The organism is Gimesia algae, assembly GCF_007746795.1.
Classification (GTDB): domain Bacteria; phylum Planctomycetota; class Planctomycetia; order Planctomycetales; family Planctomycetaceae; genus Gimesia; species Gimesia algae.
The window spans coordinates 6,090,185-6,147,855 of sequence record NZ_CP036343.1; the positions used below are offsets into that span (position 1 = coordinate 6,090,185).

The window sequence follows — 57,671 nt, forward strand, 5'->3', positions numbered from 1 at the left end:
GTTCTATCGCAAACAGTATTCCACAATCTTGCTGTGGGCTGTGATTCTGATGATCTGGGTCCGCTTTGCCGCGATCGCCACTCTTTCAAAACTCATGTCGATTTGCAGGACATTGACCTTTACCAACGAAATACCCTCGGAGCAGCCAGAACCGGCGTCTTCTACCACTGCAACGATCTCGAATTAGACCGGATAACGATGTGCGGTAAACTATAAAGATGGTTCGCGTAAGGAACTCTGCATCCAGCCGAGGCTTGATACAATGACATCCGCATGATCAATGCGCCGGTTTCTCCAACAGCTTTTCCAGATACAGGCCGTAATTTGTTTTTCCCAGCTGCGCCACATGTTCCTGCAGTTGATCCCTGTTGATCCAGTCTTTTTTGAACGCAATTTCTTCCAGACAGGCAATCTTTAATCCTTGACGCTTTTCGATGGTCTGAAAGAAATGGCTGGCTTCCTGCAGACTTTCATGAGTCCCCGTATCAAACCAGGCATGACCACGACCGAGCAGTTCGACATTCAAGCCCCCCCGCTCCAGGTAAGCGTTATTGACGGATGTAATTTCCAATTCGCCTCGCGCGGAAGGTTTGACATTTTTCGCAATCTCAATTACTTCATTATCATAGAAATAGAGACCGGTCACAGCATAGTTGGATTTAGGTTTTACCGGCTTCTCTTCAATAGAAATCGCCCGGTGCGCGCTGTCGAATTCGACAACACCAAATCGCTCCGGATCGTGTACCTGATATCCAAATACCGTTGCACCGGATTCCCTGGCAGAAGCAGATTTCAGACTTTCTGTAAAGCCATGTCCATAGAAGATATTATCGCCCAAAATCAGACAGGCATCATCCCCGCCGATGAACTCTTCACCAATCAAAAACGCCTGGGCAAGTCCATCGGGCGAAGGCTGCTCTGCATATTCAAATCGGACGCCCCACTGTTCTCCACTGCCAAGTAAATCCTGAAACATCGGTAAATCATGGGGAGTGGAAATGATCAGAATTTCTCTGATTCCCGCCAGCATCAACGATGACAGCGGGTAATAAATCATAGGTTTGTCATAGATCGGAAGCAGTTGCTTCGAAATTACTTTTGTCACAGGATGCAGCCTGGTTCCCGTTCCGCCAGCCAATACAATTCCTTTTCTCGACATATCGTGTTCCTGTGAGTTCTGATGCGATGCTGAAAATAAAGACACCACCTAGAATTGACGGTACCTGAATCATTTAGCTTGAATACAGTTTCTGACACTCATCTGCTTAAAATCTTCTCAGATGTTCGTTTGGTATTGAAAATCGAAAAATAAAGCAACCTGATTTCTGAATTCAATGCAGGCATTACAGGAACAGTGGGGGCTTTCAGTATCCAAACCAATCGCTCAGGATAGCAGCAGCAACTTCAACTACCCCTGTTTGCCAGCAATATCTTGAACACATATGGCCAATAGTACACAAGGTCGCATCACATTTAACCATAGCGTCTCTCAATATATGATACTCGCCCCAAGTCACCCTGGAGACGCTACAGTAAAATTGGACACAGTCTAGCCCTTACAGCGCAGACAGTGGACAGGAATGGGAAGAATGAAATTTCACTCTCGGAGTACAATAAAAAAGCCCAATATCGAAAATCCGATATCGAACATTAAAATAATAGTTTCTATAACTTAAAAATGAGCTCCTTGAGGCGGTCTCAAGTCAAACTCCATTTGCATCGAATTCGCGAGGACCCCAAATCCGCAAAGCCTAAGCGGAATCGTATGCGATTCGCTCTTGAGTATCAAAAGCTGCGCGATTCTGGTGAGGTCAAAACATGAGCGAAACTGGCTTGAATAAATTCCAAGGGTATAGGAGTGAGTTAAAAACTTCACGATCATTTTTGTGTCACTGTGGTGTAAACGAATCAATTTGACGCACCACCATCGGCACGAACATGTTGTCCCGTAACCCACGCCGCGTCGTCGCTGGCCAGGAACGAAACGACTGCGGCGATGTCATTGGGATGACCGAGTCGCTTGAACGGAGAAAGGTTGCGAAAAAACTCCTTCCGTTCTTCGTCACTTCCGGCAAACATGCCAGGCTCGGTGGCTCCGGGGCGGACACTGTTGACGGTGATCCCTCTCACCCCCAGTTCGTGCGACATCGAAACAAGCATCGCGTCAATTCCCGCCTTTGTCGCTGAATATGCGCCGGTTCCCGTACGAGGTCGCTCAGCCAATTGCGAAGAAACAAAAATCAGCCTTCCACCATCGCACAGTCGTCTTGCAGCTTCGCGAAGAGTCAAGAAGGCACCAACAAGATTAACGGAGACCAGTTTCTTAAAATCAACCAGCTCCACTTGCTCAATCGGGCCGCCACCGCCGATTCCCGCATTTGCCACCACGACATCCAAGCCGCCAAATTCGGCGGACGTGAATTCAAACATGTTTCTAATAGCATCTTCGTCCGTAATATCTGCCGATCGCGCAATCGCAACACCACCGGAATCAGTAATCTCCTGGACAACTTTTTCTGCGGTCTGACGGTCGTTTCCGTAGTGAACAACCACGCGATATCCGTCACGAGCCAATCGTTTACAAATCTCGCTGCCGATGCCACCAGATCCACCAGTGACAATTGCAGTTCGGTTACTGGACATGACTGGTCCCTCCAAATTCATAGTGAAGTTGCGCTCCGGAATTGTCGACCCAGCTACGCTTGAGCAACTCGCGAACCAGTGCAAAGATCGCGAGTCGCCATGCAGTGTGACTACTGTTGAGCAGCCGTTTTGACTGCTTCGATGACGTCGGCCGGAACATTTCCGGCTTGCATAATCGACGTATGAGCCGCCATACAGTAAGTGCAACCATTCAGCCGGTTATTGGTCATCGCAATAATCTGCTGCTCCGTCGTCGAGAGGCTGGTCTTGTTGTCGAAGATATCGGCGACCGTCTTGTACGCTTCCAGTAAGGCAGGCGACTCCGCCATCACCGCATGCAGGTTGGGAACAAAGCCATAAGCCTGCTTGCTGGCCTCCAGCAGAGGCTTGCTGTCATCGCTGGCGGTCTCGATCGTGTGAACACTAAAGCTGGTCATCGTTTTTCCCCTAATTCAATTTGACCGATCAATCAAAACTAATTCTAAAAAACAGGGGCCCATACCCCCTCCTGACTTACATGACGCACTCTCGATGGAACTCCTTACCGAGAATTCCACTCGCTTTGCTGATTCTCTCTTCTGCCTATGAAATCAACGCAATCGCCTGCTGAGCGACTTGTCGCAACGCCCTTTTTCCAAACGCCCCGCGACCCAGCACACGAATTCCCACGACCAAGGCAACGAGCGCCTTTGCTGTGGAGTGAGTGTCAACCGAGTCGGGAATGTCGCCAAGTTCTTTTCCGCGGTTGATTCGTCCTTCAAAAAAAGTGACGACCTCTTTAATTCCCTCTGATACGAGTTTTTTGACGTCATCGTCATGCGACGAATATTCGAGCGCGGTGTTGAACAGCAAGCACCCCTTCTTGTCGGGATCGTCCAGCGTGGCCTTTACGAGCGAATCGAAAAACATCGTGATCGCTTCACGCGGATCATCAAGCGTTTCCAGCATTCGTAATTTACTCGTCCTGCGATCCCCGCCGTACTTCAGCAGTCCACGCACGAAAAGGTCATGTTTTCCGTCAAATGCGTTGTAGAGGCTGCCTCGTTTGATTCCTGTCGCGTCCGTGATGTCAGAGATCGATGTCGCGGCGTATCCCTTCTCCCAGAAGACCTTCATCGCCTGTTCGATCACATCCGACTCTTCAAATGATTTTTCCCACGGCATTGATTTCTCTCCCGAAGTTTGTTCCTTCTTCAGCAAAGAATAGATAGTCTTGACCGATCAGTCAAGACTCGGCTAGTTATTTCTTTCGGCCATTCGCTGCTTATTCTTGAGCCGCTCCACCGGAGACGCTGCGAACCGATCAAAAAAACAATCGAAGCCAGCTGCGAAGCAATATGTAAGGTTAAAACAGCGAAGCGTTCGCGTCCCGCCATCCAATCCCCTGCCTGGCCATTTCAATATCTCGTTAACTACTCAAGCAAATCCGCTACCTGCTCGGCGGAGTACTTGAACGCTTTGAAGGTTGGAGCAGGACCTTTGTAGCGAACGACGACATCCCCATCAGGGGCAACTTCCCAGACCCTTTTACCCACCGTATCGGTCAGAAGAGTATTGCCATTGGGCAAGCGGCGAGCGCCGCCTTGAAAGGGAGCGAAGAAATCATCGTTTTTCCAGAACCAGATTTGCCTGGCTTTAAAGGTTCCAGATTTGCCTACGACGTAACGTCGATCATCATCAACAGTGGGACTAATCTCATGGACGTTGCTAATACCCTTTAACTGTTCCTGGGTAACAGCGGCGGCCGCTCCACCAGTTCCTACTCTCGCTATGCCGCCCATGCCTGTATTGTTATTGAAGACCAAGATATTACCGGCGCCAGGAAGTCCTTCGTCAATCCAGTTGGCGTCGTGTTGATTTTGGAAGAGCCGGTCTTTCTCCGTGCCCCTCGCGTAGGCAGCGGGATTGCCGTATCGGAACAGCAGCTCTCCCCCTTTGCCCCTTCGACCGCCTGCAGAGCCCGCGGCTTGTTCGATGGTTGTGCTGTGATCGATCACCCAGATTTCGTTATAGATAAAGGAGCTAATAACAATCTGATCCATGCCCGCGTGATAGTCGAGCGAATTCAAATGCTGCCGCACAGCGTTCATTGGCGCATAGCTTTCAGGGAAGTGGCCGTCGATCTTTTCCGGATGATCGGCGATGACACCGTAGTTGGCCGCTTTGGTATTTTGGTCCTGAATCATGTGGTCAATAAATCGCCAATACCAGACAATTTCATAGGAACTCTTTTTCAGGTCGGGTTTGATCTCCAGCACTCCATCTGACCAGACCGTTTTCCCTTTGCCGGCCGACCAACCAGCCGCCGCGGCTTCTTTCGAACTGATTTCTTCGTAGATTAAAATCAGGATATTGCCGTTGGACATGGGCAACATATCGTGGTGAAAGGTAATTTTGTTCCCGTTGATATCAATATTCTTGGCATTCAATTCCCAGACTGCTTGTCCAGTTGTGTCTGTGATCTGCAGCGTGTCGGTGGCGGCTACTGGCTGCCCCGCAACATATCTTCTATCCCTGATGCCCATGCGCAGCAGGCCACCGGATTTCAGCAGATACGAGGTATGCCCCCCTCCAGTTAGATCGGTATCCCAGCGATGAACGACCTTTCCCTCAGCATCGAGAAGCATTGCGTAATTAACGACATCGGTAGCGAGTTCATCTGCCTGGTGCCAAAACAGGTAACCTTGATACAGCTCGTCAGGCAAAGCCAGATCGATCTTTTTCATAACCGCATCACCGATGGACGCGATTGTTGTAGTTTTTTGTGGCTTTTGTGGCTGTCGAGGACGTGCTTCTGCGCCTGCTTCTGACACCTGTTTACGAAGTTCACGGGCGACAGTGAGGTAGTAGTTTCTTGCGGTGGCATTGACCATGTTGTGAGCCAGATTTGTCAGAGCTTCGGCTTTAATCTGCCTGGCTTCGGCATTGTTTTTGTTGATTGCCAGCAGATGGTCGGCAAGCTGTGCGGCCCATTGGCTATCATTCTCGGCGAGCGCCTCTTTGGCCGATTCTAATAGCTTGTCTTTTCCTCCGGCCAGTTTCGCAACTCGTTCGGCTTCCGCCTTGGGTGGTAAGGGGAACAAATTGGATGCATTGCCGTCGAACCAGCCAAGATAATTGCTGAAGGTCTGACGGACGCCCCAGGCGGGATGTCCGTAGAATGGCTGCAAGTATTCACTGCTTGTCAGACGTTCGGGAAGCTGAACGTACTCGACCAACTCGTCGGGTGTCAGACCTTTATTAATGCCCTCGACCGTCTTGTCGTGAATGAATTGCACGGCGTCGCGGTAATCGGTCAGAACCTGTTTGACTTCGTCTGCACCGAGAATCGGATTCGTGTGACCGCCGACCAAGGCAACCGCGTCCTTGTCGGCCATTCTGCCAAGACTTTCCGCCCACAGTCGGACGCTGCGGTTGGGAGTACCGCGAATGGCATACAGATTTGGGAACGATCGATAGAAGCTGTCGCCGGCGAACAGGACTTTACCCGCTGGATACCAGACGGAAATTCCGTCGTTGGTTTCACCGGGCGATGATGTGAGTTCGAGTTTCACGCCGGCAACTTTGATGACCTTTCGATCCCCTTCGAGGAAATGAGTCGGCGAGGTTCCTTCGTTGGAAGAGAATACTTCCCCGCCTCGTTTGGGATAGCGAACTGGCGCGACGCCGTTATTGATTCGTTCCTCCGGCGGCAACTTGAAGCCCGCCTGCCTTGCACCGCGCACATTTTGATACGTCAGTCCGCCTGCCTTCCAGGGCCGGGCTTCACTTCCGAAGTTGATGTGTGCCCAGATTTGCGGACGCTCAGAACCGAGAAATGCGGGTGCTCCGCCAGTGTGGTCCCCATGCGAGTGCGTATAGATGATCGCCTTGACCGGCTTATCGGTGATCTCGCGAAACTTCTTTGCGATCTTACTTGCCGCCTCACCCATCATCCCGGTATCAACGATGATGATGCCATCGTCGCCGACAATCATCGAAACGTTGGAAACGCTGTAGCCAACGGCAACGTAGACGTTGTCAGCCACCTGGAGTATCTGTTCCTTGAACTGCTCGCTCTGTTTCGTCAGCTTCTCCGTCGCAGAGTTCTCCTGCGCGATCGCTTGACTCGTACAGACAAGCAAAGCTGTCAAAAGGATGGTGGGAAACCTGCCAGGTTTTGACATTGTCAGCTCCTTTGGTTCACGGACAGACTGGCCCGTCGTTTACGTGGAAAGTTATCGGTGTTCCATTAAGTTCTTCTGCATTGTCCGCAGAACGTTGAGCGTTGCTTCCAGTTCCGATTTTTTGATACCCGTTAACGCCGTTTTCCGCAGATCATCCAGTAGTGGAAGAACATTCTGCAGTCTCTGTTCGCCACGACGAGTCAAACCGATCATCACGATGCGCGCGTCGTCAGCCGATGCATTCCGCTCGACAAATTGTTGTTCGACAAGTCGATCCAACTGCCGTTTGACCGTGGTCGGATCACGAATCATCAGTAACGCCAGATCGTTCATACTCAACGGCTCGCCGGCATCGGACAGAGTGATCAGAGTCTGCGTTTCCTCCGGCGAAAACGGCCAGCCGGCATCCTTCAGGACGGCGGCCATACCGGAACGAATCAGGTACGCGACGCGACCGATGGCAAACCCGGGCGAGGATTCGGAATCAAAGTGCATGTTCGCCTCCGGCCAATTCGGTGGTCGCGATACTGGTCGGCCTGGCAAAGATCGGACGATACCAGTCAAAGTAGCAGTAGAGAAGGAATGCGCAGGCGGCAAAGTCGGGAAGCCCGATGACGAGGTATTTGTGAGCAAAAAACGTCACATACAACAGGATATTGAAGGCATAAGGCAGCGACATCAGAATTGCGAGAGGCGCGGTCCTCGGGAAAAACATCAGTCCGCCGGTGACCGTCTTGAATAAGCCAACCCATAAAATCAAATAGCCCGTCTTCTGAAGCGCGAGCATGAACTGGCCAACGTCATCCGGCGAATTACTGACTGGATAGCCGTTGATGGCAAGCCCAATTGTCATGATTCCTGTGCCAAACAGAAAGAGTGCGAAGAGTAGCCGCACCACCAGCGCGAAACGTGGTACTTGAACACTGTGTTGTTCCAGTGGAAGCATTTCAGTAGATCCGTATGAATTGAATTGGCACGTTTTCTCACCTGAGAGGTAAGCACGCGATGTAAGCGAAACTTTACCTGTATTCTACAGGCATCTAGCAGACCGTCAACATTCAATTGCAAAAGTCGCGAAAATAATCCTGCGACACCTGGCTACTATTCTGAAATGATCCAGAAGCGGCCATTCGTTGGCACGGAAAGGTTCGCCCCGGATTCCGACTCCGATAAAAGCAGGTGTATCGATTGCCCCTGAGAGCCAAAATAGCTGTCACACTCCAAAGTCCTCGTGTCGAACTCGCCGTAGACCTGGTGCTCAGGTCAGCCCTGAATCACGACACTTCCGAGAGTCGATCCGCTGCCCTTAGACTATGTCCAGTTTTACTGTAGCGTCTTCAGGGCCATTTAGACCGAGTATAATAGATTGTGAGACGCTATGGTTAAATGTGATGCGCTCTAGACATGTGATATGATCCGAAGCGGCTTGAATTGCCACAAGCCTTTGATTCACAGCAACTACCGCATTTTGCACCGGGAGTGATCGCCCACCGCATTGACCCGGCCGCATTTTCAATGGAAACGGATTGCGGATAAAACGACAAAACCCTCGACCGCAAAATGCATTGCGAGCGAGGGTTTTCTGGTTTGAGCTGAAAGCTCCTCGAGTAGGACTCGAACCTACAACCTAGCGGTTAACAGCCGCTCGCTCTACCGATTGAGCTATCGAGGATTAGTTATGTGTTTAAGGAAAACTCCCAACCACATAGTGCGTATAACATATTGTGAGAAATGTATGAAGTCAACCGATGATAAACAGGAACCGCTGGGGTTCTGGCAAAATATTTGAGAATTATGCCGACTTGTAAGAATCGTAACTGTTTTAACTCACTCAGCTTCGGTGTCTGGTGGTTTGGGGGAAACGCCTTTGACCTTTTCGAGGATCACTTTGTTCCCCTGTTCGTTATATTCGATGAGATTCATGAAGGCTCCCATCAGCATGATCCCTCTGCCACAGGGACGTTCCAGATTCTCCAGCAGTGTTGGATCAGGAACATGACTGCGGTCGAAGCCTTCTCCCTCGTCCTGGATTTCAATGCGAACCCGCTCATCGCTGATCCAGCATTTGATCTCGACACTTTTATCAGGAGACATGCGATTACCATGTTTAATCGCATTCACCAGTGCCTCTTCAAGTGCCAGGCGCACCGAGAAGACATCTTTATCCGGGTATTCACGTACCTCCAGAGCCTCGACGATTCGGGCCTGAACAGCCTGACCTTCCGAGGTATCGCTGGGTATCGTTACTTCAAAGTGTTCGTCCGATGACATGAATTTGGCCAGCACACGATTTCTGGTGTTTATCCAGTAACTAATTCAAAGAGCATTCAAACTCACTCTGAGAAGGTTGCTTTTCACAACTTACTTCTCAGTCTGAATCTCTCACAATCATTGTTCTCAAAGAATCTTTACGAAGCAGTGGTCGTTGCAGACAGAATATGAATCTGCAATTTCCGATCCAAAGTCAAAATCCTTCGAGAGCCGCCTCCTGTGTTTCGGCGATGTCAAACAGTTGATTCAGTCTCGTAATGGCAAATACCTCATAAATGTCAGGACGAATTGAACACAGCTTCAATTTACCTTTTGCCTTTTTGACCTTTTTATCCAGCGTGATCAGTTTACCCAGTGCAGCACTGGAAAGATATTCGACGTTGGAAAAGTCAAGAATAATCTTCTTGCGTCCATCTTCATCAACAAGCCCAAATAACTGAGTCCCGATGATCTGGATATTTCCTTCATCAAGAATTTTCTTGTCAATAAATTTTGCAATGGTGACATCTGAAACTTCCTCGATGTCAACACGACGGTGACCAGCTGCCATAATTCCAGCCCACCCTCTTCTAAAAAGACAAAATCCGACGTAGGCACCTGAATCCCCTGTGAATCCATTATCGAAGACGTAGTTTATCGACGACTGCCTGGCCCGATCGGAATCGATCATAAAACGAATTGAATCAAGTATCAAATTATACGTGCTAAGTCTGAGAAAAAAAATTATCTAAACAGATATTCCCGAAAGACTAACATCAATTTGAATGAGGACCACAAGTCCCCGGTATTGCATGATCATCACGCTTTCTTTCCTTGCTGTCAAGCATATTCGCAAGATTGTTTGCGGGATTCCAAGGGTCTAAGTGCCATATTCAGCAGACTTTGTGTAATTTCGCAGGCTCAGAATGTCAAAACGCCCCTTTCTAAAGGGAAATCTGACACTCCGAACGAATGGATGCACTCTCTTAGATTCACTACTTTAAAACGAATTTTGTTAAGACATTCAGACATCCAGTTGAAACTTGTGTTTAAGAATTGAAACAGGACGCAGATTTCTAAGGGATGTTTCTAAGGTAGAAAACATCCTTTTCGCCCCGATGCATTTCGAATCGGCGTGGATCGGATCGGACACAACATCTGCGACTGTCATAATCCTGCTAACAGGGCACCTCTCAGTGGAACCCCCTGCTCCAGCCTGTACCACAGCGACACGCATCGCTTCGGGCGCGTTGTTTGCCTTTCAATTCCCTCTGACCAACTTCATCTCATCACAAAACAGTGATTGAGACTGTCTGTTCAATCGGGGATTGTGATGCAACGCCACCTTACTTTCTTAGCCTTCTTTTTGGCTCTCTTTCTGTTTTCGACGTCGAGTTCTCAAGCCGAGGTGGAAATAATCTTAAACTCCGGTGACATGCTCCACGCGGACTGCATCCAATGGGGCCCCGACTCCACTCTCATTCTTGAACAGGCGGGACAGCAACCCAGTTCCATTTCACTCACTAAAATAGCACGCTTGAAGATCGAGAATACAGACTACGACCAGCAAACCATTCAACTGGCCGCAACCCAATACCAGCAGAGCCAGGCAGTTCAGTTCGCGTTTCATAAACATAAAAAATATTACCCCATGCCTGTCCCCGTTTATCCGAGCCCAATGTACGTACCCGTAGAACCAAGGGAAACTTTCTCGGCTCCCTGCGATACCCGCTGCAGTCGAGGAATCATCATTGGAGTCCACGAAGACCCCCTGAGTGCCTACCAGCCTCTTTTAAAACAGTACTACCCGAATGGCGTACCCACACTGGAACGCGGATATGCTCTGGGTCTGATGCGTGCCACCGTTGCACAACATGCGCTGGGATACGAGCCTGTTCCCGGGATTATTCCTCCCCCACCGGCGACCGAACCACTCTTGGGGAAATTGACTCAAATCAGCGTGCAGGCAACCCCCATAAACACACAGGGAAAAGCGGATTGGAACGCGCTGTCGGTCCGCCTGCAGGGATTTGACCGCCTGGGGAATCCTGCTGCATTGACGGGGAATTTAAAAATTCAGTTGTTCGGTCAGCGACAAATGCTGTTACCGGTCTGGGATCAACGGTTTGCCGCCGTCCCCCAGGAAACGATTTCTCTGGGTCAATGGACCCGGAATTGCGCCACAACCCCACTGACTCAAACGCCCCGTGCAGGTAATCAGTTCGGTACCGGTCAGCCATCGGACCAGACCTGGATCATCAAGCTCTTTCCGCAGATCCCCGCGCATAATCTGAATGTTTACGCGTTGGGAGAAGTTCAGGTCAGCCTGCTTTCACCGGGTAAGGGAACCTTTGCAGCATCCACTCCCGCTGTTCCACTGAAGCATGTCTCCCTGAATCGAGATTCTTCACTGGCGACAACAGGTACCCGCTTCTTTCCCGGAGAAATGACATCGGCAGGCATTTCACGCACAGGCAGACTCAACCTTGAGGGCCCCTCAAGGCCAAACAGCCGCCCGTTCACCGTCCAGCCTTAAAGTCAGGCATTTCGCGGAGCCTCCCGCTTTGATGAACTCATCCAGCGGAGTACTTAAAGTCTGATAGCCGCGCTGCTGCAAATCTGCTTCCAACTGCGGACAGCCGGTATTCATGACGACAGTTTCTCCCAGCACGACCGCATTGCAGGCAAACCGCTGTGCTTCTGCTTTCACGACCGGAATCAGATGCGGGATATACTCTTTTAAAGCCTGTTGTCCATATTCATCAAATGCGGGGGGATAATAGATGGCCTCCGTTTCACTCAGAGGACAGAAGCAGGTATCAAGGTGATAATAAAAGTCATCGACCAATTGCAGAGGAATCACCCGGCAGTGCATCTTTTCCGCAACCCACTGCAGCGCCCGGACGTCACTGCGAATCAGATAGCCGGCAAAGAGGGTATCGCCACAGAATAACGCATCGCCGGCTCCTTCGAAGAAAAAGTCCTCGGGCATTTCAATCGTTTCAAAACCGGCATTTTCAAACCAGCTCCGATCGAGGGGTGTTTCTCCCTGACGCGCTTCATGTCGAAATAGTGAGAGAAACACAAGATCTTTCCAGATCAGACCGGCATTCGCAGTAAAAACCAGATCGGGGAGACCTTTGACGGGGGTCATGAGTTCGATTTTTGCATTCTGTTTCTGCAGCAGTTGATGCAGTGATTCCCATTGTTGTCGCGCCAGAGCAGGATCACTCTGTTTGCTGCGGCTCATCCAGGGATTGATTTCATACTCAATCCCATAAAAATCAGGAGGACACATCAGGATCGCCGGGGACTCATAGATCAATGAACTACCTTTCTCAGTTTCAGCATAAAGCAAAACGCATGCGGGTGGAATACTCTCTATCGTATTATACCATAGTCCGAATCAGATCAGGGGAAGAATTCTTTCTTCTCGGGAGAGATTCTGATTCAACCACTCTATAATTGACGGGACGACTACCGATCCAATACAGTCAATACAGATTGATCATCTCTCTTTTTACTGAAATGGATTTACCGCTATGACAGAGTCGACTGCTTATCCGCTGACCTGGGAACTGGCCTCGCTGTACCCCCATCCCGAACAACCCGCGTTTGAGGACTGTCTACAGCAGATCAAAGCGTCACTGGAAGACCTGGTGGCACGCGTTGCAGAATTAGCGCAGTCAACCAATCCAAAACAGCATGCTTCCCATTGGGGAGATTTTCTGACCGATTATCAGGCTGCCGTCGCCGAACTGTCAGGGCTATTTGCGTTTCTGGAATGTTATTGCGCGGAAGACGCACACAACAAACGGTTTCAAACACTGATGGCCCGGCTGGCCAGTATTCGACCACTCAGAGAGAATATTGAAACCCAGCTGCAGCTGACGATCCGTGAAATCCCGGATGAAGTACTCCAGCAATTCACAGCACAGGATTCCCGCCTGAAGCAGATTCAGTTTTTCCTGGAAGACTCGAAACGGAACGCGACATTACGGCTGCCTAAGGACCAGGAAATCCTGGCTTCACAGCTGGCCGTCGATGGATTGCATGCCTGGGGACGACTTTATGACCGGCTCTCGGGTGATCTGAAAATTCAACTAATGGAAAAAGGAGAACTGGTGGAACGTTCTCCGGGACAGGTCCAATTCGACTCTCCGCAACGTTTCGTACGGCAGAATAATTTCTATGCAGCCAACAAAGCCTGGGATTCGATTGCCGATTCGTGTGCCGACGCCTTGAATCATCTGGCAGGAACCCGTCTCACGCTCTACAGTCACCTGCCCGTCACAGACCATCTGGATGCACCATTAGTTTATAACCGTATGCAGCGGGATACTCTGAATACGATGTGGTCGGTGATCTCCCAGCGGAAACAGAAGCTGGTTCAGTTTCTGGAAAAGAAAGCGGAACTGCTGGGGCTCGAAAAACTCTGCTGGTACGACCTGAATGCCCCCCTGCCACTCTCAGGCGGGGAATCTCCTGAACTCAGTTATAACCGTGCCTGTGACCTGGTGGTGAATTCCTTTGAAAAATTCAGTCCCGACCTCAGCCAGTTTGCAGAGAGAGCCCTCCGTGAACAATGGATCGAAGCGGAAAATCGCGCCGGTAAACGTCAGGGTGGCTTCTGCACCACTTTCCCGGTTCAAAAACAGTCCCGGATTTTCATGACCTATACCGACTCTGCCGACAGCATGTCGACCCTCGCCCATGAACTGGGGCACGCCTATCATTCGTATGTGTTGAAAGACGCTCCGTTTGTATTAAGCGATTACCCGATGAACCTGGCAGAAACAGCATCCACCTTCGCCGAAGCCGTACTGGGAGAACAACGCCTCAAAGCCGCTCAGACCCGCGATGAAGAATTACAGATTCTCGATGGCATGCTGGGGGACTCAGTGGCATTCATGATGAATATCCACACCCGCTTCCTGTTTGAAGATCGTCTGCATCAGGAGCGGGCGACAGGCGAGTTAACCCCAGAGCGTTTTTCGGAACTCATGCTGGCGGCGCAAAAAGAAGCTTACGCGGGTGCCCTGGATGATACCGGCTGGAATCCTTCCTTCTGGATTTCCAAACTCCATTTTTATATCAGTGAATTGCCCTTCTATAATTTTCCTTACACATTCGGTTATTTACTCTCCCTGGGGGTTTATGCCCTGGCAGATACCTTTACCGATCAGTCAGAGTTTGCGGACAAATACCGTGAACTCCTGATTGCCACCGGTTGTCAGGTAACAGAAGACGCCGTGTCCAATACATTTGGCTACCATCTGGGTGAAGCGGAATTCTGGAACAAAAGTATTGATATTATCGACCGCCGCGTCGAGCGTTTTCTGGAACTGGCAGACTGATCTCTACACGGGTATTGTGCTTAAGATCAGTGTCTTTTCAGAAAAAAGCCCTGTTTGACAGTGTCATCCCGTTTCCACTACTTATCTCAGCGGAGATCCCTCTGAAATGCAGCAGGATCTGAGGGCTTTCGTTCTGTAGCGTGTCGAAATTCTGAACAAGCTTGGGTATACTGTCTGGACGATGGAACATCGCTCGCACCCGACCGGGGTATCAGCCCGATCTTGAACTGGGTGTGAAAGATTCCTTGAGAATAATCATGAACTGAACGACAGACAGCTGATGAATTTGCTGGAATACTGAAAAGCATTTATTCTATGGCAACACAACAGGAACTATCAGAAACCCGGCAGGATTCAGGGGTTGGTATCGTACAAACCAGACTGGCAACCCTGTTTGCGCCTCCGAACTGGCTCAAGCTGGCAGGTGGGGGTGAACTAGGGCCTATTCAGGTCGCCTATGAAACTTATGGCGCGTTGACCCCGGCGAAAGATAACGCGATCTTTATCTGTCACGCGCTGACAGGCGATGCCCATGCCGCCGGTTACTATGAAGACGATGACGAAAAAGCCAAGCCAGGCTGGTGGGATGACCTGATCGGTCCGGGACGCACGCTCGACACGGATAAGTACTACGTGATTTGTGCGAACGTACTGGGCGGCTGCCAGGGGACCACGGGACCAGGCAGCATCAACCCGGAAACCAATCAGTCTTACCGACTGGGATTTCCCTTCATCACCGTCGGCGATATCGTCGAAGTACATTCGGCACTTACAAAACATCTGGGTATCGATCAGTTGCTCGCCGTCATTGGAGGCAGCCTGGGAGGCATGCAGGTACTGGAATGGGCGACCCGCTTTCCCGATCAGCTGCGCGGTGCCATCTGCCTGGCTTCTGCCGCTCAACTTTCTGCCCAGGGAATTGCCTTTAACGCAGTGGGCAGACGTGCCATCAAAACCGACCCTGAATTCAAGGACGGGGAATATGAAGTGGGAGCCGGTCCCCGCTATGGACTTGCCCTGGCACGCATGATCGCCCACATCACCTACCTCTCGGACCAGTCGATCGAAATGAAATTTGGCAGACGCCTGCAGGATCACGATACCTTCACTTATGAAATGCTGCCGGAAGTGGAATTTCAGGTCGAGAGTTACCTGCATTATCAAGGCAAGCGGTTTGTGGAACGCTTTGATGCGAACAGTTATCTTTATCTGACCCGCGCGATGGATTATTTTGATCTGCTTTCCCAGCACGGTTCACTGGTCAATGCGTTGGGAAAAACGGACGCCCGCTTCCTGATTGCCTCATATGATTCTGACTGGCTGTTTACAACCACGCAGAGCAAGGAGATCGTCAGGGCTTTGATCGAGTGTGGAAAACATGTCTCATTTATTGAGCTCAAGAGCCCGTTTGGACATGATTCCTTTCTGATTGAAATTGAACAGCTGAATAAAATGATTACGCCTTTTCTCGAGCAGGCTTATTCCACGTGTCTGGCGGAAAACAAACCCGCTTCATAAAGAGTAAGACAGAACGTTTCCCACAAGAGACCTCGATAGAAACAAACACGGATTCAAACCATGCGTGCTCAACATCGATATTGTATGCAGGACCCTTCGCTGGAAATGACCGACAGGTTACTGCTGGAACAGATCCAACCCGGCAGTCGCGTACTCGACCTGGGTTGCGGCGATGGTCGATTGCTGGCGCGGTTGCGCGAAGAACGCGGTGCATCCGTTCTGGGTATGGAAATCGATATTACACAGCATCATGCCGCCATCGCACGGGGTGTTCCCGTTATCCAGGCCGACCTGGACGAAGGTCTGCCGGATATTCCCGACGGGGCCTTTGATTATGTCGTCCTGAGCCAGACACTGCAGCAGGTTTTACATCCCAAACAGTTGCTGGAAGAAATGGTGCGTGTCGCGAAAAAAGCGCTGGTTGTCGTTCCGAACTTTGGAAACTGGCGGATCCGCCTGCAGGTGCTCAAACAGGGCCGCGCCCCCGTCACCGAAGTTCTGCCTTATGAATGGTACAACACGCCGAACCTGCATCTGATGTCCATGCATGATTTTCAGGACCTGATGCGGTTGCTGGGCATCGAAATTTTACAGGAAATCCCAATCATCAATCACCGGGCTATCGAGAAAGCCTGGCTGGCCAACCTGCGGGCCCAGCATGTACTGTATGTCCTGCAGCGTCCGGAAAGCCCTGGTAAACTCCAGTCGTCCGAACACGTTTCGGCAGGACATTCAACGCCGATTCCGCGATAGACTCCGGTCACGGGTATTCCATTCCGCAGTTCCGGGTATGGATTAAAATCCCGGAGAAATAATTCGTTTTTCAGCTGCTCAATTCCTGTTTCCAAAATTTGATTTACCCGATATACTGCCCCACCTTCAGTACGGAAATGGTGTACTGCCATCCTGACAGGCGGCATCCCAGCCGCAATCTAAGGCATGAACATACAAGAGTTTGAAACAAGCAAGCGACCCGATTTTATCACAGAGAAAGAGGGAAAGGACTCCCGATGCGTATTATTGCAATCATGAATCAAAAAGGGGGCGTCGGCAAAACGACGTCGAGCGTGAACATGGCTGCCGGCCTGGCGATGCAGGGCAAGAAAGTCTGCCTGATCGACCTTGACCCACAGGGACATGCCTCTTTACACCTGGGCATCGAACCGTTCGGGAATGTCCCGACTGCCTACGATGTCTTCTCTGGTTTTAAAACCCTCGCCGAAACCCGACAACTGGTCGCCAAAAATTTATGGGTCGTGCCTGCGACACTCGATCTGGCAGCCACAGAGTTGGAACTGGTCGACGCCGACAACCGCGAAATTGTTCTGCGTCAGGCCATTCGAAAAATGGCGGAGACCGAACCGTTCGACTACATCATTATGGACTGCCCCCCCTCCCTGGGTGTGCTGACCATTAACGCGCTGACAGCAGCCAGCGAAGTGATCATACCTCTGCAGCCACATTTCTTTGCGTTACAGGGGCTCTCCAAGTTGCTCGAAACCACGGCACTGGTCCGTCGTCGTTTGAATCGTGAACTGCGCGTCTCGGGAGTTGTCCTCTGTCTGTATGAAACCGGCACCCGACTGGCCGCCGATGTGACCGACGATCTGTCTGCCTTCCTGAATAATAGCGATCCGGAAGCCCCCTGGGCGACCGCAAAAGTATTCCAGAGTCGAATCCGACGGAATATCAAACTGGCGGAAGCACCCAGCTATGGGCAGTCTGTCTTTGATTATTCCAGCTCCTGCCCCGGCGCCAAAGATTATGGCGGACTGGTCAATGAAATCATCGCTGGCGAACAGGTGGAGGAATCACCGATTCAACGGGCAGCCTGATCACTCTGCTGCTTTCTGCTTCGCTTCCAGCTTTGCTTTCGCTTCTTTCCAGAGTGGATCGTAAACCTCTTTATCAAAGGGAGGGCATCCCGTGGGATACTGTCCCAGGGGATGGTCCTTCGTGCGCATGAGGTTGGTACAATACGAAAACGTCCGACAGACGGTTTTGCGATTGAGCTTGCCTTCTTCCTGAAGCTGTTTCGCAAACTCAGGCTGCGAGAGTGTTGCGCGCCCCATCCCGACGATGGAAATGTTTCCCGATTCCACATTCGCAGCAGCAGCATGCATGGCGAAGTCCTGCAACCAACTGTATCCACTGCCGACCACGGGAATATCCGGAACTGCTGCCTGCATCTGTGCCGCAATCCGGAAATGACGGGCCACGCCGATCAGCGGGTGTTCGGGCGCATGATAGCCATCGGTGGGCGGAAATTCGGCGGGTCTCACGATGTGCGGATTCGCATAGGGATTTCCATTGGAGATGTTAATCATGCTGACTCCCCACTCTTTCAGGAGTTTAGCCACTTGAATTGGTTCCGTCAGATCTTCCTGCAGATGATCATCAGGATTAGTGCCGAATGCGGTTTGCAGCGGCAGTTCATGCGGGCAGGGTTCGCCGATGAAGTTTTCACCGGCTCCCTGGTAGGGAATTCCATCGTAACCATTCATGCGGGTGCCGATCACCAGGGTGGGACACTCTTCGCGAATGCGTTTGACGACATTGCGCACCAGCCGCGTGCGGTTCTCCAATGAACCACCATATTCACCGGGACGATTTTTCGCCGCCAGTAATTCGGAGAGGAGATAGCGGTGACACTGCTTAATATCGACAAAACCGACCCCGATGGATTCCGCCAGTTTGGCGGCCGCAACGTACTGGTCTTCGATGTGTTTCAGATCGTCATCGGTGAGCAGCGAATAACTGTCATCGACGATCCGCCCGTTAGATTTATCCACAGTGCGAGGATCGAGCACCTGGTCGTGGGTCGCCAGTAGAGGCTTTTCAAAACTGAAGCGCCCCGAATGTGTTAACTGCAGACCGATCACCAATCCATCAGCCGATCCGAAGACTTCCGCATGCGCGTCGCGGCAGCCGGCCAGCATCTTTTCCAGCGCGGATGCGGTTTTTTCATTGATCATCAACTGGCGGGGATTCATCCGCGCTTCCGGGCCGATTGCGGTGGCTTCACCCCAGATCAGCGAAGCGCCCCCGGCTCCGAATCGCTGATAACGTCGATAGGTCAACTCATCAGGGAAACCATCTGTGGTTCCGTCACAGCCTTCCATCGGTTGAATTCCCAGTCGACTTTTTGCCTGCAGATGACCAATCTGAATGGGTTGATAAAGGACATCAAAGTTGTCGGAAACCTGAATCGGGCAGCCCAGACGTTCGGAGTCAGCCACAACGTCAGCAGGAGTTTTATATTTAAAGTATTTGGCCATGCTGGAAGACTTCTTGAATGCAGTTTGAGATCACGGACGTTCATTTTTTACTGCAACGAGTTTACTCAAACCGAAAGTGAAATGCCATTCACCACCCGGATTCGAGATCTGCTGTCGGGAAACGTGAAAAACTTCAGGCAGGAGCCGTCAACGATTTTCCGTTTTCGCGGGCGGAGAGCTTCAGCAGAAAAGGAACTGCGGACTCCGCCCATTCCTCAGCCGTCGCATAATGATCGGCATGCTCACCGAAACAGCTTTGCAGCAAAGCGGTGTTGATGACTCCCGGGTTCAGGGGGATGGCCGCCATTCCCGGTGGTAACTCCTGTGCCAGAGACTGTGTTAAACCCTCGATGGCCCACTTGGTGGCACAATACGAGGCGACTTCTGCAGCTGCCGAACGACCCCAGCCCGAACTGAAATTGACAATGACTCCAGACTGGCGTTCGCTCATTGCAGGTACAAAGTGACGAATTGTATTGATGGTGCCTTTGATATTGACGTCAATAATCGTGTCGATATCGTCAGCGGAGATTTCCCAGAGCGGGGCGTTCTCATTGATCACGGCGGCGTTGTTCAACAGCAGATCAGGTGGACCCAGTTGATCGACGATCGTCGTCGCCCAGTTCGCAACCGCGCGGTCATCGGCCACATCGACGACCGAAAACTGATGGGGTACACCGAACTGCTCTGTGAGTTCCGCAATTTTATCAGCAGAGCGACCGCAGCCAACGACGGTGTGCCCTGCTGCAACCAACGCCTGCGTCATGGCGCGGCCCAACCCCTGGGTCACGCCGGTGATGACAATCACTTTCGACATGCTGGCTTTCCCTGTTTCTGCTGTTCGTTGGCTTATTTCGATTCCGTTTTGGCAGCGGCTGCCGCTTTTTCGTCTTCTTTTTTGGAAAGCTCAGGATTGACGGGAACCGCTGCGGGCGCGTCGCCACGAATCCACTTGATGGCTCCGATCACTGATTCCTGAAACTGGGGATTGGCCCAGGTTTGCGGATTGTGTCCCAGGTTGTTGACGAAGACTTTGCCTTCGCCCCATTCTTTAGCCCAGGCGACTGGCACCTGATAGGGTTTCCTGGGACTACACTTTGCCATATTCAGGCTCATCAACACGTGCACTTTTTCCGGCTGCCAGTTTTTGTACTGGTAGATTTCATCTTTGATCTGAAACTCTTTACCAAACGGTTTCATCGCCGGAAAATCAGGATTGTGTACCGTTATCGTCACTGTATTACCGGCAGTCCAGGGATGCCCATTGAATGAACCGCCCACCATGTCCCAATACGGTTCGTACGATTTATAGGTATCGGTGGCAGAATGAAAACCGATGAACCCATGGCCTTTCTGCTTGAGCCAGTCGTTCAGAAAATACTGCATATCTTCTTCTTTGATCGGCAGCATCCCCGTGGTATAGAACATGACGAGATCATAGTTCTGCAGATTCTCTTTCGTGAAATCCGCGGCGGCGTCCTGGGTACAATCCACGGTGAACAGTCCGGACTGTTTGCCCAGTTGAATCATGGCAATTTCTGCGGGAGCCAGTTTCTCATTCTGTCGTTTGACGGAACCGTGCGTGTAACCTTTGCTCTGGGTGAGCATCAGCACCCTGGTCTTCCCCTCGGCGGCGTCAGCGTGAGAAGAGAAAGCCAGGACAGAACATACCAGCAGACAGCAGGCTGTCATCAATCGAAAACTCATGGTGATCGCTCCACAGTTGAGTATTTTGATTTTAAGTGAATAGAGACTTCTATTTTAAGGAGAAGATCTCAAACATTGCAAAGCTAAACACTCAGTCGGTCAGTTTCTGCACGCGGATGTTGCGGAATTCGACCGCGTCACCTTCGGATTGAATGCCGAAAAAGCCGGACTTCAGCTCGCTGGGCTGCGAAGTGGCGATCTGAGTTCCATTCAGGACGGACGTCAGCGCCCCGTCTTTGCAGACGACTTCAATGGTATTCCATTCGCCAATCGGACGGCGGGCTTTTTCTCGAGCCGCCTCATTGTCTGTGACTTCGAGTTCGATCTCTTTGCTGTTCGACTTGATATGGGCCATCTCTGCGAATTTGCCTTGCACTTCCAGGCATTTCGGCCAGATCCGGTTTTCGCCAGTGATGAAAAACAGGAACCCGGTATTCGGATTTTCATTTTCCTCAGCGGATTCCGGGAAACGGTATTCCAGACGGATCGTGCAATTGCCGAACGACTCATGGGAGTACAGATAACCGCGGGGCGTACCTTTGCAGGAAATCACGCCATCAGCTTCGCTCCAGTTTTTTCCTGCGACGGGTTCTTTGGTTTTCGCGTTGAATACTTCAAAGTCTTTGAGACCGAGCAGAGTGAAACCATCTTCCACTTCAAATAACGATTCTAACGTTTTTTCGGGAAGATCGATGGCAGAGACCTCATCGGCGGCTTCCTTTTTCTGGGCTTCAGTCGGTCCGGAATCGGAACAGGCCGCCAGCAGGCAAGCCAGTGAAAACAGAGGGATAAATCGATTCAGGGATTTCATAAAAGTCTCTTTCCGAAAAGTCGTGAGAAAATTCGTATCTGAAGCATAACTTCATCCTGTATTCACATTCTAACGTACAATACCGGCAACACATAAGTGAAGACGTACGAAATCATGACGACGATTTCAACACTTTTAACATCTGGTTCTGGAGATGCGATTTCAAACCTGAAAACAGGCGAACGCCAGTCACCTCACCTGCCTCTCAAGACAGCTATAATCGATACAGCTTCCTCTAACACTGCAGAGTTACTCAGGAAAATAATGAAGAGATGCGGGAGAAACCGCAGAAATTACCGATAGATAATACTAACTCTCCTTTGACTGACTCGCCTGACAGGAAACCGTTCCTCTCCAGAACCAAATTGACTGACCCCGGCGACCGGTGTCTTCCACGAACGATTTCGGTAACTTACCGAGATAGAAATGGGCTAAAATGCAACAATTAGTGACTTCTCCCCCCGGAGAAGAATTGAAGACAATCCAACCAGAGACTATGACTCTTCCTCTACGAAATGAGAATGAAGGAACAGATCAGAGACAAATCCTGAGCATTTCCGTACTGGAATGGCTGAACGCAGAACTGCGAAAAGAGGTAGAAAAGCGGGAAATTGTCGCCTTCCATTCGAGCGAGAATGTGCTGGATCGACTGCAGAATATGCTGACATCCAAAGCAACCGGCATTACCATCATGGTGGTCGGCTTATTCATGATGTAACAGTCATGTCAGACAGGCTGACTGAGGACGTGGACCTGTCAGTGATTCTGCTATGACTGCAGCTTTTGCGCATAGCAGAATCGGAAACCCGTCTGAATTCAAACGATACCTGATCCGAAGGTATCCCCCTGACCTCTCGTCTCATTTTCATTTGAGGTAACTTTGTCCGGGGAAGGTTGATCCGTCGCCGTATGATGAGGTCGGTTACGGTCTGATCCTGACTCTGCAGAATCGATACGGAAAACCTGATTATTCTTACGAATTTGAGTCGATTCTGAAGCGGAAGACTGTTCGACAGGCGCCTCTTCGTACTCTTCCTCGTAAGGTCCCAGGCGGGCAAAGTCCTCTTCGCCGAAATCGTCATAACGACAGATGTAACCAGACTGTTGCGCGGAGATTTTTTCTTCCTGGTAGGCTTTCAATACTTCTTCCTGAATCAATTCGCGGCACTCGGAATTGATCGGATGCGCGATATCGGCATAAAGCCTGGCGCGCCCCGCGTCATCTTTATCGGCACGATTTTCATCAAGCCTGACGCCACACTGATTACAGAAGGAAGCCCTCAGATGGTTTTTGGTGTGACATTTGGGACACCGGTCCATCAACTTGCGGCTGGGCATTGCTACGAAGGCACCTTTTGCCCCCTGGATGATTTTCAGATCTCGGATGACAAACGAGACATCGAAAGTAATTGAGCAAAACGCCAGTAATCTTTCGTGTGGATCATTCATCAACTTGATGCGTACTTCACTGATCTCCATGGCCTCACTCCATTTGTGCCAAATTTTAAAATGCTCATCTATAGGCGGTTCTGGACGACAAATACATGCCCTTTCACTGTGGATCGTAATCGCGCAGCAATTTGAGATGCCTGTGCTCTGTTTTGGCAGACTCCAAAGTAGGCAGTCCCACTTCCACTCATCATATGCCCCAAAACGGACTGTTTTGAGAAGAAATCTTTTATTTTTAGTATATCGGAATTCAGTTTTTCGGCGGGTGCCTGCAGATCATTCAGCATCAGGTTGGATACTGCATGAAATTGACCAGAAGACAGATTACGAACCAGTTGCTCCACCTGATTTTTCGAGTGGCTTCCCACTCGACAGTGCCGATAAACGTCTGCCGTTGATAAACCCGACTGAGGTCGAACAACCACAAAATGCAGACATTGGGGAACGGAAACAGGTTCAATGATCTCCCCTCTCCCGCGACAGATGGCACTATGGCTGGCTGTCAAAAAGAAAGGAATATCACTGCCCAGTTTTGCCGCGATCTCACATAATTCTGAAAGCGACAATCCCAAACGCCAAAGTTTATTGGCAGCAAATAAGGCTGCAGCGGCATCACTCGATCCCCCTCCCAGGCCGGCTTCTGCTGGAATTCGTTTGATCAACTCAATTTGAATTCCCTGACGTTGCCCCGTCTGTTCCTGAAGTAACCGGATTGCTCTGACAACCAGATTCTCTTCACCCGCGGGGATACGCTGCTGGTTTTTCTGGGGGGTGAGAAGTGAATTGGCTTCGGCAACACGCAACTCGACTTCTGCTGAAGGTTCCTCCGTGAAAACTAAAGTGTCGTATATTCCTACCGAAAGCATCAACGAAGTAATTTCGTGAAAGCCATCGGTTCGTTTATCATCGATGCTTAAGTACAAATTTAACTTGGCAGGAGCGTGAACGATCAGGGTGCCAGGATTGGAGTAAGCGAATAGCATCCGTCACAATTCCAAAATTCCTACTTTAAAAACGAGGCTTTCCTCGTTTATTGAACAGGTCCCCACCTTTTGAGTTGTGAGAGAAAAGAGCAGCTTGACCTGATAAAGATTCGACTTGTATACGACGCGGTAACATTAAGACCGTTACCACAAGAAGTATCCTATCTGTTCCTTGAAAAAACGTCAACATCTTTTCCCGGTTGAGCTGATTTCCCTCTAGCAAACAGGGGAATTCCGCAAGCAGTTCTCGCAGCGCGTCACTTAAGTAATTGATGTCAGCAGCGCTTTGAACGATTTAGACTCGACCTGTTTTTTCTGCGTGAACCGAATCCGGGCCTGTTCTTTGCCTCGTGCATCCGTTTTTATTTCCCGCTCGCCCCCCAAGTCAGCAATTTTACCTAAAGTAATCTTACCCGCCGTTCCCTGTAGCGTCAGATCCACACCTTCCCGGCGTTTGGTATGCACAGTGAGAAATGGTTTCTTTTTCCCGGCGTGCGACAGATTGACCAGTGACTTACTGTCCCACTGATATGCTGCATCCGGATAAATCTGCTCCAGCAGATTAAATAACGACTCCAGCAGTTCCGCATCCCACTGGACACGTTTATTGTTCGGAAAGCCCTTTCGGGAGAGATGCCATTTTTTCTTCAGTACTTTCCAGGGCATGATCTCTTCAGGCTTAATTTCCTCACGGTGAATCAGACCGAGATACGCTTCGCAGGCGGTTTCCAGAAACTCCTGGAATCCGGGAGTCTCGATCTCTTCCTGCCAGTGGATCGTCAGGCTGACTTCCTGCCAGGGACCTTTCAGATTTTTGACGCGGACCCGATTGGAGCGACCATAAATCGGCAGTTCATCCAGTTCGTCCAGAGACTTTAAGGACAGCTGGTCGCGGAGTTCATCCTGTTTGAACGTATTCCGTTTCACGCGGAAGCTGAGGCGGAGCAGCCATTCATCGCCGGTATTCGCATGCAGGAACCAGCCCTGTTTTTTCACCGGGCCATTGACTTCGACGATGCTGCGATGATTCCAGTTAATCTCGCCGAAGCCCTCTTTGTTTTCGATAAAGTCAATCACACTTTCCAGAGCCGCGCCTTCCCACTGACAGGCAGCGCCTGCCAGGGAAACGTGATCCTGGGTATGCCAGCGACGTCCCTCTTTCTGCCACGGCATCTTGGCATCGCGACCAATCTGCCTGAGATCGAGATCGCCTTCCTGCTTTTCACTCAGACTTTGCGCGTCAAAGATTTCGCGCTCAACGCGTTTACCTGTTGAGATAATCGGCTGCAGAATTTCGCCGGTATAAGATCTGAGCAACGGTTCCTGGCTGGTTTTTCGTGCTTTGGCAGACTTACTGGTCGCCTTGCCCTGTTTCTGAAAACGCTCCGCATGTTCGACCAGCTTCTCAGGCGTCCCCGCGGCGATGATCTGTCCGCCCTCACTGCCGGCTTCCGGCCCCACGTCGACCAGCCAGTCTGCCGTTTTAATCACATCCAGATTATGTTCGATGACAATGACCGTATTTCCGAGCTCGACCAGGCTGTTCAACACTTTCAACAGCTTGGCGATATCATCGAAATGCAAACCAGTAGTCGGTTCATCGAGCAGGTACAGCGTCTTTCCGGTACTGGGCCGCGCCAGTTCCGCAGCCAGCTTCACCCGCTGCGATTCCCCGCCTGAGAGGGTCGGCGCGGATTGCCCCAATGTCAGATAGTCCAGACCGATCGCACACAGTGTTTCCATCGTACGGCGGATCGCAGGGATATTGTTAAACAGCGCAGCGACATCTCCGATTGACATCTCCAGCACATCCGCAATAGATTTTCCTTTGTATTTAACCGAGAGCGTCTCCTGGTTATAACGCTTGCCATTACAGGTCTCGCAGGTCACCCAGACATCAGGCAGGAAGTGCATTTCGATGCAACGCTGTCCGTTACCTTCACAGTCTTCACAGCGACCGCCGGAACGATTGAAGCTGAAGCGGCCCGGCTGATAGCCACGCACTTTGGCATCCGGCAAGCGTGAGAACAGTTCGCGGATCTGATCGAAGACGCCCGTATAAGTCGCCGGGTTGGAAGCGGGCGTGTTTCCCAGCGGTTTCTGATCGACGATAATCGCTTTATTGATCTGTTCCAGCCCCAGCAGATCGTCATACGGTCCCGGTGCTTCTTTGGAACGATGCAATTTTTTGGTCACGGCCCGGGCCAGTGTTTCTTCCACCAGTGAGCTTTTGCCCGATCCTGAGACGCCGGTGATGCAGGTGAACGACCCCAGGGGGATTTTCAGATCGACGGACTTCAGATTGTGCTGCCGTGCGCCTTTCAATTCCAGCCAGTGACCGGTGGGGGAAACAGGCGTTTCCGTCTTGCCCTGTGTTTCATAAGTGACGCGGCGTTCCTGAGGCAGCGGGATCGTGAGCTGATCCGACAGATACTGGCCGGTGAGTGACTTCTTTTTGCGTTTCAGTTGTTTCGGCGAGCCTTTACCGACGATAGTGCCCCCGAAGCGGCCTGCGCCGGGTCCAAAATCATACAGACAGTCCGAAGCTTCCAGAACTTCCCTATCATGCTCGACCATCACGATTGTATTGCCGATATCGCGGAGTTTTTTCAGCGTGTTGATCAAACGCGTGTTATCGCGGGGATGCAGGCCAATCGTCGGTTCATCCAAAACATACAACACCCCCGTTAGCGAGCGTCCTACCTGCCCCGCCAGACGAATTCGCTGACTTTCACCGCCAGACAGTGTGGGCAGCGGTCGACTCAACGTCAGGTATTCGAGTCCCACATCGACCAGAAACTGCAGGCGGCTCGTGGCTTCTTTGATTAAGTCTCCCGCGATCTGCTTTTGCCGTTTGTCGAGTTTTGCCGTTTTGATAAACGCCAGCGCAGCTTTCAAGGGGAGATCACAAAACTGACCGACGGTCTTTCCGTGAAAGCGGACCGCGGCGGCATCCGTGCGCAGGCGACTGCCGTTACAGACTGAACAGGGAACTTCGCCCGTCATCTCCTGCAGGCGACTGCGAAAGCCAAACGAAAGCCGAGAGGCTTCTTCAATGGCCGGGTACAGACCTTTGTATTGAAACTGAACCGTGCCTGCTTCGTCGAGGGGAATCCAGCGATCTTCATCGCCATACAAGACAAAACGCTGCTGCTTGACACTCAGTTGATTAAAGGGGACATCCAGGGGAATCCGGAATTGTTTTGCAATCGCGGTCAGCGTCTTGTTGAATTCAGAATTGGTTCGCGGATCAGGCCAGGCAGCAATGGCGGCGTCCTGCAGACAGCGGTTGGGATCAGGAATCAACTCGGACAGGTTGGTACCCAGTTCGGTTCCCAGCCCTTCACAATATTCACACCAGCCCAGCGGACTGTTAAAGGAATAATTGTGAGGCGTCAGTTCTTCAAAGCTTTGACCACACTGATCGCAGAAGTAGAACAGGCTGAAGGTTTCGAAATCCCATTCCTGTTCGGGAACTTCATCGTCGCAGTAACAGGCATACATCAGGCCTTCGCCCAGCGCTAATGCAGATTCCACTGAATCGGCAATGCGTGAACGGTTTTTGGCAGCGACGGTGATGCGGTCCAGCACGACTTCCACTTCATGACGACGTCGGCGATCAATATCGGGAACGTCTTCCAGGCGATACGTCACTCCATCGATGCGGACACGCAGAAAGCCTTGAGTACGTAATTTTTCCCAGAGCGTTTCGTAAGCCTGACCTACGGTGATATCCACGGGTGCCAGAATCAGCAGTTTGGTGCCTGCGTCCATCGCGAGAATGCGTTCGATCACTTCGTCGGTGGTCTGCGTTTCGACGGGAACATCGCAGTCAGGGCAGTACATGGTTCCCAGGCGGGCGTAGAGCACGCGCAGGTAATCATAGATTTCCGTAACGGTGCCGACTGTGGAACGGGGGGAATGCCCGGTTGTTTTCTGTTCAATGGCGATCGCCGGGGAAAGGCCGTGAATGTGCTCGAATTTGGGTTTTGGCATCTGGCCCAGGAACTGCCGTGCATACGCAGACAGAGATTCCACATAACGACGCTGACCTTCCGCATACAGGGTATCCATGGCCAGAGACGATTTGCCACTGCCGCTCGGGCCACAGAAGACATTCATCTGGTCGCGGGTAATCTGCAGATCCAGGTTCTGCAGGTTATGCTGGCCTGCGCCGCGGATCGTGATCTGCGTGCTGTCGCCGTTGGATTTCCTGTTTTGTTTCGCATTGGCAGACTGCCAGCGCAAATGTGGGTTGTTCAGAATCAGCGTCTGTTTTTTCTTTCCTTTGACCTTTTTCGCGGGAACCAGATCGGTCTGTTCTTTCAGCGCCAGTCCGGTATAGGACCAGGGACAAGCGGCAACTTCTTCCGGTGTGCCTTCTACCAGAATGGTGCCTCCCCCTTCGCCTCCTTCGGGACCGAGGTCAATCACCCAGTCGGCGGTTTTAATGACATCCAGATGATGTTCGACCACGAGTACCGTATTCCCGGCATCCGCCAGATGATGCAGCACTTTGAGCAGTAGTTTCACATCGGCAAAATGCAAGCCGGTCGTCGGTTCATCCAGCAGATAGAAGGTGCTGCCTGTGGATCGCTTTCCCAGTTCGCGTGCCAGTTTGACCCGCTGTGCTTCCCCTCCGGAGAGGGTCGGCGAAGGTTGCCCGAGTTTCAGATAGTCCAGGCCGACATCATGCAGGGATTCCAGCAGTTTTAAGATTTTGGGGACGTTCTGGAAATGCGCAATCGCCTGCTGAATGTCCATCTCCAGCACTTCAGCGATATTCGCGTCTTTATAGCGAATCTCCAGCGTCTCATGATGAAAGCGACGGCCTTCGCATACCGGACAGGGAACCCAGACATCCGCCAGAAAGTCCATTTCCAGTTTATTGGCGCCATGTCCCTCACAGGCTTCACAGCGACCGCCGGCCACATTGAAGCTGAAACGTCCCGCTTTATAGCCCCGCATCCGGGAATCGGGGAGTTTCGCATACAGGTCCCGAATCAGATCGAATACTTTCACATAAGTCGCCGGATTGGATCTGGGAGTACGGCCGATGGGAGACTGATCAATGTCGATGGCTTTATCGATCAGTTCCAGTCCGGTTACTTTCTGATGTGCACCGGGATTGCCTTTGCCTCGATTCACTTTTTGATTCAGAACCGGCCAGAGAATATCATTGATGAGAGAACTTTTCCCGGACCCGCTCACGCCGGTCACGCAGATCAGCCCTTTGGTGGGGATGTGGGCGGTGATGTCTTTAAGGTTATGATGTTTCGCCCCTTTAATCACAATCGAGTCTTTTTTAACGAGTGACCGGCGTTCTGCAGGAATCTCGATTTTTTCTTTACCGGCGAGAAACTGTCCGGTGACGCTCTCTTTGGCTTTGAGAATTTTCTGATACGAGCCTTCTGCAACGATAAAACCGCCACGCACACCGGGGCCGGGTCCGAAGTCCACAATATGATCGGCGGCGCGCATGGTTTCTTCATCGTGTTCGACGACAATCACCGTATTACCCTGATCGCGCAGGTCGCAGAGACTTTCCAGCAACATGGTATTGTCGCGGGGATGCAGTCCAATCGAGGGTTCATCCAGAATATAGACGACACCGACCAGGCCACAGCCGATCTGCCCGGCCAGACGAATTCGCTGACTTTCTCCCCCGGAGAGTGTGGGCGCAGTGCGATCGAGTGTCAGATAATTCAGGCCGCAACGCAGCAGAAATCCGAGTCGCCCGCGGATCTCCTTGAGGACTTCGTCGGCGATCAGCAGCCCGGTTTCATCCAGATCCAGTGTTTCAAAGAAATCGGCGGCTTCCTCAATACTGAAAGCACAGACTTCGGGCAGCGTTTTTGAATTGTGTGTCTGTTGGCTGGTGTGCGCATCACTGAGAGAGGTAATCCGCACATGCCGGGCCTGTGAATTCAGGCGGGCTCCGTGACAGCTCGAACATTCCACAAATTCCATGTATTTTTCGAGCTGTTTCCGCCGCATGGGATTGCTGGTTTTGCGGTAACTTTCCAGCAGTTCTTCGATATAGCCGTCCCAGGTACCACCATGTTTCCAGACCCCGCCGGAATGCCGCCAGCTGAAGGTAATATTGCGATCGCCGGTCCCGTAGAGAAACTGCTGTTGCGCTGCTGCTGGCAGTTCGTTCCAGGGCGTTTTCAGAAAACTGTCTTCGGTCAGATTCAGATCGTTTTCAATAGAACGGGCGACGCCGTTATAAATGTGCCGTCGCCATTTTCCGACTTTGCTGAGCGGCCCCAGCAGTTCGAAAGCTCCTTTTTGAATCGACACGGTCTCTTTGGAAATCAATGCGTCGAGTGGAAAATCGTACCGCATGCCCAGTCCGTTACATTCGCCGCACATTCCCAGCGGACTGTTGAAGCTGAACAGTTGCGGCGTGGGTGGTTCGTAGCTGATGCCACAATCGGTGCAGGCATAGCGGGAACTGTAGAGTTTGTCCTGCAGGCTTTCTTCGCTGTCACTGTTCTCTGTTTTTTTAGAGACTTCGGTCGCAACAATCAGGGTGCCATTTGCGAGTTTCAACGCGAGTTCGACGGACTCTGCCAGGCGGGCCCGGCTGACTTTGCCGGCGACGAGTCGGTCGATGACCACTTCAATCGTGTGACGCATCTGGCGGTCGAGCTGTAGTTGATCGGACAGTTGAATAATACGACCATCCACGCGGGCTCGGAGAAAGCCCTGTTTGAGCAAATCGTCAAAGAGGTCTTTGTATTCCCCCTTCTGCTGTTGAATCAGAGGTGCCAGAATCGAATACCGGGTCTTATCCGGGATCAGTGAGATCGAATCAATAATGCGTTCGCTACTCTGCGAGCTGATCGGCTTGCCGCAATTCTCACAGAAGCCCTGTCCGACGCGGGCAAACAGGACGCGGAGGTAATCGTAGATTTCCGTGATCGTCCCCACCGTACTGCGGGGATTGCGTCCACTCATTTTCTGCTGAATGGAAATCGAAGGTGCCAGGCCGGAAATGGAATCGACTTCGGGTTTGGGCATCTGTCCGAGAAACTGGCGGGCGTAACTGGACAGTGATTCGACATAGCGCCTTTGACCTTCAGCATACAGGGTATCAAAGGCGAGTGAACTTTTGCCGGAGCCGCTCACGCCGGTCATGACGATCAGCTGATTACGGGGGAGTCGAACGCTGACATTCTGCAGATTGTGCTCGCGAGCACCGGTAATAATGATATCTTTTTGTGACATGGGCCGCGTTATACCAAACGGCTGACGCCGCGCTGAAAATCGCTGGTGGAATGAAATCAAATCGAACGCAGGGCATTCAAAACAGGTTTACAGTAACCCGCCCCCGAATGTGTCTTCCTCTTCTTCGGAATGCTTCGGGGTTTCTGTTTCTGAAGGAGTCGGGGGAGCAGCTTGTGGCTCCTCAGTGGGAGTTGTTGAAGCCACTTCATTTATAGAGTGATCGGCGACATTGTCAACTGGTGTATCAACGGGTGCCGTATCAGGCTCATCAATGGAGCGGGCAGCAGCAGCGGCGCGTTCAGAAGAAGACTGATCGTGTGCCGGCGGCTCATAGTATTCGAAATGGAACGGATCTCGATACCGACTGCGTTGCTCTTCTACCAGTTGCATAAAGACGGTTTTGCCGTCCACTTCCACTGATTTTGCAGTGACATCTCCACTTAAGCGGATCGTCTGTCCGGTCTGGGGGCATTTCCAGAGCCGTCTGACATCTAGATCCAGCTTTAATCCGGGGCCTTTCATAGTACACTTCGCTTTGCTGCTGGAGTTCCAGAAATCAACACTTTTCAGAATCACCTGACTACACTACACTCTCGGCTCTATGAAAGATACCTGATCCCGTATGCCCGGTTCAATTGCTGGCATAGAAATAATTGCGGCGAAAGTTCTTTTGTTCATTAAATCAAGGTTTATTGATGTCAGATTCCAAACAACCTGTCACACAGTCTCCCTCAAAGTTCCCTGCAAAATCTGACCTGATCCAGGTTGGTCGCGGGCTGTTGATGGGGGGTGCCGACATCATTCCCGGCGTTTCCGGGGGCACCGTGGCTTTGATTCTGGGGATCTATGAGCGTCTGGTGACCGCCATTAGCCACTGTGATGCCCGGCTGTTTCAGCTCCTGGCGAAACGACAGTGGTCTGAAGTCGCAGCGCATCTGGATCTGCGGTTTGTGCTCCCCCTGGGTGTGGGAATTCTAACGGGTGTAGTGAGCCTGGCCAGCCTGATGCATTATCTGCTCGATTATCATCTGCAGCTGACACTGTCTGTGTTCTTCGGTTTGATCCTGGCATCAAGTTACCTGGTCGCACAGATGGTCAACCGCTGGACCGTATTAAATGTGCTGGCGTTTCTGGCTTCGCTGGCAGGCGTTTATATTCTGGTCGGCGAACATTCGATCCAGCCTCCGGAAGGGAATCTGTATGTCTTTTTCTGTGGGATGATTGCTATCTGCGCCATGATTCTGCCGGGCATCAGTGGTGCCCTGATTCTGATCCTGCTGGGTAAATATCACGATGTCACAGGCCTGTTGAAAACGATTCCGAAAGAACTGCTCAAAGGAAACATCGACTGGAGTGGCCTTGTGACTGTATTCGTGTTTGTTCTGGGCTGCCTGATCGGACTGATTCTGTTCAGCAAAGTGTTGCGCTGGCTGTTGCACAACTACCATACATTGACGATGGCAGTGTTATGCGGACTGATGGTGGGCTCGCTACGTCGGATCTGGCCGTTCAAAGTGGATATTACGCCCTACACCGCCGACCAGACTCCGGAGATGGTGCCATTCAAACATCGGATCTACGAAAATGTCTGGCCCACAGCATTCGACGGCACGTTCTGGACTTCGATTGTCCTGATCATCGTTGCCGCCGTTTTAATCTGGGGACTGGATTATCTCTCTCAAAAATATGCCATGCATGGAACGTCAGAACTCTGATCGATTCGCGATTATTTTTTGCCGTCATCCTGAGGGTAAAGTAACACGCGATCGTGGCAGAGCAGGATGAGATCTTTTCGATTATCACCGGTCAGGTCGGCGATGACTGCTTCCCGTGGATCCGAGCCCGACCGGTTGGATCGGGAAAATGTTTTCTCTTCGAAGACTTTGAAGTTCAAAGCGTGCTTCAGGCCCTCGTGTTCCTGGAAACTCAGGATTTCCACATGATGCGTGCGCAAGTCCAGGATGACAACGTCCGACTGACCATCGCCGTTCAGATCACCGGCGACGGAGTCGGTAAAATAGGCCTGCGGAATTTTCGATTCATATGAGGCCACATCTTTTAAAGTGGGAGGTGTCTGGCCTGAGTAGAGGATCCCGAACTGGCCACGACCGAACAAAACCAGATCGGGCTGTTGATCTCCATTCAAGTCAGCGACATGCGCGGACAGGAAGGGAAATTCGCCGATCTCCACTTCTTTCCAGGGACGATAGACATTGGCTTCTTTTCGCAGGATGCGCAGTTTCTGCACACCCAGATCGACCAGCACGATTTCATCACCGGGCTCGCCATCCAGGTTAATGTTGACGGCCCCGACCACGCGGGCTTTACTTTCGGGTGCATTAAATTGATCGAGCACCTGCCACTGATTGTCGGAATTCAAAACCAGCCTGCGGGCAAAATTGTTCTGCGCCGTCAGAATCCAGTCCCGTTTCGGGCCGCCAATGAAAATGGATTCCGGTTTAATTTCATCCAGATTGATCCCCCCGGATGGGGTAATCAGTTGTGGCGTCTGTTTGGGGGTCAGGGTGACCATTTTGGGAGAACGGGAGAGCCCGTAAAACGCCATCAGTTCAAACACTCCATCGCCGTTGGCATCAAGTTTGACTAATGATTTCGGGGAATCCAGGTTGGGTGGATCACTGGGAAACTGATAGTCGGACCAGGAACCGTCTGGATTTAACTTTAATGCCCGGAGCTCAGACATATTCCTGTTGTTCCGTGCGACATAGATTAATTCGGGTGACTTGTTGCCATCCAGGTCTGCCATTTCAAAGGCAACGGGCTCACCTTTGATCGGCAGGATCTTGGGAAAGGCGAGCCGCTGATTTTCAAATGAGCTGACGCCGATAATCTTTTCCCGTTCGCTGAGGACGAACACTTCCGCCCGTCCATCGCCGTTGATATCTTCAATGCGTAACTGTTCTACCCCCTGCAGCCCCGGGTAGGTCTGCCCCAGATCCAGGCCCCGGTCTTTCGACTGCAGATACACCAGCATCTGTGCAGTTTCCGGGTCAGACACAACGACGTCGGTGATTCCGTCGCCGTTAATATCTCCCAGATCAAAACCGCGATTCCGTCCTGACCCTTCTTCGCCGAAACCATACAGGGTCAGTCGTTTGGAAAGATCGCCATTGAGAGTCGACGAATTTTCGAGCTGTTGAATTCTCATTCTCCCGGTCTGCGAATCGATCGTGAGAATTTCTGAACCTGGTTTGCTATCGATGTCTGCCAATGTGACCGAACGTGGATTCGAAAGTTCAAACCGGATTTCCGGTCCCAGGTTGCCGTCCGGTTTCTGCAGTCGAGCGCAGAGCATCTGATCTTTGCCGTCGCGGGTGGCATACGTAAAATCGTTGCGTCCATCCCCGTTCAGATCGGCGATGGCAGCGAGCCCGAGTTTAGGTGACGTATTCAGAATCGGCCGTGGCGTTTCCAGTTCCCCTTTCTGATCCTGCAGGATGACATAGGTATGGTTCGTGCCCAGAACGATCAAATCGGTTTTCTGATCATTGTTCAAATCGCCAGCAGCGATCGTCCACTGGGTTGACTGCAGGTCCGCCAGTCGAATGCGTTTGCGATCGGACCATTCGCCTGTTTTGGACTGATAGCGGATAATCAGCCGGTCCGGTTCCGCCAGGTAAGCCAGATCATTCAAGCCGTCGCCATTGAAGTCACCCACTGTCAGTGCAGAAATGGAGACATCCACGGGGATTTTGATGTGTTTTAAACGTGCATCGTTGGGAATGCCGTTGACTTCTTCTGTCATCTCATCGGGAGAGACTTTTTCGCCGGGTGCCCGTTGCTGCAGCACATCAATGCGGCTGTTACTGTTGTCAATCAGGATCAGATCATGCAGTCCATCCCCGTTCAGATCGTGGGCCAGCATATTGGAGGACCGGTCGGAGAGCTTGAAGAGTTCCAGTGGTTTAAAGCCATACGAATCTCCCAGCTTTGCTTTATCGTCTGCGATAACAGGCGTTTCTGCGCCTGCGACGCAGTAGACAGCCAGCAGCGTCAGGCAGAGAACTCTGATTGATTTACTTGAGCCGTTTAACATCCTGTCTCCTTGCTGTATTTCCAAACTGCGACGAGTTGATTTTCTGTATTTCGATCAGCATAACCAGAAACTTTACTGGACGCGAATCTCGAACGGCATAATTGTCAGTGACTTTTCCCGTGCCAGTAAATTGATCAGGTCCATTTTTTTCAGCTGTTCGGCCAGACCCGGTGCAATGGAATCCAGCATGCGTGAGATCTGCTGACGCTGCTGTGTCTCACCATCGGCAGAGCCGAACAACTGCTCGAACGGGCTGGTCGGTCGGGGGAGAATCAGTTTTTCAAACTTCTCACCATCTTTGATTTTTCCGAGTTTGCGTGCATGTTCGATGGCTTCATCCAGTGTTCCCAACTGGTCCACGAGCCCTAATTTCAGCGCCATTTCTCCGGTATAGACCCGACCTCGCGCCAGTGCTTCCAGTTTGTCGTAATCCATTTTGCGGCCGGTGGCTGCTTTTTCGGTAAACTGTTTATAGATGGCGTTCAGCATTCCCGTCACGGCGACGCGTTCCGATTCCGTAAAACCACTCAGCGGGCTGAAGGTTCCACTGTTACTGCCGCGCGAAATCACACTGGTTGTGATCCCGATTTTCTTGTAGAGGCCTTCAATCGCCAGTTTGCCGCCCACCACGCCAATCGAACCGGTCAGTGTACCGGGTTCGGCAAAAATGCGTTCTGCCCCCATGGAAATATAGTAACCACCACTGGCGGCGACATCACCCATGCTGACGACAACCGGCTTCCCGGCTTCTTCGAGTGCGCGCCACATCAGATCACTGGCGAGGGCGCTGCCTCCCGGACTGTCGACACGCAGGACTATGGCTTTGACCTGATCATCGTCGGCCGCTTTTTTGACCGCCTTGATAAACGTGTCTGAACCCAGGACATTGCCTCCCATGAGACCTCCCTGAGCAGACGAACCGGACATAATGGCCCCCGTGGCATAAATCACAGCAATCCGCGGTCCCGAACCGATGCGCTGTGAGGAATCGATGCCGGCCAGCAGGTCCATCAGTTTGATCAGCCCGGCGATACCGGAGAAATCGGTGTCGGCCCGTTTTTTCGCATACTTTTTGATCAGCTTGACTTCGTTTTTACTTTTGTCCCCCGTGAGCAGTCTGGGCAGCTGATCTTCATAGGCAATGTGATCAATCAGTCCCAGCTTCTTTGCTTCTGCTGCCATATAGGGACCACCGTTGATGGCCGCTTCGACTTTTTCAGCAGACAATCCCCGGGATTCGGAGATCATATCCGTAATCTGTCCGAAATAATTATCGAGCAATGCTTCCATTTCTTCGCGAAACGCCTCGCTCATTTCGGTACGCGTGTAAGGTTCTGCAGCAGACTTGTATTTGCCGACCCGCAGGATATCCGGTTTGATATCAAGAATATCGAACAGATTCTTATAAAAACTGACTTCCGCCCGCAGCCCCAGCAGGATCAGTGAAGCCGACTCGGGCATCACGATCTGATCACAGGCGGATGCGATCAGGTAATCTTTGGTCATCCCCGATTCAATCCAGGCGAAAACTTTCTTGTCGTTCTTGCGAACTTTTTTAATCGCCTGTCGCAATTCATTCAATTTGGCCCAGCCGAGCTCAGTCCCTTTGAAATGCAGTACGACGCCGGTCAGCGATTTATCTTCCGCCGCCTTTTCCAGCCGTGAGACTACTTTGGACAATGATTCGGTGACATCGCCAAACAGGCCGGGCATCTGCGGACCTTCAGGATACGAGCCTTTGATCACCATGTGAGCCCAGTTTTCGCGAGTGGGCTTCTTTTCCTCTTCCGCAGCAGAAGCCGAGTTTTGAGTTAGAATGAACGCACATCCCAGCAGCAATGCAACAAGGAACCCACAATTTTTATGAACAGGCATCGACATCAGAAATCTCCAGAACAGGGACGTATGTATTGTTTGCAGAGTCAGAAGCGTTGTGCTGCAGCAGAAGAGATCACTCTGGAAAACGTTAAATTCGTATTAACTGCTATAAGCAGTCTAAGTGGAACGACAGGCTACGGTCAAGAAAGAGTTGACTGATGCTCCCGTTATACGCCCTGAAATGTCTTTGCTTTAGAAAATTCCTGCGGGAAAAACCAAAAAGTGTTGTCAGAGGATGCTTCATTTGTCACACTGGAACCGCTGGATTCGCGCGTGATCTCTGGTCTCTGCTTCTTTCCCTGTACTCACTGTGGTTTATCAAACATGTCTGTACGTGCTTTATTTCTGTCACTGCTCTGCGTTGTTTCTTTCTCGGGTCCCCTGTCTGCACAGGGACTGATCTGGGAACTGCCCGCCGATGGCTCCTGGGTCCGCTATGAAGGGACCTATGAAAAAGAGATGCCGGGCCCGGAATCCAATGATTTGAACGTCAAGCTACAATGGACGCGGCATCTGGTCATCAGTTCCGTAGGCTCTGAAATGGCAGATTTCGACGGGGCACAGACTGCCTGTCGCTGGCTGGAGTTCAAATGCATCACCGGCAAATCAACGGAATCCGGAGTGGCTCCCGGGGTTTCCGGACCTCGAATTTATAAGGTGCTGGTTCCAGAAAAAGCGATCAACGGTGAGATCAAAGAGACGATTGGTAAAAATGAACTGCCGATTACCTTTCTGCCGATCATTCGCGGCTATCGAAAAACCGGCGACCGGCCTGTCGAGCCACTGAAAACCAACGTGCTGCGATTCTACCCCATGATCACCATGCTGGAACACTACACCCAATGGGATTCCGTAGGAGAGCCTGCCAGTATGGAAACACCGGCTGCGACTGTCTCCGCGCGGGAATACCAGGGGACCTTCATCAGTGAAAGCACCACGACCCGGTCCAAAAACCAGGGCAAAATCTGGAGAACATCCGAAATTCCGTTCGGCGTGGCCAAATGGTCCGTGGTCATCACACGCGAAACCAAGGGGGGAACCCAGCCCCGAACCGAGTTCAAACAGACCTCCCTGATTCAGGTGAACATGTCGGCCCACGAAGTGGGTAAAAATGCAGAGAGCGAACTGCCGGCCTCACACTGAAGGTTACTGGCCTGCTCAGAGTCGAGTCTCCCCTGTCCTGCCTGACCCGATTTCAGGCGGGATTCCTGTTCGATTTGCAAACAATGCCACCCGAGACTTGACGCTGTCCTCACAGGTGAAAAGAATCAGGTGTTTACGAACATCTTTGCTTCCCCGGTGTCTGCGGGGGGGGAACTCCCGAGATCTGATATCGGTTTTCAGATCCACCCACTTTTATTCATTCAGAGAACAAAGATCACCATTATGTCGATGCAGCTCTCAGCTACTGTTCAGAAACTCAAACCTTCCGCGACCATTGCCGCTGCAGCAAAAGCCAAGGAATTAAAAAGTACCGGCGTCAAAGTCTACGAGTTCACCCTGGGAGAGCCCGACTTCACCACCCCTGCTCATATCTGCCAGGCAGCAAAGGACGCGATGGATGCTGGCCAGACCCATTATACACCGGCGGCCGGAACGCTCGAAGTCAAACAGGCGATCTGCGATGCCTACCAGCGTGACTATGGTTTGAGCTATCAGCCAAACCAGGTGGTCGTCTCCAACGGGGCCAAGCATTCGATTCATAATGTATTGACCGCCTTGTGTGGACCCGGCGATGAAGTCATCATCCCGACTCCCTACTGGGTGAGCTACAGTGCCCTGGTTGAACTGACCGGTGCCACTCCCGTGATGGTCGAAACATCAGAAGAGAGCGGCTTCTGCATGAACGCAGAACAGTTCGCTGCTGCCATCACTCCGAAAACCAAACTGATGATGCTCAATAACCCGTGTAACCCGACCGGAGCCGCCTACCCGGTGGAAACACTGGAAGCACTGGCGAAAGTCGCGGTTGAAAAAGATGTGGCGGTCCTCTCGGACGAGATCTATGAAAAGCTGATCTACGAAGGTTCCGAATTCCGCAGCTTCGCTTCCTTTGGCCCCGAAGTCGCTGCATTAACGATTATTGTGAGTGGCGTCAGTAAAGCCTACGCGATGACCGGCTGGCGTATTGGCTGGACGCTGGCCAGCCCCGAGTTAACCGCCGCGATGACCAAGCTGCAGAGCCAGGAGACATCCAATCCCTGCAGCATCAGCCAGGCCGCGACGATCGCTGCCCTGTCCGGTCCCCAGGAAAGTGTGGCCGACATGCTGACCGCGTTCAAAGAACGTCGGGCGTATGTTCTGGAACGCCTGCGAAAATTCCCGGACATCAGCTTCGCGGAACCAGGGGGTGCGTTTTACGCCTTCTTCAATGTGAGTGCCCACTTCAACAAACCACTGGGTGGTGGCAAAGTGGTAACCGATTCCAGCGAATTCTGCACCGCGCTGCTGGAAGAAGCCCACGTGGCACTGGTGACCGGCGATGCCTTTGGGGCACCGGGTTATGTCCGTCTGTCGTTTGCAACGGACCTGAAAACCCTCGAGGCCGGCCTGGATCGCATCGAGCAGTTTCTGTCACCGGCTTAACAGTCGCCTGATTTCAACTGACACAACAATAAAAAACACCATCCCGATTTCCCGGGATGGTGTTTTTGTTTTTCACTGATACTCAGATCAGACGAGTGTCTTGATCTTAGTACTGTCCCCAGCCATAAGGCATTTCGCCAGGAATGACCCCACCATAGTAGATACCGCGGGCATCGTCGGTTTCGAGGTAGGGATCTATGTCCATGGTAAAGATCCCGCCAATGTCACCTGAGGTATCAAGACGGAAGGTACTGGCTCCCATTCCTGAGTAGAGGAAGTTCCCTGCACCCGGATCAATATAGTCTGGGATACGAGCAGCCTGACGTTGAGCATTACGACGTCGTGTAGTCGAAGTGAATGGTCCATCGAAGGGAGGGCTGGTGGTATTCAAACGTGATTTGAAGGTATCTGCATTGTTGTAGAAGGCTCCGACATTAGTCGTATCAGATGAGATGACTGTGTTATTATCCCACAACAGGTCCAGTCGAGCGAGTGCATCGGACTGGAAGGTATTGATGACGGTCGGGTCGATAGTGGCTCCCCAGGTTCCGGCTGATGCAGCCGGATCAACCGTTGATGTGAAGGACTCAAAGTAGACATCATCACCCAGGTTACCTGTCAGGGTATTATTTGTGACAGACATAATCACACCTGATGTATCGAAGACACCCGCACCATTGCTGGCAAACCCACCGTCATTCTGTGAACCGCCGGTTCCAGTAAAGGCGCGAGTGGTACCGACTCGAACGACCAGACCAGTTGAACTGAAACCGCTGTCGCGACCGTTGTCGATGATCTGGTTATTATCCATATCCATTCTCAGAAAAACATCCTGGAAGAGGCTTCCGTCGGAAGCCAGAGCAGTCGTCGCGGGGTCTGTCTGGTTCTGTGTGAGCGATGCAGTGTAGACCACATATACCCCTTCCAGGCGGTTTTCATTCACGATGTTATTGTTAAAGTCGATGTTGATGGTAGATGCTGAACCAACGAGACCAGGTCGAGCCAGGACATCGAAGCCACGACCGCCGTTGAAGTCAATCACGTTGCCATCAATATTCAGGTCATAAAGCCCTGACAGGACATTCATGAATTCAATACCGTCTCCACCGTTGCGGGTGATATCGTTGTTGGTAATGGTCATGTTGTTATAGCCTGGCAGATCCATATCGATACCGATTTCAGCATTCTCTGCGATATAGTTGCGAGCAATCGTGACAGTACCAGCGCCCGTGATGCCGATACCGTCGACACCGTTATCTACGATCATGTTGCCCAGAGCAGAATCTGCCGCGTTACCGATGACGAGTCCATCAGAGGCAGCTGCCAGTTGGATACCATCGCCAGCGTTTTCAGCAATGTAGTTGCGGGTCCAGTCTCCGGTGACACCCCGGGCGTCTCCTCCAGAATTAGTAAGCTCAGTGGTGCGAATACCATTGGTGTCGTTACCGGTAATGAAGTTGCTGTCAATATCAGCAGATAAGACGGCGTCCGATTCGACCCTGATATCAATACCGTTCAGAGTATTATCCGTGATTGTATTATTGTTGATGGTGTAGGTATCAGTTTTGTTGGCAGCAGACGCTGTCAAATCGATACCATCCAGAGTATTTGTGGTAAAGGTGTTGTAGCTGATGTCGATATCGGTCATCACGCCATCAGAGGTACGTTCCATTTCAAGGCCGTTGCCTCCATTGTTTGTGAACAGGTTTCCGAAGTCAGAAGAGCTGCCACCAATTGTGATGTTGTCGATCGTACCGAAGTCACCCAGGTTGTTCCCGGTCACGGTCATCAACAGACCGGACGCAGCACTGTTCTGGATGACGCTCCGCTGAATCGTGCTGTTCGTTAAGGTAGCAGTATCCCGCACGATAAATCCGACCCCCTCACCGGTAAACTCACTGCTTAAAGTGGTGTCAAAGGTGGTATCAAAGTTGTGCTGATCAATGTCAACCTGGTTGGTTGTATTCCCGATTAACATCAACCCGATATGGGCATCGCCGTTGTTCTGAAATGTATTGGTCAGAGCATTATCGATGGCTGCCAGATCACCAAACTCCAGGGTCACGCCGCCATTCCCGCCGATGGTCGTTGTACCATCAACCGTACCGCCGACACCGAAACCGGAACCGTCATCACCATTGGGCAGATCCGGAGCGCGACCGACAAAGGTATTCCTTGTGATGGATGCCGTTGTCCGAACATCGCTCGTATCAAACGAGATCCCGTCGGTTCCTGTCAGGTTGCGATTGAAATTGTTGGAATCGATACTGCCCAGCGTATTGACGGCTGTATCAGTTCCCCCCAGAGCTTCTCCGCCCAGGAACATACCGGCTGCTGTATTGTTACTGAAATCGTTCTCAGAAATCAGGGAGGTTGTGAAGACACCGCCGGTGTTGTTCACAATACTCATCCCGTGACGGGTATTGCCTGTGAATGAGTTACTGCCGATGGAAGGCGAACCAAAGCCGGTCAGATCAATCGTACCTGTGGTTAGAGTAATGGCTAAACCATCCTGTGTGTTACCGGTGGCAGTGTTGTTGATAATACTGCCGCCGATCGCACCATCGTTTGTTGTATTCAGGCTGATACCGTTCTGACCGTTACTGCTGAAGACGTTTGCCGTCGAGTTGATATTACCGATATTCAGATTGATGGTTGAACCGGTACCATCCGATGTGGCAACAAAACCATCAATCGCGTTGTTACTGGCATTGATGTTTGTCATACCCAGATTATCTACACCATCTGATAAAGCAGACAATGTACCGCCGGCAGTCGCATTAAAACCGATACCGTAGCCTGAGTTGTTGCTGGCTATGATCGTATCAAAGCTGTTGAAGTCGATGGTGCTCGCATTGGAATTCACTTGCAGACCACCCCTTGTGGCATTGATATTATTGCTGAAAGTATTGGTGGAGAAATCCGTATCAATCGTAGAACCACCATTGGCAGTCATGATCATCCCGGTCCCGTTGGCATTTGCTGTATTTCCGGTGATACCCAGGGTGGTGACACCATCCGTGGCAGTGCCTACCCCATCAATAGAACTTCCGCCGTTCGCGATGATTTCAAACCCGGTTCCTGTTCCTGGAGGAACCACTCCCAGATTATTCGTGGCCGTATTGTCATGGAACGCCAGTTCCAGAGTACCAGCCGTTTGTGTGATACGGGCACCATGTAAAGAATTGGCACCATCTCCTGTAAAGGTGTTACTGGAGAGATTACCAGTTTCACTGGCAGTATTAACAACATCTACGCCGCGGTTATACAGTACAAAGGTATTACGGTTGATATCAAAGCCACGTGTCCCGGCCGAATAGATACCATAGTTATGTGGCGTTCCCGCTGTCCGGGCCCCGCTGATATTGAAACCAGAAACTTCCCAGGCGCCCCCCTCCCCGATGACCACAGCTTCTGCCGCTCCACCTGCACCAGCGGAGTTGCTGAGTGTGGGTCGGCTGGCATCCGGATTGTATCCTGGCAGAGTAATACTGACGACGTTTCCATCGTTATCCAGTGTGTTAAAGCTATGCACGACTGCTTCACTCAACAGACGCTGACCGGTGACGCCACCGATCCCTCCGCCGTTATCCAGCAGGGTGATCTGACCATCCAGGTTCAGCTCATTACCGTCCTGAACGAAGATGATATCAGTGGTGGTGGTTGGTGGAGAAGCATTATAAGCGGTAACAGAACCGAATGGTGTTTCATAGGTACCATCGCCGGTTGCTCCGTAATCAGGGTCAATGTGGGCGACGGTATAAGGCAGGCCGTCATCAGGATTGATGGCCACCTCGTTCGTCGTGGTCTCTTTCACGTTGGCCACAACGCGGTAATTACGATTCATAGGCTGGTACATCCGCTGTTGCAGCGTTTTCGGTCGCATCCACTTGTCAGATCGACCTTCTGGAATCGAAAGGGTTACATTCATCCAGGCGTTAGAACCGAAGACATCATCCTTGGCGTAGCTGACACTCATCTGCCACCAGTCGTTGATATTTGCTTCTGCACGGAACTTAACACCTGCCGCACTCTTGTCGTGGTCAGAGTTGTAATAGTAGCCCCCCACAAAGCCATCAATACCAAACTTTCCGAGGACAGGCAGCGGACCACCGATCTCGGCGTCGACACCACCATAAGACGACTCAGATCGTCGCGTACGGTTCAGATAAATTCGATTTGACTGGAAGTAGGCACTGCCAGACAGGTTATTAGAGATAATGAGCTCATTGTTATTGATAGGGAAATATCCGTTAACACGCGTTGTCAGATACTGACCAATCACTTCACCACTCAGACCGAGCTGATGGTAATCCTGATAGTGTCCGTCATCATAATCGTACCAGCCTGCCACTGTAAAAATCTTATCAAGATTATCACTGTAGGCCCGCCAGCCAGCCCCGAGGTTGACACCACCGGCCCCCTCGTCGGTGACCATTGCCCGCAGATCAAGGAAGAGCATGCTCTGCTCAGGATTGATTGTGAACGGCAGTAAGACACCCAGGTTTGAATAACCATCGTCGTAACCAATACCGCCACCAATGCCTTTATCCAGGCGGAAGATGGGATGGAACTCATCCACTTCCATGGGCTGATACCCGTTTCCATTATCGACGAATTCATGGACTTCCATGCTCCGAGGATCAGGATATTTGTAGGGAGCATACCCCTGTAAGTTGTCCTGGTAACTTACATCCTTCATGGTTGTAAAACCAGGAACATCATTTCTCTGGACTGTGTTCGCAGGAATAAAATCATGCCTGAACACACCGGAAGAAACATTTCCTACGATAGCAGAACCTGCTGGCTCACCAATCGTCGCTTGTCCCTCTGTTTGATTACCTTCAGAGGACGCTGGATCTGCAAATACAGATACCAGTACGTACTGAGAGGCTAAAAAGAAGCAGGCCAGGCTGACACTTAATTTCTTCATCGAATGCTCCAACGTCGATGTATAACTCGTCTCTTACGATTTCAGACGATCAACTTCGTTCCTCATCATCTCCCGCTCTTTCACTCACAGGATGTCTGATCCTCTGTGTGCAAAACCGGTCGAAGAGAACAGGCGGGTGGAACCCGGTCCATTCTTCCACTCATCCCGGGTCGGATGTAAAACTATTCCGATTATCCGGGTACAAGCGGTTATTCTGATCTTTCGGAATAATCGCATTGTGAAGTTGAGACGAAATATGCTAATCGTAGGGGTGCTGAGAAAACCCAGCAGGTAAGAAGTGAAATCGCGCTATACTCAACAAATCGCAAGTACTTACATTTCATACCTTTAAAACATTCCCGAACAATCAACAGAGAGGCGGGACCCGGAAGAATCTGATTAAAAAATTAATCAATATTTTTGGGTCGAAAAGCAGGGTCACCAGCGATGAATGCATGAAACATTGATCACTACCGTTAGTAACGATTCGCTGGACCATAGAACACAGGTCATATGGGTAATTTACGATAGAAGATAGGGATTACTCAAACCAGATTGTGTCGGCTTCCCATTTTCCATTGACGGGGATCAGTGTCGTCAGTGTTCGACCATTTTTCATCTTGATTTTTGCCTGGAGAGTCCCGTCGATTTCCTGGATTTCAATATCATGGACGAGTTCCTCCGGTGTGGCTGATTCAGCTTGTGCTTTCGCTTGATTGAGTGATTCTTTTGTGATCAACTTTCTGACACGCTCCGTAAAATAAGGCTGCATGGAGGCCACATCTCCCTCACGAATATACTGCAATTGCTTCTCGATAATCTCCCTCGATTTCAGTTTCAGCTGATCTACCAGTTCCTGTTTCTGAGCGACCGTCAGTTTCGCTGTTTCGGGATGAGCCAGAATCAGCTCCGCTGCCTTCAGCTTGTTGATCCATTGCTCACGATCAGCTGCTTTGAGAGGCAGTTTTCGTGTGACATATCCCAGGCGATGCAGATCCCGCCCGCCGCGCACCATTCTGTTGATCTCATGCTGTGCGGGTGTTTTGTCACTTTTGGCAACCCGCCATTCATACAGAATATCATTCTCACCGTCCTCAATGACATTCCACTCTTCCAGTTCATACGACTTTTCAACCAGGGTCTTCATACGGTTCATCATTTCCCTGGCAGAGAGCTGCTCGCCGAGTTTGAACAGACGTTGTGTGGAGAACAGTTGCTGATACTTCTGGACTGTTTCTTCGGGAAGCACGAATTCGGTCAGCGCGCTGGTTGAATTCATCATGCGATAGCCTTCCCGCCAGGGAGCCCCCAGATGAAATTTCATCGACTTGATGGCGGACATATATTTCGCTGACAATCCCCGTGTATCTATCACGGCATACAGACTCGCATTACGAAAGTTGAGCCACATGAATCCGTAAATTAACTGGGTTTCACCTTTATTCTCCCGCTGACTGTCAGGTTTCCCCAGGAATTTGAGCACTTCAACCTCTGGCGTCCCGACATTCAGGATCCCTTTACGATCGAAAAAACTCCAGAATTTATAGAAATCCTGAGCTGCCCGTTTATTTTCGGTGTCCAACTGGACCGCTTTGCGGATCTCAATCCAGCTTTTACTGGCCTGGGAACCTTCCAGATATGCAACACTCAGCAGATAATGTAACATGCTGTTTTCAGGCTGTAATTCAACTGATTTTTCGAATTCAGTGATTGCACCTTTCCAGTCTTTCTGCTTGAGCAGTGCCTGTCCCTGTTGCGCATGAGCCAATGCTTCTTTTCGTTTTTCCAGCGTCTCGGCAGACGGAGTTTCCGGCTTCACTGTGGGCTTCGCGTCTTGAGACAGACAGACTTCGGAGTGCAGAAACGGGACGATCAGTATCGCCAGCGAAAGGTTGAGGCAGCAGGCAGACAGGTTCCATTTCATCGCGGAGGAATTCCTTCAAGTACGACGCAAGACTGGCCTTGAGTCTCTCTGTTTGAGAGAACAGGCTGAGTTTATTATTCCGACTTTGTTTCCGGTTTCCTGTTCGGCCCTGTCAGTAATTGTAGCTCAAGCCGCCCGGTATGCCACATATAATTCGGGCCAAACCCGGCAGCCGGGCCCCAGTCATTCTCAACTGACTTTTTGAGAAATTTCCGCGCCTGTTCCTGGTGTCCCTGCAGCGATTCATTTAAGCCGATATAGAGATACGCATAAAAATAGCGTTTGCTGCGTTCCTGTGCATCAATCTTTGCGGACTCAATATTTTTTACAACGGTTTCCGGAGCCGTCTTGCCTTGAAACATCCGATACAGATCGGGAAAAGGTTCACGATCGTCCTTTTCATACTTGAGGAGTCCCTGCTGCGCTGCAGCGGCACCTTTAGCCTTGTACTGTGAAAAGAACCGCCAGATGCCATTTTCACGATCGACGTTATCAAATGAATGATAGTTTTCGAACTGTTTCGCCGCTTCTGTATACTGTTTCGCATAATAACAGGCAATCCCCCGTCTCCAGTGAGCGGCGGAGATCGAAGGGTTCAGCTCGACCATTTTGTTGTAATCAGCGACTGCTGCCTTGAAATCTCCATTAAAGAAGTAGGCATCACCGCGGCGGGAATAGAGGGCTGTCTCTCCAGGCGTCGATTCGATTTGCTCAGACAGTTGCTTGATCGTCTGTTTCAATTTGAGCTGCAACCGGGCTGTTTCCTCATCTGCTTTAGGATTGACCAGCGGTTCTTCCCCCTGAATTATCCCTATCGCACAAACCAGGCAGACGAAGGAACAGAGCCTCAATCGCAAAATCCAGTATCGCATCAATGCATCCATTCCCGGGAAAAGTAAACTATGGCTGAACGATTCCGGCGAACCGGTCCTGTTTATATACTGTCATACTTGCAAACAGCTTAAAAGTGTGAAACAGACCAAAAAGAATAGAAAATTCTCTCCCTGATCGACTTGGCTTACGGGAAAAATTCCCTATAATGGCCAGAGAAAGCTGCAAGTGATGCTATCCACTGAGCTTATCAATGAAATATCAGACGCTAAGTATTGCCTGATAGTGTAACGGTAGCACGAGTGACTCTGACTCACTTAGTCTAGGTTCGAATCCTAGTCGGGCAACTTGAAACGTCCTGAACCAGTTCTGGTTCAGGACGTTTTTTATTTCCATAAATGGGACACAGCACAAGTTTACTGGAATGTGCCCCTGTGCCTGGTCTGAACGGCTTGTCCGACGGTGCCGAATGGGTGTGGGGAGTGTGGTTCCGAGTGGTATGTGGCAGCTGTGACCTCCTGCTCGCTGCGCTCGGCCCGAATTGCATTCGGGATTACCCATTTACTTCTTTCGTGCCTTTTCGTGTTGTTCGAGGTAGAAAATTCAACTTTGCTGGTTTCATCGGTATCCATAGAAGGGCGAAACCAATTCGCACATCGCCAGGTGGGCGGACATGTGGGTACCGCTACTACAGGAGGGCAGGTTGGTGACCTGAAACTTAATTGTATGCCTGCCCTGGCAGTTTCCTGTTGTCTGCGACAACCCCGAATTGCATTGGGGCTATCCGATTCTTTCTCGAAAATTAGCCGTACGGCATTAGCCGCGGTTTTTTGCGAACTGGGAAAAAAAACGAGGCTCATCTGGGGTGATCTATGATGAATATCGATGACACCTTTTTGATCCTTCTTTTTGAGCATTCAGTGGTTCGGGATTTTCATCTGCGGGGCTTGGGAACCGATCTTTATAATTTGATGTGATCCAGGTTCGAACACCACCAGGCAGGCGGATACATGTGTCGCGTCTCTACACCAGGGCAGGTTGATAACGTGAAACTTGATGGGGTGATTTCCCTGACAGTTTCCTGTTGTCTGTGACAACTCCAGATTACATCCGGGGCTATCCGTTGATTCAGGAGATTAATTTTTCTACCACGAAAAGAACGAAATCACACGAACATTTCATGCACCCTTACAGAATAAGGATTGAATGAGAGTGAGTGACTGTTTCGATAAATTATTCACTTATCAGTTTTGTGAGAAAGCTGATTCCAGGATCAGTTTAGTTTCATTATTCGCAGGAAAATCTTATGCAGGGGCATGAGGGCGTCAAGGGGGGATGAACAGAATCGGGTGGCGATGTTTGTTGATCCGGGTACGATGCTGGTGTGAGCAGTGGCGGTTCAGTGATGAAAGACTGCGAAGTGCGGCGACCCGCAGGCATACATTCGGAACAGGAGCGATTATGAGAACTGATTATCTGGAAAAAACAGGCTGTTTTATGGTGAAGATCAGGAACAACTGTCGCGTGTTTCAGTGCACTGTAAACTGGGCACGCGCGCGACACAATTCAGCGTTTATCGCTGTTGGCGCGGCGGCGTCAAGTCGAAAATGATCAGGGTGTCAGCGAATGATTCACCAGTCGAATGGGCAACATCAGTTTCAGGCTGTTTCGAGTGGCTGTTGTTCACATAAATCCAGCAGATAATTGACAATCCCTGTTTGATCGCTGATGATAAACCATACAATCTTGTTTTATCAGTTTCATCTGGTTCCTGTAGTGAAGAGTCTCATCCATGCATCGATTTCTGCTCGCGCTTAGTCTTGTTCTTCTCTCGTACCTCTGTCATAGCCATGATGTGCAGGCCGCAGACCAGCGGCCCAATATTCTATGGATCATCGCCGAAGACATGGGACCCGAGCTGGGCTGTTATGGAACTCCCGAAGTCAAAACGCCGACGTTGGATCGTCTGGCAAAAAACGGGATGCAGTTCCAGAACGCATTCACGGTGACTCCTGTCTGTTCTACCAGTCGCTCCTCATTTATGACGGGCATGTATGCGATGTCGATCGACGCACAGAATCATCGCTCGCATCGTGAGGGAACGAATCCGCTGCCTGAAGGCGTGCGGGTCATCACCGACTGGTTCCGTCCTGCCGGCTATACGACGGCAAACATTAAAAATCTGACGGACGATAAAAAGCTGGCAAAGTTTTACAAGGGGACTGGTAAGACCGACTGGAACTTCACGTACCCCAAAGGCAAACAGCCCTTTGATCTCAAGGACTGGGACGAATTAAAGCAGCATCAACCGTTCTATGCACAAATCAATTTTTCGGAAACGCATCGAGGCGGAGCCTGGAATACGTCTCACGAACACATCGGCTATCAGGCGGACCCTGCCAAAGTTGAGATTCCGCCTTACTATCCCGATCATGCCGTCACCCGCGGCGTGTGGGCACAATATCTGAATGCGGTGATGGCGGTGGATAAGAAAGTCGCCTTCATCATGGATTTATTGAAGCGGGACAAGCTCGACAAGAATACAATTGTGGTTTTCCTGGGCGATCATGGCCGGGCCATGCCGCGCGGCAAACAGTGGCCTTACGACAGCGGCTTGCATATTCCTCTCATCATTTACTGGCCCGAAGGAAATTCTGCACTACCAGTTCCCGCACATTACCAGCGGGGTCAAAAAAGTGAGCAGCTCATTTCTTCCATCGATTTGAGTGCCACCTCTTTAGCGGTCGCCGGCATCACCAAGCCTGAAAAAATGCAGGGCCAGGTCTTCCTGGGCGCACAGGCAGAGCCACCACGCGAATGCCTGTTTGGCGGACGCGATCGAGGCGATGAAACGGTGTTTAACATTCGCACGGTGCGAGACAAGCAATATCGCTACCTGCGAAACAAGTATCCCGAACGGCCGTTCCTGCAGATCAATCGTTACAAGGAAAAGTCGTATCCGATTATCGGACTCTTACGAGATCTGCAGAGCAGAGGAGAACTGATCGGGCCGCCTCTCAAACTGATGGCGGAGACTCGACCGGAAGAAGAGTTGTATGATTTAACGCTGGATCCCTGGGAGACGAATAACCTGGTAGATTCTCCGGCACATCAGGAGACGAAGCAAAGAATGGCATCTGCTTTGAATACCTGGATGGAAGAAATCGATGACCAAGGCCGCATTCCGGAAGATCCTTCCATTCCCGAATACTGGGACGAACGGGCAATTCGCGTCTATTCAGACAATCTCAAGAACCGCCCCAAAGACTGGTTTCTCAGAGATGCGGCTCTGGGGCCTTATAAAGTTGAAAGTAAGAAAGACGATTAAGCCGTATATAGTGAATAGACAAAACCATTCGTGTGTTTACAGCAAATCTTCCCACTGTCTTGCACCATGTAGGATGCGAAGTACCTGAATTCCATTTTCGACAGGTTCATAGAAAATAAGATAGTTGCCGATGGGAAAACAGCGAAGGTCCTTACGATATTGATCCTGCTTTGCTCCCATCCCCGGATGAGTGGCCAGTTGCTGGAGTAAATCATTGATTCGCAAGATCAATCAACAGCTGCTTTATCGTGCGTGGCAATATAATCCCAGATGCTTAAGACATCCTCATTTGCCTGTCTGGTACGAAGAATGCGCGGCATTACTCAGACTTTGCAGCGTGACGGAGGTGCGCTTCTTTGAGAATGGATTCCACATCCCATTCTGCAACCTCACCCGCATCCGCTTCGTCAAAGCCGATCTGCAATTCCCGACGTAACTCGGCGTCCACCCATTGCCTGAAATTTTCCTGAGGGATTAAAAGATAGGTCTTTTGCGTCTGATCATCCTCAATTTTGAGAGGCCGATCCGGCTGCTGGTTCAAAGCCTGTCGCATTTCTTCAGTAATTTCAGGAGCCATTTATGCGTCTCATGCTAAAAGCAGAACCAATTATTAAAGTTTATGGACCCAGAATACCCGTCCATTCCCGTTCTCTATCAATTATATCACCGGGCATCTCTATAAGCTATAAAGATCTTTTTCCTGCTGAATTTGAAACGAATTCAGAAAGCATGCGAAATGATCGTGAAAAAAAAACCTCAACCGGCATGATACGCTGGCTGAGGTTTTTGTTTTTCAAGCATCTGACTGCAAACGCGACTTACGCGTAGGTCAGATAACCTTTTGATTCGAGGTAAGCGACGACTTCGTCAGCGAGTTCGTCGATGCCTTTGGCGTCGGAATCCAGAACCAGTTCTGGTTTTTCTGGTGCTTCATAAGGAGCATCGATTCCGGTGAACCCTTTGATTTCGCCAGCGCGGGCTTTTTTGTAGAGCCCTTTAGGATCGCGTTCTTCACAGGTTTCCAGAGAGGCCTGTACCAGAACTTCGATGAACTCGCCTTCACCCATGATTTCCCGAACCTGATCACGGTCTTCGAGATAAGGGGAAATGAAAGCGGTCATGACCAGAATGCCGGCGTCGGTATACAGTTTGGAAACTTCACCGATGCGGCGGATGTTCTCGGTACGGTCTTCGGGAGAGAAGCCCAGGTTCTTGTTCAATCCCATTCGGATGTTGTCGCCATCCAGAACAAACGTATGCTTGCCCATTTCGAACAGTTTGTGATCGACGGTATTAGCGATCGTACTTTTGCCGGATCCACTGAGACCGGTAAACCACAGGACAGCGCCTTTGTGTCCATTTTGTTTGCAGCGTTCTTCTTTAGTTACACGGTGATCATGCCAGGTCACGTTAGTGGCTTTTTGCTCGGCCATCGAGGAATTTCTCCTTGCTCATTAAAAAATATCTGTGGAAACGAAATCTATCTTTAAGCCGGAACAGAGGCAGATTCATGCGCCTCAGTGGCTGTTCGGATTCAAATCTCCGTGGGGATACCGGGGCGTTCCAGGGAATGCACTCGGGTTCCAGCAGTGAAAATTGCGCTGGAATCGGGTATCTTGAATGCGTATTTGCACGATCCTAGAGAAACTGCACTCTTGATGGAAGCCCACTGATTGGGATTTTCTATGAACATTCTCGTTCCGGGCTACTGGAACTACGGTTTTTTAGCTGTTAGAGTACGCGCAAGGGATATTTTGCGGGAAGAAATCATTCACCGTTTGGTGAGGACCTGCCTGTGTTTTGATTCCGCGCTAGTGATGGATCATATACTTAAACTGTTAATAGCATACACATTACGCACTAAACCATCGAATTCAGAAAAACAGGAACCATGTCCGACAAGGTCTTAAAACTCGGTATTCCCGCGGGAAGTTTACAGGAATCGACGGCTGAACTCTTCAAACGAGCCGGCTATGTCATCAAATTTTCATCCCGTTCCTACTACCCGACGATTGATGATGACGAAATCGAGTGCCTGCTGATCCGGGCGCAGGAGATGGCCCGCTACGTCGATCAGGGAATCCTGGATGCAGGGATTACCGGTTACGACTGGATCCTGGAAACCAATGCCGACGTTCAGGAAATCTGCGAACTACAGTTCTCCAAAGTCAGCCGCCGTCCGGTCCGCTGGGTACTCTGTGTGCCTGAAGATTCACCCATCCAGTCGGTCAAAGACCTTGAGGGTAAACGCATTGCCACCGAAGTCGTCGGCATGACAGAACGCTACCTGGAAAAGCATGGCGTGAAAGCCAATGTGGAATTTTCCTGGGGTGCGACAGAAGTCAAACCTCCCAAGCTGGCTGATGCGATTGTCGAGGTGACCGAAACCGGTTCTTCACTGCGGGCCAACAACCTGCGGATCGTGGAAGAGTTGATGCAGAGCACAACCCGGTTCATCGCCAACAAACAGGCATACGAAGATCCCTGGAAGCGCGAGAAGCTTGAGAACATCGCGATGATGCTGGAATCCTGCCTGGCTGCAGAAGGTAAAGTCTGCGTGATGATGAACGTGGTTCGCACCGATCTGGAGAAAGTTCTGAATCTGCTGCCGGCATTGCAGAAGCCGACGGTTTCTTCACTCTCCGATCCGGACTGGGTCGCTATCAGCACGATCATGGAAGAATCGGTAGTCCGTACGATTGTTCCCAAACTGAAAGCAGCGGGCGCATGTGGCATTGTGGAATATCAGATTTCCAAAATCATCGACTGACGTTCGCACGTTGAGACAGTCAACCGTCCGCTTGCTACGCTGGATTGAAATAGATGAAGATCAGTGTCTTAAAACTCGGAGGCAGCCTGTTCGATCTTCCTGATCTGAAAAACAGGCTCTCTGAGTTTCTGAGACAGCTGAAGAATAGCAAACCTCTGCTGATTTGTGGTGGTGGCAGCACCGCCGATCTGGTACGCCACTGGGATGCCGTTCATCAGTTGGATGCCACCACCGCACACTGGCTGGCGATTGCGGCGATGAAATTGAATGAACGACTGTTGTGCCAGCTACTGCCGAGTGCTTGTGTTGTCTCAAATCAGGAAAATGCAGAACAGGCCTGGCAGCAGAATCAGATTCCCATACTCTGTGCGGAACATTACCTGCAAACGACAACTTCAGAAGATTTCGAACAGTTACCCGCATCCTGGGATGTGACCAGTGATTCCATCGCGGCCTGGGTGACATTAACCTGGCCCGCGGATGAGCTGATCCTGCTGAAGTCAATTGAATTACCCGCCGAGTTTACGGTGGCGTCACTGGCTGCTGTGGGAGCCGTCGATGCTTACCTGCCTGTGCTCGCAGATCAACTGCCTGCTTTACGCTGGTACAATCTGCGAACAGATCAATTGCCGGTCGCTGCCACCACCGTGATCAGAGGCAGCAGTTTCCAGAGTACAAACGCGACCGGACCGGCATAAAGCGGGCTATCCAGCAGATCGAGCAGACCGCCAAATCCGGGCAGTAGTTCCGCGGAGTCTTTTTTCCCGACATCCCGTTTGATCAACGATTCACACAGATCCCCGACCAGTCCCACCAGACCGATGATGGCTCCAAACAGGATCGCCCACAGCCAGCTGCTGCCAGTCCAGAGTGAATTAAACAAAGCAGGCGTAAATTGAAACCAGAGCAGCGATCCGATCGCGGCTCCGAAAATGGCACCGAATCCACCTACCCAGGTCTTCCCCGGACTGAGTCGCGGCACCAGTTTTTTCTTCCCCCACAATCGACCAAAAGTATAACCGCCAATGTCTCCCATTTTAGCGCTGATGATTAATGAACCTAATGCCAGGTAACCGGTCTCTGGTCCTGCCACCCAGCGTAGTTCCGCCAGTATCGCCAGAAGAAAGCCCAAATAGGAAACAGAGAGTATTTCCGCCCCCATGTTTTCCATACTCTGTCCCGGCTCCTGAAAGCGGATCGCCCCTTTCAGAAAGATTAACAGAATTGAGATGGAAAAGCCGACCGACATCAGCGCCAGCGAGCTCTCTTGTGCGCTGCCTGCATCGGAATCACTGAAATAAGGCAACCAGGCCAGCGTGCAGATCAACAATGAAAGCAGACTGACGATGGCATATCCGGGCTGCAGATTGCGCACCGTCAACAGGCGCGTTAATTCCCAACAACCTCGAAAGACAATCAGGCAACACAAACCATACAGATAGGGAGCAGAAGTCCCCGCGCGTTGATCCAGATAAAACAGACCGAACAGGAGTGGAATCAGGATCACTGAAACGAGTAACCGCCAGCCCAGCATGCTGCGTTTATCCTTTCAAACCACCAAAGCGGCGGTCACGGGAGGCAAAGTCACGCAGGGCCTGCCAGTAATCAGCAACTTTGAAGTCTGGCCAGTATGTTTGGGTCACCCATAACTCGGCATAGCTGATCTGCCATAATAGAAAATTGCTGACCCGCATTTCTCCCGCAGTACGAATGACGAGATCGGGGTCGGGCATACCAGCGGTATAAAGATGTGCTGAGATCACTTCTTCATTAATCTCTTCCTGTTTCAGGTTTCCCTCTTCCACATCGGCGACAATTGATTTGACGGCGTCCACAATTTCCGATCGACTGCCATAGTTCAACGCCAGACAGAGCTGCATTCCGGTATTGTCCTGGCTTTCGCGAATCGTTTTATCGACTTCGACCAGTACATCGCGGGGCAGATCACTGCGACGACCGATGGTAGTGAAGCGAATATTCTGACGCATAATCTCTTCACGTTCACCGATAACAAACTTTTTTAACAGCTGCATCAGTAGATTGAGTTCCAGTGCCGGTCGCTTCCAGTTCTCGCTACTGAGGCAATACAGCGTAAGTTGTCCGATTCCCAGACGCGTGGATTCTTCCACGACCGTGCGCACACTGTTTACCCCCTGACGATGCCCCTCAATGCGTGGAAAGCCACGCCGAGAAGCCCAGCGACCATTGCCATCCATGATGATCGCAATATGTCGCGGCAGTTGCTGTGACTCCAGCCCCAGCGACTCCCCATCTTGTTCCGATATGGCGGGCACAATAAGCCTCACAGTGATTGCTAGATAAATGAACGACGTTTCCGGCAGGTGGCAGCTGACTTTACAACCAGTGTTGCCAGAACCAGACGCTGACACACCTATTGTGAGAAATTTCAGCTCCAACGCCAAGGCTGCGCGGCTGGAAAGCACAGCTTCTTAAGAGAAAGAAAGCGAATCTGACATTCAGGATAAACCATCCAGAGAAAGTTCTCTTCAGAAAGTCAGCTGAAGGAGTGGCTCAGCCACTGATTTCGACGGACTCTAATTCTTCAGAGTGGTCCAGGTACACCGTTTCCTCCCAATAGGCAGGTTCCGCTCCCGGTGTCTCAATGGACAGTTTGACGCGATCCTCACACACTTCAAGTACTTTAACAATCGTATGTTCCCCAATGAGGATACTCTCATTCGCACCACGAGAGATAATATGCATTCGCTCGCCTCAAAGATATTTCAGATGTGAATCTGTGAATTGTGAAAAGTTATTGTGAAAGCCATTCTGACGAACTCGAATCAGAAGGACAAGCTGAAAGTAATCAAAAAATGAAACGATTTTTAAGGAGGTTTCTTTTCTACGAATCTCACTTGACAAAATTGATTTCATCATATCTGACAAATGAGTTACGTTTTATTTTCACTCTCACATGACGTATGAGCCTTGTTCCTCTTCCATTTTCCTCGTGTCATTCTGTCGCAGAATTTTTATTCTAACTTTGTGATGAACTTCATTGAAACATCACAAAAAGAATGCTTATTTTTTTCCTTCTGCGCGTTTACGACGAAAGAATTCCTGAAGAATGGCGCGACACTCTTCCTGCATGACACCACTGATGACCGTACTCTGATGATTCAACCGGGCATCGTTGGTAATCTGAAACAGGGAGTGGCAGGCGCCTGCTTTTTCATCTCGGGTACCATAAATCACCAGCGGAATCCGTGATTGAATAATTGCACCCGCGCACATGGGACAGGGCTCAAGAGTCACATATAAAATGCAGTCAGCAAGACGCCAGCTCCCCAGTGATTCTGCAGCCTGCGTGATTGCAATCATTTCCGCATGCGCGGTGGGATCGCTCAACATTTCGCGCTGATTGTGTGCAGCAGCGATGATGCGATCCTGGTAAACAATGACGGCGCCGACAGGGACTTCATCTTCTTCAAATGCGGCGCGCGCTTCATCAAAGGCAAACCGCATCCAGCGCGTATGTAACTGTAACAGGTCACGGTCGCCGGGCGAGATTTCGGAATCATCAGGTCGGTCAATCATCAAGCTACATTTCTAACAGAAAAAGAGAAGGTCCATCCTGCACAACATAATCCAGAATCGCATGGAAATAAAGTCGCTGATGCCAGGTTCCAATCTGAAACCTGCAAACCTCTCCTTCTCTCTGGGGGTTTCTTTTCACGAATCTCGCCTGTGCGTTTGTGATTTAATGGCGTACCGACTTAGAATGTAGCTGAGAACCTTCCCTAATTAATTCCCCCCTGCTCTACAACAAGGTAATGACACATGCGTGGAACTCTGATCTGTATTTCAACACTGCTGGTCCTGGGTTATCTGATTTATTCTGCCGAGAACAGTAAATCGCAAACCAGCCCTGCGTCTGTCGAACCGGCCATGGTAATGACTGTCAGATCTTTTGGCGCGACAGGAGACGGAAAAACGGACGATTCAGCC

General features: G+C 50.9%; 44 protein-coding genes and 2 tRNA genes (2 of these 46 running past the window's edge). 15 read left to right on the forward strand and 31 right to left on the reverse strand.

Annotated elements, in window-relative coordinates:
- A protein-coding gene (locus tag Pan161_RS22705; RefSeq protein ID WP_145231039.1) for a glycosyltransferase family 2 protein crosses the window boundary here: on the forward strand, positions 1–187 show its end. The gene continues 776 nt to the left of window position 1, outside the view; only the last 187 of its 963 coding nucleotides appear in the window; its start codon lies off the left edge, out of view; it ends in the stop codon at positions 185–187.
- Between the two features lie 90 nt (positions 188–277).
- On the opposite strand, the gene rfbA is transcribed toward Pan161_RS22705, so the two are convergent.
- From rfbA to Pan161_RS22755, 10 genes are all read right to left on the reverse strand, one after another.
- Positions 278–1,159 (reverse strand): glucose-1-phosphate thymidylyltransferase RfbA, encoded by an 882-nt coding sequence (rfbA, locus tag Pan161_RS22710; protein ID WP_145231040.1) that lies wholly within the window; start codon positions 1,157–1,159, stop codon positions 278–280.
- Positions 1,160–1,908: 749 nt separating this feature from the next.
- The gene (locus tag Pan161_RS22715) at positions 1,909–2,643 is read right to left on the reverse strand and encodes an SDR family oxidoreductase (protein ID WP_145231041.1); all 735 of its coding nucleotides are present in this window, start codon (positions 2,641–2,643) and stop codon (positions 1,909–1,911) included.
- A 110-nt stretch (positions 2,644–2,753) separates the two neighbouring features.
- Positions 2,754–3,080 (reverse strand): carboxymuconolactone decarboxylase family protein, encoded by a 327-nt coding sequence (locus Pan161_RS22720; RefSeq protein WP_145231042.1) that lies wholly within the window; start codon positions 3,078–3,080, stop codon positions 2,754–2,756.
- Between the two features lie 145 nt (positions 3,081–3,225).
- Positions 3,226–3,807, reverse strand: a complete 582-nt coding sequence (locus Pan161_RS22725) for a TetR/AcrR family transcriptional regulator (protein WP_145231043.1) — start codon at positions 3,805–3,807, stop codon at positions 3,226–3,228.
- Positions 3,808–4,055: 248 nt separating this feature from the next.
- Positions 4,056–6,809 (reverse strand): alkyl sulfatase dimerization domain-containing protein, encoded by a 2,754-nt coding sequence (locus Pan161_RS22730; protein WP_232103426.1) that lies wholly within the window; start codon positions 6,807–6,809, stop codon positions 4,056–4,058.
- Between the two features lie 51 nt (positions 6,810–6,860).
- Complete coding sequence (locus tag Pan161_RS22735; RefSeq protein WP_145231044.1) at positions 6,861–7,304, reverse strand: MarR family winged helix-turn-helix transcriptional regulator; 444 nt, start codon at positions 7,302–7,304, stop codon at positions 6,861–6,863.
- Positions 7,294–7,755 carry a hypothetical protein gene (locus Pan161_RS22740; protein ID WP_145231045.1) on the reverse strand — a complete coding sequence of 154 codons (462 nt, stop codon included), beginning with the start codon at positions 7,753–7,755 and terminating at the stop codon, positions 7,294–7,296. Before Pan161_RS22740 ends, Pan161_RS22735 begins: the two co-directional genes overlap by 11 nt.
- Positions 7,756–8,408: 653 nt before the next feature.
- A tRNA-Asn gene (locus tag Pan161_RS22745) sits at positions 8,409–8,481 on the reverse strand.
- Positions 8,482–8,636: 155 nt separating this feature from the next.
- Positions 8,637–9,080 (reverse strand): ATP-binding protein, encoded by a 444-nt coding sequence (locus Pan161_RS22750; RefSeq protein ID WP_232103428.1) that lies wholly within the window; start codon positions 9,078–9,080, stop codon positions 8,637–8,639.
- A 193-nt stretch (positions 9,081–9,273) separates the two neighbouring features.
- The gene (locus tag Pan161_RS22755) at positions 9,274–9,630 is read right to left on the reverse strand and encodes an STAS domain-containing protein (protein WP_002647021.1); all 357 of its coding nucleotides are present in this window, start codon (positions 9,628–9,630) and stop codon (positions 9,274–9,276) included.
- A 762-nt stretch (positions 9,631–10,392) separates the two neighbouring features.
- Between Pan161_RS22755 and Pan161_RS22760 the strand changes: the two genes are divergently transcribed.
- Positions 10,393–11,595, forward strand: a complete 1,203-nt coding sequence (locus Pan161_RS22760; protein ID WP_145231047.1) for a hypothetical protein — start codon at positions 10,393–10,395, stop codon at positions 11,593–11,595.
- Here the strand turns inward: Pan161_RS22760 and Pan161_RS22765 are convergent.
- A complete protein-coding gene (locus Pan161_RS22765) occupies positions 11,557–12,384 on the reverse strand; it encodes a dimethylarginine dimethylaminohydrolase family protein (RefSeq protein ID WP_145231048.1) in 828 nt (275 codons plus the stop codon). The two genes, Pan161_RS22760 and Pan161_RS22765, sit on opposite strands and share 39 nt — an antisense overlap.
- Positions 12,385–12,601: 217 nt before the next feature.
- Here Pan161_RS22765 and Pan161_RS22770 point away from each other — a divergent pair, with 217 nt between their 5' ends.
- The 4 genes from Pan161_RS22770 to Pan161_RS22785 all read left to right on the forward strand — a co-directional run bounded on the left by Pan161_RS22770 (position 12,602) and on the right by Pan161_RS22785 (position 17,769).
- Complete coding sequence (locus tag Pan161_RS22770) at positions 12,602–14,416, forward strand: M3 family oligoendopeptidase (RefSeq protein WP_145231049.1); 1,815 nt, start codon at positions 12,602–12,604, stop codon at positions 14,414–14,416.
- 315 nt (positions 14,417–14,731) lie between these two features.
- On the forward strand, positions 14,732–15,934 hold the full coding sequence (gene metX, locus Pan161_RS22775) for a homoserine O-acetyltransferase MetX (protein ID WP_145231050.1): 1,203 nt from the start codon (positions 14,732–14,734) through the stop codon (positions 15,932–15,934).
- 60 nt (positions 15,935–15,994) lie between these two features.
- Positions 15,995–16,687, forward strand: coding sequence for a methionine biosynthesis protein MetW (gene metW / locus Pan161_RS22780; protein ID WP_232103430.1), 693 nt, complete (start codon positions 15,995–15,997; stop codon positions 16,685–16,687).
- Between the two features lie 257 nt (positions 16,688–16,944).
- A complete protein-coding gene (locus Pan161_RS22785; protein WP_145231051.1) occupies positions 16,945–17,769 on the forward strand; it encodes a ParA family protein in 825 nt (274 codons plus the stop codon).
- Here the strand turns inward: Pan161_RS22785 and Pan161_RS22790 are convergent, their stop codons facing one another.
- The 4 genes from Pan161_RS22790 to Pan161_RS22805 all read right to left on the reverse strand — a co-directional run bounded on the left by Pan161_RS22790 (position 17,770) and on the right by Pan161_RS22805 (position 21,730).
- Positions 17,770–19,212 (reverse strand): oxidoreductase, encoded by a 1,443-nt coding sequence (locus Pan161_RS22790; RefSeq protein WP_145231052.1) that lies wholly within the window; start codon positions 19,210–19,212, stop codon positions 17,770–17,772.
- 133 nt (positions 19,213–19,345) lie between these two features.
- Positions 19,346–20,029: an SDR family oxidoreductase gene (locus tag Pan161_RS22795; RefSeq protein WP_145231053.1), complete on the reverse strand. Its 684-nt coding sequence runs from the start codon at positions 20,027–20,029 to the stop codon at positions 19,346–19,348.
- 32 nt (positions 20,030–20,061) lie between these two features.
- A complete protein-coding gene (locus Pan161_RS22800) occupies positions 20,062–20,919 on the reverse strand; it encodes a ThuA domain-containing protein (protein ID WP_145231054.1) in 858 nt (285 codons plus the stop codon).
- A gap of 91 nt (positions 20,920–21,010) precedes the next feature.
- Complete coding sequence (locus Pan161_RS22805; RefSeq protein WP_145231055.1) at positions 21,011–21,730, reverse strand: 3-keto-disaccharide hydrolase; 720 nt, start codon at positions 21,728–21,730, stop codon at positions 21,011–21,013.
- A gap of 436 nt (positions 21,731–22,166) precedes the next feature.
- Between Pan161_RS22805 and Pan161_RS22810 the strand changes: the two genes are divergently transcribed.
- Positions 22,167–22,448, forward strand: coding sequence for a hypothetical protein (locus Pan161_RS22810; RefSeq protein WP_145231056.1), 282 nt, complete (start codon positions 22,167–22,169; stop codon positions 22,446–22,448).
- Positions 22,449–22,546: 98 nt separating this feature from the next.
- On the opposite strand, the gene Pan161_RS22815 is transcribed toward Pan161_RS22810, so the two are convergent.
- From Pan161_RS22815 to Pan161_RS22830, 4 genes are all read right to left on the reverse strand, one after another.
- Positions 22,547–23,209: a SpoVG family protein gene (locus Pan161_RS22815; protein WP_145231057.1), complete on the reverse strand. Its 663-nt coding sequence runs from the start codon at positions 23,207–23,209 to the stop codon at positions 22,547–22,549.
- 38 nt (positions 23,210–23,247) lie between these two features.
- The gene (ispE, locus tag Pan161_RS22820; RefSeq protein ID WP_145231058.1) at positions 23,248–24,162 is read right to left on the reverse strand and encodes a 4-(cytidine 5'-diphospho)-2-C-methyl-D-erythritol kinase; all 915 of its coding nucleotides are present in this window, start codon (positions 24,160–24,162) and stop codon (positions 23,248–23,250) included.
- A gap of 261 nt (positions 24,163–24,423) precedes the next feature.
- Positions 24,424–31,395, reverse strand: a complete 6,972-nt coding sequence (gene uvrA / locus Pan161_RS22825) for an excinuclease ABC subunit UvrA (protein ID WP_145231059.1) — start codon at positions 31,393–31,395, stop codon at positions 24,424–24,426.
- Positions 31,396–31,482: 87 nt separating this feature from the next.
- A complete protein-coding gene (locus Pan161_RS22830) occupies positions 31,483–31,917 on the reverse strand; it encodes a hypothetical protein (protein WP_145231060.1) in 435 nt (144 codons plus the stop codon).
- 173 nt (positions 31,918–32,090) lie between these two features.
- Here Pan161_RS22830 and Pan161_RS22835 point away from each other — a divergent pair, with 173 nt between their 5' ends.
- Positions 32,091–33,110, forward strand: a complete 1,020-nt coding sequence (locus Pan161_RS22835) for a DUF368 domain-containing protein (RefSeq protein WP_145231061.1) — start codon at positions 32,091–32,093, stop codon at positions 33,108–33,110.
- 11 nt (positions 33,111–33,121) lie between these two features.
- Here the strand turns inward: Pan161_RS22835 and Pan161_RS22840 are convergent, their stop codons facing one another.
- Positions 33,122–35,452 (reverse strand): FG-GAP repeat domain-containing protein, encoded by a 2,331-nt coding sequence (locus tag Pan161_RS22840; protein ID WP_145231062.1) that lies wholly within the window; start codon positions 35,450–35,452, stop codon positions 33,122–33,124.
- A gap of 72 nt (positions 35,453–35,524) precedes the next feature.
- A complete protein-coding gene (gene sppA / locus Pan161_RS22845) occupies positions 35,525–37,333 on the reverse strand; it encodes a signal peptide peptidase SppA (protein WP_145231063.1) in 1,809 nt (602 codons plus the stop codon).
- Between the two features lie 219 nt (positions 37,334–37,552).
- Here sppA and Pan161_RS22850 point away from each other — a divergent pair, with 219 nt between their 5' ends.
- Positions 37,553–38,473, forward strand: a complete 921-nt coding sequence (locus Pan161_RS22850; RefSeq protein ID WP_145231064.1) for a hypothetical protein — start codon at positions 37,553–37,555, stop codon at positions 38,471–38,473.
- 243 nt (positions 38,474–38,716) lie between these two features.
- Positions 38,717–39,916, forward strand: coding sequence for a pyridoxal phosphate-dependent aminotransferase (locus Pan161_RS22855; RefSeq protein WP_145231065.1), 1,200 nt, complete (start codon positions 38,717–38,719; stop codon positions 39,914–39,916).
- A gap of 106 nt (positions 39,917–40,022) precedes the next feature.
- Here the strand turns inward: Pan161_RS22855 and Pan161_RS22860 are convergent, their stop codons facing one another.
- From Pan161_RS22860 to Pan161_RS22870, 3 genes are all read right to left on the reverse strand, one after another.
- A complete protein-coding gene (locus Pan161_RS22860) occupies positions 40,023–44,849 on the reverse strand; it encodes a right-handed parallel beta-helix repeat-containing protein (RefSeq protein WP_145231066.1) in 4,827 nt (1,608 codons plus the stop codon).
- A gap of 541 nt (positions 44,850–45,390) precedes the next feature.
- Positions 45,391–46,773 (reverse strand): tetratricopeptide repeat protein, encoded by a 1,383-nt coding sequence (locus Pan161_RS22865; RefSeq protein ID WP_145231067.1) that lies wholly within the window; start codon positions 46,771–46,773, stop codon positions 45,391–45,393.
- 74 nt (positions 46,774–46,847) lie between these two features.
- Positions 46,848–47,645: a tetratricopeptide repeat protein gene (locus tag Pan161_RS22870; RefSeq protein ID WP_232103431.1), complete on the reverse strand. Its 798-nt coding sequence runs from the start codon at positions 47,643–47,645 to the stop codon at positions 46,848–46,850.
- Between the two features lie 235 nt (positions 47,646–47,880).
- Here Pan161_RS22870 and Pan161_RS22875 point away from each other — a divergent pair.
- Together Pan161_RS22875 and Pan161_RS22880 are read left to right on the forward strand one after the other, a co-directional pair.
- Positions 47,881–47,951: transfer RNA gene (locus tag Pan161_RS22875), tRNA-Gln, on the forward strand.
- A 1,445-nt stretch (positions 47,952–49,396) separates the two neighbouring features.
- Positions 49,397–50,932 (forward strand): sulfatase family protein, encoded by a 1,536-nt coding sequence (locus tag Pan161_RS22880; RefSeq protein ID WP_145231068.1) that lies wholly within the window; start codon positions 49,397–49,399, stop codon positions 50,930–50,932.
- A 36-nt stretch (positions 50,933–50,968) separates the two neighbouring features.
- On the opposite strand, the gene Pan161_RS22885 is transcribed toward Pan161_RS22880, so the two are convergent.
- The 3 genes from Pan161_RS22885 to cysC all read right to left on the reverse strand — a co-directional run bounded on the left by Pan161_RS22885 (position 50,969) and on the right by cysC (position 52,365).
- Positions 50,969–51,163 carry a type II toxin-antitoxin system RelE/ParE family toxin gene (locus Pan161_RS22885; RefSeq protein ID WP_145231069.1) on the reverse strand — a complete coding sequence of 65 codons (195 nt, stop codon included), beginning with the start codon at positions 51,161–51,163 and terminating at the stop codon, positions 50,969–50,971.
- A gap of 88 nt (positions 51,164–51,251) precedes the next feature.
- Positions 51,252–51,509, reverse strand: coding sequence for a hypothetical protein (locus tag Pan161_RS22890; protein ID WP_145231070.1), 258 nt, complete (start codon positions 51,507–51,509; stop codon positions 51,252–51,254).
- A 241-nt stretch (positions 51,510–51,750) separates the two neighbouring features.
- The gene (gene cysC, locus Pan161_RS22895) at positions 51,751–52,365 is read right to left on the reverse strand and encodes an adenylyl-sulfate kinase (protein WP_145231071.1); all 615 of its coding nucleotides are present in this window, start codon (positions 52,363–52,365) and stop codon (positions 51,751–51,753) included.
- Positions 52,366–52,823: 458 nt separating this feature from the next.
- Between cysC and hisG the strand changes: the two genes are divergently transcribed.
- Entirely contained in the window at positions 52,824–53,702 is an 879-nt protein-coding gene (gene hisG, locus Pan161_RS22900) for an ATP phosphoribosyltransferase (RefSeq protein WP_145231072.1), read from the forward strand.
- Positions 53,703–53,755: 53 nt separating this feature from the next.
- Positions 53,756–54,400 carry an amino acid kinase family protein gene (locus Pan161_RS22905; protein ID WP_145231073.1) on the forward strand — a complete coding sequence of 215 codons (645 nt, stop codon included), beginning with the start codon at positions 53,756–53,758 and terminating at the stop codon, positions 54,398–54,400.
- Here the strand turns inward: Pan161_RS22905 and Pan161_RS22910 are convergent.
- The 4 genes from Pan161_RS22910 to tadA form a co-directional block, all read right to left on the reverse strand.
- A complete protein-coding gene (locus tag Pan161_RS22910; RefSeq protein ID WP_145231074.1) occupies positions 54,325–55,236 on the reverse strand; it encodes a phosphatidate cytidylyltransferase in 912 nt (303 codons plus the stop codon). The genes Pan161_RS22905 and Pan161_RS22910 overlap by 76 nt on opposite strands.
- A gap of 7 nt (positions 55,237–55,243) precedes the next feature.
- On the reverse strand, positions 55,244–55,996 hold the full coding sequence (locus tag Pan161_RS22915; RefSeq protein WP_145231075.1) for an isoprenyl transferase: 753 nt from the start codon (positions 55,994–55,996) through the stop codon (positions 55,244–55,246).
- Between the two features lie 238 nt (positions 55,997–56,234).
- A complete protein-coding gene (locus tag Pan161_RS22920; RefSeq protein ID WP_145231076.1) occupies positions 56,235–56,426 on the reverse strand; it encodes a carbon storage regulator in 192 nt (63 codons plus the stop codon).
- Positions 56,427–56,744: 318 nt separating this feature from the next.
- Positions 56,745–57,260, reverse strand: a complete 516-nt coding sequence (tadA, locus tag Pan161_RS22925) for a tRNA adenosine(34) deaminase TadA (protein ID WP_145231077.1) — start codon at positions 57,258–57,260, stop codon at positions 56,745–56,747.
- 243 nt (positions 57,261–57,503) lie between these two features.
- On the opposite strand from tadA, the gene Pan161_RS22930 reads away from it, so the two are divergent.
- Positions 57,504–57,671, forward strand: the start of a protein-coding gene (locus tag Pan161_RS22930; protein WP_145231078.1) for a right-handed parallel beta-helix repeat-containing protein. 1,248 nt of this gene lie beyond the right edge of the window; only the first 168 of its 1,416 coding nucleotides appear in the window; it begins with the start codon at positions 57,504–57,506; the stop codon falls past the right edge of the window.

Coding starts and splice junctions, on each gene's coding strand:
- rfbA (WP_145231040.1), bottom strand. CDS start 1,159: ATGTCGAGAAAAGGAATTGTATTGGCTGGCGGAACGGGAACCAGGCTG.
- Pan161_RS22715 (WP_145231041.1), bottom strand. CDS start 2,643: ATGTCCAGTAACCGAACTGCAATTGTCACTGGTGGATCTGGTGGCATC.
- Pan161_RS22720 (WP_145231042.1), bottom strand. CDS start 3,080: ATGACCAGCTTTAGTGTTCACACGATCGAGACCGCCAGCGATGACAGC.
- Pan161_RS22725 (WP_145231043.1), bottom strand. CDS start 3,807: ATGCCGTGGGAAAAATCATTTGAAGAGTCGGATGTGATCGAACAGGCG.
- Pan161_RS22730 (WP_232103426.1), bottom strand. CDS start 6,809: ATGTCAAAACCTGGCAGGTTTCCCACCATCCTTTTGACAGCTTTGCTT.
- Pan161_RS22735 (WP_145231044.1), bottom strand. CDS start 7,304: ATGCACTTTGATTCCGAATCCTCGCCCGGGTTTGCCATCGGTCGCGTC.
- Pan161_RS22740 (WP_145231045.1), bottom strand. CDS start 7,755: ATGCTTCCACTGGAACAACACAGTGTTCAAGTACCACGTTTCGCGCTG.
- Pan161_RS22750 (WP_232103428.1), bottom strand. CDS start 9,080: ATGTCATCGGACGAACACTTTGAAGTAACGATACCCAGCGATACCTCG.
- Pan161_RS22755 (WP_002647021.1), bottom strand. CDS start 9,630: ATGGCAGCTGGTCACCGTCGTGTTGACATCGAGGAAGTTTCAGATGTC.
- Pan161_RS22760 (WP_145231047.1), top strand. CDS start 10,393: ATGCAACGCCACCTTACTTTCTTAGCCTTCTTTTTGGCTCTCTTTCTG.
- Pan161_RS22770 (WP_145231049.1), top strand. CDS start 12,602: ATGACAGAGTCGACTGCTTATCCGCTGACCTGGGAACTGGCCTCGCTG.
- metX (WP_145231050.1), top strand. CDS start 14,732: ATGGCAACACAACAGGAACTATCAGAAACCCGGCAGGATTCAGGGGTT.
- metW (WP_232103430.1), top strand. CDS start 15,995: ATGCGTGCTCAACATCGATATTGTATGCAGGACCCTTCGCTGGAAATG.
- Pan161_RS22785 (WP_145231051.1), top strand. CDS start 16,945: ATGCGTATTATTGCAATCATGAATCAAAAAGGGGGCGTCGGCAAAACG.
- Pan161_RS22790 (WP_145231052.1), bottom strand. CDS start 19,212: ATGGCCAAATACTTTAAATATAAAACTCCTGCTGACGTTGTGGCTGAC.
- Pan161_RS22795 (WP_145231053.1), bottom strand. CDS start 20,029: ATGTCGAAAGTGATTGTCATCACCGGCGTGACCCAGGGGTTGGGCCGC.
- Pan161_RS22800 (WP_145231054.1), bottom strand. CDS start 20,919: ATGAGTTTTCGATTGATGACAGCCTGCTGTCTGCTGGTATGTTCTGTC.
- Pan161_RS22805 (WP_145231055.1), bottom strand. CDS start 21,730: ATGAAATCCCTGAATCGATTTATCCCTCTGTTTTCACTGGCTTGCCTG.
- Pan161_RS22810 (WP_145231056.1), top strand. CDS start 22,167: ATGCAACAATTAGTGACTTCTCCCCCCGGAGAAGAATTGAAGACAATC.
- Pan161_RS22815 (WP_145231057.1), bottom strand. CDS start 23,209: ATGGAGATCAGTGAAGTACGCATCAAGTTGATGAATGATCCACACGAA.
- ispE (WP_145231058.1), bottom strand. CDS start 24,162: ATGCTATTCGCTTACTCCAATCCTGGCACCCTGATCGTTCACGCTCCT.
- uvrA (WP_145231059.1), bottom strand. CDS start 31,395: ATGTCACAAAAAGATATCATTATTACCGGTGCTCGCGAGCACAATCTG.
- Pan161_RS22830 (WP_145231060.1), bottom strand. CDS start 31,917: ATGAAAGGCCCCGGATTAAAGCTGGATCTAGATGTCAGACGGCTCTGG.
- Pan161_RS22835 (WP_145231061.1), top strand. CDS start 32,091: ATGTCAGATTCCAAACAACCTGTCACACAGTCTCCCTCAAAGTTCCCT.
- Pan161_RS22840 (WP_145231062.1), bottom strand. CDS start 35,452: ATGTTAAACGGCTCAAGTAAATCAATCAGAGTTCTCTGCCTGACGCTG.
- sppA (WP_145231063.1), bottom strand. CDS start 37,333: ATGTCGATGCCTGTTCATAAAAATTGTGGGTTCCTTGTTGCATTGCTG.
- Pan161_RS22855 (WP_145231065.1), top strand. CDS start 38,717: ATGTCGATGCAGCTCTCAGCTACTGTTCAGAAACTCAAACCTTCCGCG.
- Pan161_RS22860 (WP_145231066.1), bottom strand. CDS start 44,849: ATGAAGAAATTAAGTGTCAGCCTGGCCTGCTTCTTTTTAGCCTCTCAG.
- Pan161_RS22865 (WP_145231067.1), bottom strand. CDS start 46,773: ATGAAATGGAACCTGTCTGCCTGCTGCCTCAACCTTTCGCTGGCGATA.
- Pan161_RS22870 (WP_232103431.1), bottom strand. CDS start 47,645: ATGCGATACTGGATTTTGCGATTGAGGCTCTGTTCCTTCGTCTGCCTG.
- Pan161_RS22880 (WP_145231068.1), top strand. CDS start 49,397: ATGCATCGATTTCTGCTCGCGCTTAGTCTTGTTCTTCTCTCGTACCTC.
- Pan161_RS22890 (WP_145231070.1), bottom strand. CDS start 51,509: ATGGCTCCTGAAATTACTGAAGAAATGCGACAGGCTTTGAACCAGCAG.
- cysC (WP_145231071.1), bottom strand. CDS start 52,365: ATGGCCGAGCAAAAAGCCACTAACGTGACCTGGCATGATCACCGTGTA.
- hisG (WP_145231072.1), top strand. CDS start 52,824: ATGTCCGACAAGGTCTTAAAACTCGGTATTCCCGCGGGAAGTTTACAG.
- Pan161_RS22905 (WP_145231073.1), top strand. CDS start 53,756: ATGAAGATCAGTGTCTTAAAACTCGGAGGCAGCCTGTTCGATCTTCCT.
- Pan161_RS22910 (WP_145231074.1), bottom strand. CDS start 55,236: ATGCTGGGCTGGCGGTTACTCGTTTCAGTGATCCTGATTCCACTCCTG.
- Pan161_RS22920 (WP_145231076.1), bottom strand. CDS start 56,426: ATGCATATTATCTCTCGTGGTGCGAATGAGAGTATCCTCATTGGGGAA.
- tadA (WP_145231077.1), bottom strand. CDS start 57,260: ATGATTGACCGACCTGATGATTCCGAAATCTCGCCCGGCGACCGTGAC.